This window comes from Pseudomonas sp. WC1 (assembly GCF_050586565.1).
In the GTDB taxonomy this organism is placed as follows: domain Bacteria; phylum Pseudomonadota; class Gammaproteobacteria; order Pseudomonadales; family Pseudomonadaceae; genus Aquipseudomonas.
On record NZ_JBOBDQ010000009.1, the window covers coordinates 54,260 to 109,016 of the forward strand.

The 54,757-nt window shown below is 63.3% G+C and carries 53 protein-coding genes, 4 tRNA genes and 1 pseudogene (2 of these 58 cut by a window edge); 33 read left to right on the plus strand and 25 right to left on the minus strand.

From position 1 onward, the window contains the following. On the minus strand, positions 1-644 hold the 5' portion of the coding sequence (locus ACQ4OD_RS06265; RefSeq protein WP_094010100.1) for an LOG family protein. The gene continues 475 nt to the left of window position 1, outside the view; only the first 644 of its 1,119 coding nucleotides appear in the window; it begins with the start codon at positions 642-644; the stop codon falls past the left edge of the window. A gap of 304 nt (positions 645-948) precedes the next feature. On the opposite strand from ACQ4OD_RS06265, the gene ACQ4OD_RS06270 reads away from it, so the two are divergent. Then, positions 949-1,155 (plus strand): hypothetical protein, encoded by a 207-nt coding sequence (locus ACQ4OD_RS06270; RefSeq protein WP_046857890.1) that lies wholly within the window; start codon positions 949-951, stop codon positions 1,153-1,155. A gap of 1 nt (position 1,156) precedes the next feature. On the opposite strand, the gene ACQ4OD_RS06275 is transcribed toward ACQ4OD_RS06270, so the two are convergent. After that, a complete protein-coding gene (locus ACQ4OD_RS06275) occupies positions 1,157-1,576 on the minus strand; it encodes a quorum-sensing-regulated virulence factor family protein (protein WP_046856783.1) in 420 nt (139 codons plus the stop codon). Positions 1,577-1,790: 214 nt separating this feature from the next. On the opposite strand from ACQ4OD_RS06275, the gene ACQ4OD_RS06280 reads away from it, so the two are divergent. The 3 genes from ACQ4OD_RS06280 to ACQ4OD_RS06290 all read left to right on the plus strand — a co-directional run bounded on the left by ACQ4OD_RS06280 (position 1,791) and on the right by ACQ4OD_RS06290 (position 3,852). Continuing rightward, positions 1,791-2,501, plus strand: a complete 711-nt coding sequence (locus tag ACQ4OD_RS06280) for a tRNA-uridine aminocarboxypropyltransferase (RefSeq protein WP_110697832.1) — start codon at positions 1,791-1,793, stop codon at positions 2,499-2,501. 257 nt (positions 2,502-2,758) lie between these two features. Then, positions 2,759-3,409: a response regulator transcription factor ErdR gene (gene erdR, locus ACQ4OD_RS06285; protein ID WP_023631045.1), complete on the plus strand. Its 651-nt coding sequence runs from the start codon at positions 2,759-2,761 to the stop codon at positions 3,407-3,409. Between the two features lie 77 nt (positions 3,410-3,486). Beyond that, a complete protein-coding gene (locus tag ACQ4OD_RS06290) occupies positions 3,487-3,852 on the plus strand; it encodes a diacylglycerol kinase (protein WP_023631044.1) in 366 nt (121 codons plus the stop codon). A 3-nt stretch (positions 3,853-3,855) separates the two neighbouring features. Here ACQ4OD_RS06290 and finR read toward each other — a convergent pair whose 3' ends face one another. Beyond that, positions 3,856-4,782 carry a LysR family transcriptional regulator FinR gene (gene finR / locus ACQ4OD_RS06295; protein WP_023631043.1) on the minus strand — a complete coding sequence of 309 codons (927 nt, stop codon included), beginning with the start codon at positions 4,780-4,782 and terminating at the stop codon, positions 3,856-3,858. Between the two features lie 120 nt (positions 4,783-4,902). Here finR and fpr point away from each other — a divergent pair, with 120 nt between their 5' ends. Then, positions 4,903-5,682, plus strand: coding sequence for a ferredoxin-NADP reductase (fpr, locus tag ACQ4OD_RS06300; RefSeq protein WP_046856781.1), 780 nt, complete (start codon positions 4,903-4,905; stop codon positions 5,680-5,682). 129 nt (positions 5,683-5,811) lie between these two features. Here fpr and tsaA read toward each other — a convergent pair whose 3' ends face one another. The 5 genes from tsaA to rimO form a co-directional block, all read right to left on the minus strand. Beyond that, entirely contained in the window at positions 5,812-6,504 is a 693-nt protein-coding gene (tsaA, locus tag ACQ4OD_RS06305) for a tRNA (N6-threonylcarbamoyladenosine(37)-N6)-methyltransferase TrmO (protein WP_277503102.1), read from the minus strand. Positions 6,505-6,510: 6 nt separating this feature from the next. Continuing rightward, positions 6,511-6,972, minus strand: coding sequence for a DUF1456 family protein (locus ACQ4OD_RS06310; protein ID WP_046856779.1), 462 nt, complete (start codon positions 6,970-6,972; stop codon positions 6,511-6,513). Between the two features lie 50 nt (positions 6,973-7,022). Then, complete coding sequence (locus tag ACQ4OD_RS06315) at positions 7,023-7,733, minus strand: rRNA pseudouridine synthase (protein WP_198754654.1); 711 nt, start codon at positions 7,731-7,733, stop codon at positions 7,023-7,025. Between the two features lie 121 nt (positions 7,734-7,854). Further along, complete coding sequence (locus ACQ4OD_RS06320; protein ID WP_110697838.1) at positions 7,855-8,313, minus strand: GNAT family N-acetyltransferase; 459 nt, start codon at positions 8,311-8,313, stop codon at positions 7,855-7,857. A gap of 88 nt (positions 8,314-8,401) precedes the next feature. Continuing rightward, on the minus strand, positions 8,402-9,733 hold the full coding sequence (rimO, locus tag ACQ4OD_RS06325; protein ID WP_139669622.1) for a 30S ribosomal protein S12 methylthiotransferase RimO: 1,332 nt from the start codon (positions 9,731-9,733) through the stop codon (positions 8,402-8,404). A 234-nt stretch (positions 9,734-9,967) separates the two neighbouring features. On the opposite strand from rimO, the gene ACQ4OD_RS06330 reads away from it, so the two are divergent. Further along, positions 9,968-11,878: a potassium transporter Kup gene (locus ACQ4OD_RS06330; protein WP_102681669.1), complete on the plus strand. Its 1,911-nt coding sequence runs from the start codon at positions 9,968-9,970 to the stop codon at positions 11,876-11,878. A 102-nt stretch (positions 11,879-11,980) separates the two neighbouring features. Here the strand turns inward: ACQ4OD_RS06330 and ACQ4OD_RS06335 are convergent, their stop codons facing one another. From ACQ4OD_RS06335 to ACQ4OD_RS06355, 5 genes are all read right to left on the minus strand, one after another. After that, on the minus strand, positions 11,981-13,273 hold the full coding sequence (locus ACQ4OD_RS06335; RefSeq protein WP_430944028.1) for a virulence factor family protein: 1,293 nt from the start codon (positions 13,271-13,273) through the stop codon (positions 11,981-11,983). Continuing rightward, a complete protein-coding gene (mprF, locus tag ACQ4OD_RS06340; RefSeq protein ID WP_198754966.1) occupies positions 13,273-15,915 on the minus strand; it encodes a bifunctional lysylphosphatidylglycerol flippase/synthetase MprF in 2,643 nt (880 codons plus the stop codon). The genes ACQ4OD_RS06335 and mprF overlap by 1 nt, the downstream gene beginning before the upstream one ends. Before the next feature lie 247 nt (positions 15,916-16,162). Then, positions 16,163-16,239: transfer RNA gene (locus ACQ4OD_RS06345), tRNA-Met, on the minus strand. A gap of 124 nt (positions 16,240-16,363) precedes the next feature. Further along, positions 16,364-16,440: transfer RNA gene (locus ACQ4OD_RS06350), tRNA-Met, on the minus strand. Positions 16,441-16,576: 136 nt separating this feature from the next. Then, positions 16,577-16,653, minus strand: a tRNA-Met gene (locus ACQ4OD_RS06355). A gap of 210 nt (positions 16,654-16,863) precedes the next feature. Between ACQ4OD_RS06355 and dinB the strand changes: the two genes are divergently transcribed. Then, the gene (dinB, locus tag ACQ4OD_RS06360) at positions 16,864-17,922 is read left to right on the plus strand and encodes a DNA polymerase IV (RefSeq protein ID WP_198754993.1); all 1,059 of its coding nucleotides are present in this window, start codon (positions 16,864-16,866) and stop codon (positions 17,920-17,922) included. A 36-nt stretch (positions 17,923-17,958) separates the two neighbouring features. On the opposite strand, the gene ACQ4OD_RS06365 is transcribed toward dinB, so the two are convergent. The 3 genes from ACQ4OD_RS06365 to ACQ4OD_RS06375 form a co-directional block, all read right to left on the minus strand. Further along, complete coding sequence (locus tag ACQ4OD_RS06365; protein ID WP_139673133.1) at positions 17,959-18,912, minus strand: hypothetical protein; 954 nt, start codon at positions 18,910-18,912, stop codon at positions 17,959-17,961. Positions 18,913-18,933: 21 nt separating this feature from the next. Then, positions 18,934-20,649 carry a proline--tRNA ligase gene (locus ACQ4OD_RS06370; protein WP_046856771.1) on the minus strand — a complete coding sequence of 572 codons (1,716 nt, stop codon included), beginning with the start codon at positions 20,647-20,649 and terminating at the stop codon, positions 18,934-18,936. A gap of 156 nt (positions 20,650-20,805) precedes the next feature. Then, complete coding sequence (locus ACQ4OD_RS06375; RefSeq protein ID WP_102681674.1) at positions 20,806-22,122, minus strand: OprD family porin; 1,317 nt, start codon at positions 22,120-22,122, stop codon at positions 20,806-20,808. 761 nt (positions 22,123-22,883) lie between these two features. Between ACQ4OD_RS06375 and ACQ4OD_RS06380 the strand changes: the two genes are divergently transcribed. Both ACQ4OD_RS06380 and ACQ4OD_RS06385 read left to right on the plus strand, forming a co-directional pair. After that, positions 22,884-23,303, plus strand: coding sequence for an HIT family protein (locus ACQ4OD_RS06380; RefSeq protein ID WP_102681675.1), 420 nt, complete (start codon positions 22,884-22,886; stop codon positions 23,301-23,303). A gap of 2 nt (positions 23,304-23,305) precedes the next feature. Further along, a complete protein-coding gene (locus tag ACQ4OD_RS06385; RefSeq protein ID WP_430944029.1) occupies positions 23,306-23,518 on the plus strand; it encodes a SlyX family protein in 213 nt (70 codons plus the stop codon). Between the two features lie 19 nt (positions 23,519-23,537). Here ACQ4OD_RS06385 and ACQ4OD_RS06390 read toward each other — a convergent pair whose 3' ends face one another. Continuing rightward, positions 23,538-24,131, minus strand: coding sequence for a cold-shock protein (locus ACQ4OD_RS06390; RefSeq protein WP_139673126.1), 594 nt, complete (start codon positions 24,129-24,131; stop codon positions 23,538-23,540). Positions 24,132-24,411: 280 nt separating this feature from the next. Between ACQ4OD_RS06390 and ACQ4OD_RS06395 the strand changes: the two genes are divergently transcribed. From ACQ4OD_RS06395 to ACQ4OD_RS06480, 18 genes are all read left to right on the plus strand, one after another. Next, a complete protein-coding gene (locus tag ACQ4OD_RS06395) occupies positions 24,412-24,885 on the plus strand; it encodes a Dps family protein (protein ID WP_028690591.1) in 474 nt (157 codons plus the stop codon). A gap of 195 nt (positions 24,886-25,080) precedes the next feature. Next, the gene (locus ACQ4OD_RS06400) at positions 25,081-25,407 is read left to right on the plus strand and encodes a ribbon-helix-helix domain-containing protein (protein ID WP_198754995.1); all 327 of its coding nucleotides are present in this window, start codon (positions 25,081-25,083) and stop codon (positions 25,405-25,407) included. 88 nt (positions 25,408-25,495) lie between these two features. Further along, positions 25,496-25,717: an FmdB family zinc ribbon protein gene (locus tag ACQ4OD_RS06405; RefSeq protein ID WP_046856766.1), complete on the plus strand. Its 222-nt coding sequence runs from the start codon at positions 25,496-25,498 to the stop codon at positions 25,715-25,717. A gap of 94 nt (positions 25,718-25,811) precedes the next feature. After that, entirely contained in the window at positions 25,812-27,587 is a 1,776-nt protein-coding gene (gene aspS / locus ACQ4OD_RS06410; RefSeq protein WP_046856765.1) for an aspartate--tRNA ligase, read from the plus strand. A gap of 93 nt (positions 27,588-27,680) precedes the next feature. Beyond that, positions 27,681-28,433 carry a YebC/PmpR family DNA-binding transcriptional regulator gene (locus tag ACQ4OD_RS06415; protein WP_023628700.1) on the plus strand — a complete coding sequence of 251 codons (753 nt, stop codon included), beginning with the start codon at positions 27,681-27,683 and terminating at the stop codon, positions 28,431-28,433. Positions 28,434-28,566: 133 nt separating this feature from the next. After that, positions 28,567-29,091, plus strand: a complete 525-nt coding sequence (gene ruvC / locus ACQ4OD_RS06420; RefSeq protein WP_023628699.1) for a crossover junction endodeoxyribonuclease RuvC — start codon at positions 28,567-28,569, stop codon at positions 29,089-29,091. Positions 29,092-29,199: 108 nt separating this feature from the next. Further along, on the plus strand, positions 29,200-29,817 hold the full coding sequence (gene ruvA, locus ACQ4OD_RS06425) for a Holliday junction branch migration protein RuvA (RefSeq protein WP_102681676.1): 618 nt from the start codon (positions 29,200-29,202) through the stop codon (positions 29,815-29,817). Further along, positions 29,814-30,860: a Holliday junction branch migration DNA helicase RuvB gene (ruvB, locus tag ACQ4OD_RS06430; protein WP_023628697.1), complete on the plus strand. Its 1,047-nt coding sequence runs from the start codon at positions 29,814-29,816 to the stop codon at positions 30,858-30,860. Before ruvA ends, ruvB begins: the two co-directional genes overlap by 4 nt. 125 nt (positions 30,861-30,985) lie before the next feature. Then, the gene (gene ybgC, locus ACQ4OD_RS06435) at positions 30,986-31,438 is read left to right on the plus strand and encodes a tol-pal system-associated acyl-CoA thioesterase (RefSeq protein WP_023628696.1); all 453 of its coding nucleotides are present in this window, start codon (positions 30,986-30,988) and stop codon (positions 31,436-31,438) included. Positions 31,439-31,440: 2 nt separating this feature from the next. After that, complete coding sequence (gene tolQ / locus ACQ4OD_RS06440; RefSeq protein ID WP_023628695.1) at positions 31,441-32,136, plus strand: protein TolQ; 696 nt, start codon at positions 31,441-31,443, stop codon at positions 32,134-32,136. A gap of 14 nt (positions 32,137-32,150) precedes the next feature. Further along, positions 32,151-32,603, plus strand: a complete 453-nt coding sequence (gene tolR / locus ACQ4OD_RS06445; protein WP_023628694.1) for a protein TolR — start codon at positions 32,151-32,153, stop codon at positions 32,601-32,603. Further along, positions 32,603-33,679, plus strand: coding sequence for a cell envelope integrity protein TolA (gene tolA, locus ACQ4OD_RS06450; protein ID WP_139673124.1), 1,077 nt, complete (start codon positions 32,603-32,605; stop codon positions 33,677-33,679). Before tolR ends, tolA begins: the two co-directional genes overlap by 1 nt. A gap of 47 nt (positions 33,680-33,726) precedes the next feature. Then, positions 33,727-34,977, plus strand: a complete 1,251-nt coding sequence (gene tolB / locus ACQ4OD_RS06455; RefSeq protein ID WP_218571129.1) for a Tol-Pal system beta propeller repeat protein TolB — start codon at positions 33,727-33,729, stop codon at positions 34,975-34,977. 54 nt (positions 34,978-35,031) lie between these two features. Further along, positions 35,032-35,529, plus strand: coding sequence for a peptidoglycan-associated lipoprotein Pal (gene pal / locus ACQ4OD_RS06460; protein WP_008090230.1), 498 nt, complete (start codon positions 35,032-35,034; stop codon positions 35,527-35,529). 6 nt (positions 35,530-35,535) lie between these two features. Beyond that, on the plus strand, positions 35,536-36,345 hold the full coding sequence (gene ybgF, locus ACQ4OD_RS06465) for a tol-pal system protein YbgF (RefSeq protein ID WP_110697868.1): 810 nt from the start codon (positions 35,536-35,538) through the stop codon (positions 36,343-36,345). Positions 36,346-36,505: 160 nt separating this feature from the next. Further along, positions 36,506-37,153, plus strand: coding sequence for a 7-carboxy-7-deazaguanine synthase QueE (queE, locus tag ACQ4OD_RS06470; RefSeq protein WP_430944030.1), 648 nt, complete (start codon positions 36,506-36,508; stop codon positions 37,151-37,153). Between the two features lie 10 nt (positions 37,154-37,163). Further along, positions 37,164-37,838 carry a 7-cyano-7-deazaguanine synthase QueC gene (gene queC / locus ACQ4OD_RS06475; protein ID WP_050704481.1) on the plus strand — a complete coding sequence of 225 codons (675 nt, stop codon included), beginning with the start codon at positions 37,164-37,166 and terminating at the stop codon, positions 37,836-37,838. A gap of 61 nt (positions 37,839-37,899) precedes the next feature. Beyond that, a tRNA-Lys gene (locus ACQ4OD_RS06480) sits at positions 37,900-37,975 on the plus strand. A 72-nt stretch (positions 37,976-38,047) separates the two neighbouring features. Here ACQ4OD_RS06480 and ACQ4OD_RS06485 read toward each other — a convergent pair. The 5 genes and pseudogenes from ACQ4OD_RS06485 to ACQ4OD_RS06505 form a co-directional block, all read right to left on the minus strand. After that, complete coding sequence (locus ACQ4OD_RS06485) at positions 38,048-39,334, minus strand: NAD(P)/FAD-dependent oxidoreductase (protein ID WP_430944031.1); 1,287 nt, start codon at positions 39,332-39,334, stop codon at positions 38,048-38,050. A 53-nt stretch (positions 39,335-39,387) separates the two neighbouring features. Next, the gene (locus ACQ4OD_RS06490) at positions 39,388-40,941 is read right to left on the minus strand and encodes an amino acid permease (protein ID WP_139673112.1); all 1,554 of its coding nucleotides are present in this window, start codon (positions 40,939-40,941) and stop codon (positions 39,388-39,390) included. 555 nt (positions 40,942-41,496) lie between these two features. Then, complete coding sequence (locus ACQ4OD_RS06495) at positions 41,497-42,252, minus strand: methyl-accepting chemotaxis protein (protein WP_371926761.1); 756 nt, start codon at positions 42,250-42,252, stop codon at positions 41,497-41,499. Positions 42,253-42,354: 102 nt separating this feature from the next. Next, positions 42,355-43,623: pseudogene (locus ACQ4OD_RS06500) on the minus strand (HAMP domain-containing protein); the annotation flags it as partial. Positions 43,624-43,679: 56 nt separating this feature from the next. Next, the gene (locus ACQ4OD_RS06505; RefSeq protein ID WP_430944032.1) at positions 43,680-45,032 is read right to left on the minus strand and encodes an APC family permease; all 1,353 of its coding nucleotides are present in this window, start codon (positions 45,030-45,032) and stop codon (positions 43,680-43,682) included. 425 nt (positions 45,033-45,457) lie between these two features. Here ACQ4OD_RS06505 and ACQ4OD_RS06510 point away from each other — a divergent pair, with 425 nt between their 5' ends. After that, positions 45,458-46,969 (plus strand): YdgA family protein, encoded by a 1,512-nt coding sequence (locus ACQ4OD_RS06510; RefSeq protein ID WP_110697878.1) that lies wholly within the window; start codon positions 45,458-45,460, stop codon positions 46,967-46,969. Positions 46,970-47,213: 244 nt separating this feature from the next. Then, entirely contained in the window at positions 47,214-48,272 is a 1,059-nt protein-coding gene (gene nadA / locus ACQ4OD_RS06515; protein ID WP_102681685.1) for a quinolinate synthase NadA, read from the plus strand. 59 nt (positions 48,273-48,331) lie between these two features. Here nadA and ACQ4OD_RS06520 read toward each other — a convergent pair whose 3' ends face one another. Beyond that, positions 48,332-49,768 (minus strand): M48 family metalloprotease, encoded by a 1,437-nt coding sequence (locus tag ACQ4OD_RS06520; RefSeq protein ID WP_046856749.1) that lies wholly within the window; start codon positions 49,766-49,768, stop codon positions 48,332-48,334. Positions 49,769-49,874: 106 nt separating this feature from the next. Here ACQ4OD_RS06520 and ACQ4OD_RS06525 point away from each other — a divergent pair, with 106 nt between their 5' ends. Next, positions 49,875-50,114, plus strand: coding sequence for a sulfurtransferase TusA family protein (locus ACQ4OD_RS06525; RefSeq protein ID WP_023630920.1), 240 nt, complete (start codon positions 49,875-49,877; stop codon positions 50,112-50,114). A gap of 163 nt (positions 50,115-50,277) precedes the next feature. After that, entirely contained in the window at positions 50,278-51,348 is a 1,071-nt protein-coding gene (locus ACQ4OD_RS06530; protein ID WP_102681686.1) for an AI-2E family transporter, read from the plus strand. Positions 51,349-51,472: 124 nt separating this feature from the next. On the opposite strand, the gene ACQ4OD_RS06535 is transcribed toward ACQ4OD_RS06530, so the two are convergent. Both ACQ4OD_RS06535 and ACQ4OD_RS06540 read right to left on the minus strand, forming a co-directional pair. After that, positions 51,473-51,946 carry a peroxiredoxin gene (locus ACQ4OD_RS06535; RefSeq protein ID WP_102681687.1) on the minus strand — a complete coding sequence of 158 codons (474 nt, stop codon included), beginning with the start codon at positions 51,944-51,946 and terminating at the stop codon, positions 51,473-51,475. 10 nt (positions 51,947-51,956) lie between these two features. Further along, a complete protein-coding gene (locus ACQ4OD_RS06540) occupies positions 51,957-52,517 on the minus strand; it encodes a glycine cleavage system protein R (protein WP_038705592.1) in 561 nt (186 codons plus the stop codon). A 260-nt stretch (positions 52,518-52,777) separates the two neighbouring features. On the opposite strand from ACQ4OD_RS06540, the gene dapA reads away from it, so the two are divergent. Next, entirely contained in the window at positions 52,778-53,665 is an 888-nt protein-coding gene (gene dapA, locus ACQ4OD_RS06545) for a 4-hydroxy-tetrahydrodipicolinate synthase (protein WP_277503123.1), read from the plus strand. Between the two features lie 17 nt (positions 53,666-53,682). Next, positions 53,683-54,757, plus strand: the 5' portion of a protein-coding gene (gene bamC / locus ACQ4OD_RS06550; protein ID WP_028692996.1) for an outer membrane protein assembly factor BamC. 41 nt of this gene lie beyond the right edge of the window; only the first 1,075 of its 1,116 coding nucleotides appear in the window; it begins with the start codon at positions 53,683-53,685; the stop codon falls past the right edge of the window.

Genomic DNA, 54,757 nt, shown 5'->3' on the forward strand with positions numbered 1-54,757 from the left:
AGCAGCACCACCGGAACCAACGGGCTCTTGCCGGTCTGGATCAGGGTGAGTACTTCCAGCGCCTCATCAAGGGTGCCGAAGCCTCCCGGGCAGAGCACCAGCGCATCGGCCTCCTTGACGAAGAACAGCTTGCGAATGAAAAAGAAATGGAACGGCAGCAGCTTGTCGGTGCCATTGACGGTGGCATTGGCATGTTGCTCGAAGGGCAAGGTGATGTTGAAACCCAGGCTGTGATCGCTGCCGGCGCCTTCGTGGGCGGCGGCCATGATGCCGCCTCCGGCGCCGGTGATCACCATCAGGTCGGAACGTGCCAGCGTTGCGCCCAGCTCCCGGGCCAGCGCATACATGGGGTGCTCCAACGGCGTTCGTGCCGAGCCGAACACGGTGACTTTGCGCCGCCCCTTGTAATGCTCGAGGGTGCGGAACGAATGGTCGAGCTCACGCAGGGCCTGCAGGGTGATCTTGGCGTTCCAGCGGTTGCGGTCGTCGTGGGCCATGCGCAGCACGGTCAGCAGCATGTCGCGGTACAGCGGCAGGTTGGGGCTGTTCGGGGCAACCAGTTGCAGTTGCTCGTCGATCTTGCTCAGGTCGATGCCGTGGTCCCTGAAGTGGTTAAACAGCAGCTCGTTCGATTGGTAAGGCATTCAACGTCTCCTTCTGCAGCAAAACCTCTGACCGGGTCGATGGCAGGTCCCGGCCGCGACACTGCGTGTGTCGCTGGCTGCTGTGGCTCGAGTGTGCCCCCCGAGCGTTGCAGTAGGCCTTCAAGGCCATTGTTGCAGTGGCAGTTCCATCGCGTTGTCGTTGTTATGGGTACTCGTTATCAATCTAGACGCTGGGGCGCACTCGTGCCGCCACAGGCGTGCAATACCGCCTGTCAGACTGGATCCGATGATGGCAGCGCTTTGGTTAACTGGAGGCAGAAGAGTGATGCAGCGAGGTGGCGGTATGCACCGGCTGGTGATCGAGGTGGACGGGCAACTGTTGCAGTTGCTCGAGCGCGAGGCGAAGGTTCATCACCTGAGCCTGGAGGGGGAGTGCTTGCGTCGGCTGCAGGGGGGCGAGGGGCACTCGCCTTACCTGCTGGCCCTGTTGGCCGAGTTGCGCGCCGATGATGAGCAGCGGCGCGCCAGAGACAGCGATCAGCTGGCCTGAGTCACTTCTTCTTGTTGCCAGCCGCGCAGCTGGCAGCGTCGAATGCCTGGTCCATGACCGGTTGGTTGGTCTTGTACACTGTGAAGCGGTAGACCATCACCGCGCCCTTGGACATCAGCTGACGGTAACCATTGTTACGGCAAACGCTGTCACCCAGCTGGCTGCGCACCTGCGCGGGGTTGGCCTGCATGCCTTGCGCATGCTCCTGGCGCACGCTCAGGTGATTGACCAGCGCCTTGCCTTCGACGGTATAGCCCTGGTCGAGGATGTCTTCGTTGATGGCCCGGGGGGTACCGACGCTGCTTTCCTTGGCGACCTTCTGCAGCATCTGGGTCAGCTCGTATTCCTGCTTGGAGGCAGCCTGGGCGGCCAGGGGCAGGGCGAGCAACAGGCTCAGGGTCGGGACGATAAGACGCAGCATGAATCTCTCCTGGTTCGATGACTGGCGCTTTGACCTGCGCCGGCGGGCGGCGTTCCATGAAACTGCTGGGGTTCCCCGGCCGCCTGAGCCGCTGATTATAAAGGAGCGGCCGTAAGGGCTGCACGGCAAATGACGCGTGCTCTGGTAGACTCGCGTTTTGTTTTTACCGAGTCGTCGTCGTGCCCCTTCCATCTTCCTGCCAAGGCCTGCAGCCATGAGCCACGCGGTAGCGCGGCTGCGCGCCGAGCGCCTGGCGCGCAGCATCAAACCCTTTGTCGCCCGCGGCTCGCGAGCCGAGCGCTGCCCGGATTGCCGGGTGATCGCCACGCACTGCCTGTGCGCGTGGAAACCGCGGGTGCCGGCAGACGCCGGCATGTGCCTGCTGATGCATGACACCGAGCCACTGAAGCCGACCAACACGGGGTGGCTGATTGCCGACGTGATCGAGGATACCTCCGCCTTCGGCTGGCTGCGTACCTCGGTGGACGAAGGCCTGCTGGCGTTGCTGGACGATCCGCGCTGGCAGCCTTACATCGTCTTCCCCGGCGAGTTCGTCAAAGAGGACCGTGTGGTCAGCGAGGTGCTGCGCGAACCGGGCAAGCGCCCGCTGTTCATCCTGCTCGACGCCACCTGGACCGAAGCGCGCAAGATGTTCCGCAAGAGCCCTTATCTCGACCGTTTCCCGGTGCTGAGCCTGCAGGCCGAGCAGATGTCGCGCTACCGCCTGCGCCGCTCCAAGCGTGACGACCACTTCTGTACCGCCGAAGTCGCCGCCATGTGTCTGGAGCTGGCCGGCGACAGCCAGGCCTCGCAGGCCCTGGATGCCTACCTGGATGTGTTCAGCTTGCACTACCTCAGCGGCAAGCGGCGCCTGGCGCTGGATGAGCAGGACGAGGTCCACCAGCGTTTGCATACCTTCCTATAGTCCAAGGGGCAGGCGCGGCGGATTGGTACATACTGTCGGGGCTGGCAGCCAGGGTAGGCGGGGACGACCGGGCAATTGGCTTGACCACCCGGGGCGTGCTCGGCATCCTTGGCGCCGCTTCGGGCACGACGAAGCTGCTGTTCCCCCGGACTTCGCCGTGCCATCCCGGCCGGCGGCCCTGCCGTTCGCGCCATGAGTTACCCGCCAGGCGTCTCCCGTACCCCCTGCGCCTGGTACAGAACAGGATCCCTAGATCGATGGCCACATACGAAATCCTGATTGCCGATGACCACCCACTGTTCCGTAGCGCACTGCGCCAGGCCGTTACCCTCGGCCTGGGCCCGGATGTGCGCCTGGTCGAGGTGGCGAGCATCGCCGAACTGGAAACCAGCCTGACCGAAAAAGCCGACTGGGACCTGGTCCTGCTGGACCTGAACATGCCCGGTGCCTATGGTTTCTCCGGGCTGGTGCTGCTGCGTGGCCAATACCCGCAGATCCCGGTGGTGATGGTCTCGGCCCAGGAAGAGGCGGCCGTCGTGGTGAAGTCCCGCGAATTTGGCGCCAGCGGTTTCATCCCCAAGTCCAGCGAGCTGAGCAAGATCCAGGAAGCCGTGCGCAATGTGCTCGACGGCGATGTCTGGTGGCCGCCGCAGGCGTTCGAGAAGGTTGACGTGTCTGCCGAGGCCAAGGCCGCCAGCGAAGGGCTGGCCAGTCTCACCCCGCAGCAGTTCCGCGTGCTGACCATGGTCTGCGAAGGGTTGCTGAACAAGCAGATCGCCTATGAGCTGAGTGTCTCGGAAGCGACCATCAAGGCTCACGTTACGGCGATCTTCCGCAAGCTGGGCGTTCGTACCCGGACCCAGGCCGCGCTGTTGTTGCAACAACTTGAATCGGTTTCGGCCAGCTAAATCCCTGCGCCTTCACGCTTTTTTGACTGCGGTTGAACTAGCCTGCTGGCCTTTTTTCGGTGAAGTGACTGACACACATGTCGCCATTCAAGGGCCAGACCGGCCTCAAACGTATCTTCAATGCCGCCGGCTACTCGCTGGACGGCCTGCGTGCCGCGTTCAAGGGTGAGGCCGCGTTTCGCCAGCTGGTGCTGGTCAACGTGCTGTTGATCCCCACAGCCTTCTGGCTGCCGGTGAGCCGCGCCGAACGGGCGATCCTTATCGCCGTTTGCTTGCTGGGGCTGATCGTCGAGCTGCTCAATTCGGCGGTGGAGGCGGCGATCGATCGTATCTCCCTCGACCGTCACCCCTTGTCGAAGAACGCCAAGGACATGGGCAGTGCCGCGCAACTGGTGGCCATGAGCATGGTCGCGCTGGTCTGGGGCGTGATCCTGCTCGGCTGACGTTCAGGCGATCGGCGGCAGCACGATCTCGTCGCTGCGCTGCACGCCAGCGGTGAAACTGCGGCACAGCTCGAGGAACTCGCGCATGGCCGAAGTCTGGTACTTCTGCTTGTGCCAGATGAAGTAGAACTGCCGCGACAGGTCCAGTGCCGGAGTTTCCACCGGTACCAGGCTGCCGCGGCGGAAAGCGTCGCGCAGGGCCAGGCGCGAGATGCAGCCGATACCCAGCCCCGACTCCACGGCCCGTTTGATTGCTTCGGTATGTTCCAGCTCAAGGCGGATGTTCAGGTTGGCGCGATGATGACGCATGGCCTGGTCGAAGGTCAGGCGGGTGCCCGAGCCTTGTTCGCGCAGGATCCAGGCTTCATGGGACAGCTGCTCGATATCGGCATGGCCGGCTTTGGCCAGCGGATGCTGCGGCGCGCAGAACACCACCAGTTCATCCTCCACCCAGGGCTGCACCTCCAGATCGGGGTGGTTGCAGTCGCCTTCGATTAGACCCAGGTCAATTTCGTAATGGGCAACCTGTTGCACGATATGCGCAGTGTTCTGCACGTGCAGTTTGACCTGGCTTTCCGGATGCACCTGCATGAAGCTGCCGATCAGCAAGGTGGCCAGGTAGTTGCCGATGGTCAGGGTGGCGCCGACGGCCAGCGAGCCGAACCCCGACTTGCCGTTGAGCAGGTCTTCGATTTCCTTGGCCTGATCGAGCAGCGCCACGGCCTGGGGCAACAGTTGATGGCCCAGGGCGTTGAGGCTCAGGCGTTTACCGGCACGGTCGAACAGCTGGCAGCTGGACTGGCGCTCCAGTTCGGTGATCGAGGTGCTTGCCGCAGATTGCGACAAGGCCAGTACGCCCGCGGCCCTGGACACACTCTGGTGCTGGGCGACGGCGACAAAGACCTGGAGCTGACGAAGTGTGAATCGCATATCTATATAACCGATAACACATATCTTGATAATTCAGTTAACAGATATTGTCGCTGCCCCTAAACTATCGCGCAACTGCGCGTCTTGCGCGCGCCGCGTTTTCCTTCAGGAGCCCCATCGATGAGCAACATGAACCACGAACGTGTCCTCAGTGTGCACCACTGGAACGACACTCTGTTCAGCTTCAAGTGCACCCGTGATCCGGGCCTGCGCTTCGAGAACGGTCAGTTCGTGATGATCGGCCTGCAGCAGGACAGCGGCCGTCCGCTCATGCGCGCCTACTCCATCGCCTCGCCGAACTGGGAAGAGCACTTGGAGTTCTTCAGCATCAAGGTGCCGGATGGTCCGCTGACCTCCCAGCTGCAGCACCTGAAGGAAGGCGACGAGATCATCATCAGCAAGAAGCCCACCGGCACCCTGGTGCTGGACGACCTGAACCCAGGCAAGCACCTGTACCTGCTGAGCACCGGTACCGGCCTTGCGCCGTTCATGAGCGTCATCCAGGACCCGGAGACCTACGAGCGCTTCGAGAAAGTGATCCTGGTACACGGCGTTCGCTACGTGAACGAAGTAGCCTACCGCGAGTTCATCACCGAGCACCTACCGCAGAACGAGTTCTTCGGTGAGTCTGTGCGCGACAAACTGATCTACTACCCGACCGTGACCCGCGAGCCTTTCGAAAACCAGGGGCGCCTGACCGACCTGATGCGCAGCGGCAAGCTGTTCAGCGATATCGGCCTGCCACCGATCAACCCGCAGGACGACCGGGCGATGATCTGCGGCAGCCCGAGCATGCTCGATGAAACCAGTGAAGTGCTGGACAGCTTTGGCCTGAAGATCTCTGCACGTATGCGTGAGCCGGGCGATTACCTGATCGAGCGAGCGTTCGTCGAGAAGTAAGGCCAGCGGCATGAATGAAAAACGCAGGCTTTGCCTGCGTTTTTTTATGCTCGGAGAAAAGGTTTGCCGTGTCGGTCCTGTCGCGGGGCAAGCGACTTGCCCCGCGATAGGGCCCGCAACCACACCGGATCACTCCGGCGCCACCTCCAGCACCCGGATCACATCCGGTTGCGGATAATGCCAGCGCACCTGCACATCCCAGAACTTCACCCCATAGACCCGCTCGGGCGGCGGCACCTGGTAGGCTGGGCGTGGGTCCTGGGCCAGGCACTGGTCGATCAGCTCGACCAGCGGTTCGCCCAGGCGCAGTGCGTGGGTGCGGGCCTGAGGCAGTGCGCCCTCGCTCCATTGCACGCTGATCGGCTCTGGTGCATCACTGGCCATCAGGTTCGATGCCTCGGCGACGCTGTCCGCATACGGCACATAAGGCTTGATATCCAGCACCGGGGTGCCGTCCAGCAGATCGATCCCTGACAGCAGCAGACGCCCCGGTTCGACGCCATCCAGGCGTACCACCGACTGGCCGATGCCGTTGGGCCGATGGGTGGCCCGGGTGGCGAACACCCCCATGCTCCTGTTGCCGCCCAGGCGCGGTGGGCGCACCTTCAGGCGTGGCTTGTCTTCCAGTGCCTGGTGGAACAGGAACAGCAGCCACACATGGCTGACCTGTTCCAGGCCTTCGACGGCATCGCCCTGGTCAAAGGGCGGCAGCAGCTCCAGCACGCCACGGGCAGCCGGCGCCAGCTGGGGTTGGCGCGGGATGGCGAACTTCTCCTTGAAGCAGGAGCGAACGATGCCGACCGGCGAGACGGTATGCTGCATCTTGGCTCAGCCGCGCACGCGAAGGGTCAGGCCCTTGAGGAAGTTGCGCAGCAACTGGTCGCCGCAGGGGCGGTAGTTGTCGTGGCCGACCTTGCGGAACAGCGCGCTCAGCTCTGGTTTGGACACCGGGAAGTCGACGGACTTGAGTACCGCATGCAGGTCGTCCTCCTTCAGCTCGAAGGCCACCCGCAGCTTCTTGAGCACGGTGTTGTTGGTCACCGGCACTTCGATCGGCTGCGGCGGGCGGCTGTCGTCGCGGCCGCGACGGTGAATCACCAGGCCGTCGAGGAAGTGTGCCATGACCTTCTCCGGGCAGCGTACGAAGCCGGGTTCCTCTTCCTTTTTTACATAGGTGGCGATGGCCTCGGCGGAAACCTCGAGGCCCGAGAGCTTGATGATCTCGGCCATTTTCTGGTCGTTGGCCTTGAGCATGTAGCGCAGGCTGCGCAGTACATCGTTGTGGTTCATTGCGGCGAATCCTGTTCTGTTGCCGCGTCAGTCATTGCGCGGCGGTAATGCTAGAAGCGTTCTGTAGCGGCCACGTAGCGCCACTGGCCCAGCGGCAGCTTGCCCATCGACACCCCGCCAAGGCGAATGCGGCGCATCGCCAGGACCTTGAGGCCAGCGGTTTCGCAAAGCTGTTCGATCAACCCCGGTTGCGGGTTCTTCAGCACGATGCGCAGGTGTTGCTCGTTCTGCCAGCTGGCCTTGGCCTTCGGCAGTTCGACACCCTTGCGTTCCACGCCGCGGGCCAGTCGCTCGAGGGCGCCGGGTTTGGCTTCACCACTGACCTGGACGATGTATTCCTGCTCCATGCGGCGCAGGTCGGCCTCCAGCTTGCGGGTTACCCGCCAGTCCTGGGTGAACAGCTGCAGGCCACTGGCGCCGGGCAGCAGCGGGACGATGCAGGCCTGGCGGGCGAAATGCCCATGCAACGGGCGCACGCTCTCGCGGTGCGCTTCGCTGAGGCTGGCCATGCTGATGCTGGCCAGGGCGGCTGCGGTGTTTTGGCCGGCCTGCTGGTTGAGCAGCAGGGTGACCGGTTCGAGTGAGTCGGCACGAGCGCCCGGGAGCAGCTCGACTTGCTGTTCGGTGATTTTGAACTGGGGTTGTTCGACCACCACGCCATCGACCGTGACCCAGCCACCCTCGATGTACAGTTCGGCCTCGCGGCGGGAGCAGCCAAGCTGTTCGATGAGGCGTTTGGAGAGACGAATGGGTTCGGACATGGACACGGGCATCACGCGGTAGGGAAAGCCTTCATTGTACCTGCCTGGGCGAGGTAGCGGCTGCAAATCGATGTCATTTGCGCCATTTCGGAGCGGGGTAGTGGTTTCCTGAGCTTGCGTACTAGGACGTTGTACGAACAAGCCTCATATGTAGTAGGGGATAGGGCTGCCCTAGGCCGTCGGTTTCCGAACGGCCATAGATCTCGAAGCCTTCATGCAGGTAGAAACCCAGGGCTTGCGGGTTCTGTTCGTTGACGTCCAGGCGCTCGGCGTTCAATTCGTGCACCGCGTGGCGCAGCAGGCGCCGTCCGATGCCCTGGCCACGGTGTTCGGGCGCGACGAAGAGCATGTCGACCCGGCCGTTTGCCACCCCGGCAAAGCCAAGGATGTGCCGCTTGCTGTCCTTGCAGCAGACCAGCATCACGGCATCGAGGTATTTGCGCAGCACGTGCTCGCGCAGCAGCAGAATGTAACCCTCGGGCAGGAAATCGTGGGTGGCGCGAACCGACGCCTCCCACACCCGGACCAGCTCGGGATAATCGCTCAGATGAGGTGTGTGCAGCGTGACGGCGGGCGACATCCTGTGATCCTCCGGGAGGCCATTGAGGAAAACATAGATGCAAAAAAATACCCCGCCAGCGGGCGGGGTATTTTCAGGCGGGTTTCGCTCAGATGGGCTCGGCCCACATGTCGTACTCGTCGGCGTCGACGATGCGGCAGCGGACCTTGTCGCCCGGCTTGAAGCCGTGGTCGCCGTCGATGAACACGCTGCCGTCGATCTCCGGCGCGTCGAAGAAGCTGCGGCCCACCGAGCCCTGTTCCTCGACTTCGTCGATCAATACCTCGATTTCCTTGCCGATGCGCTGTTGCAGGCGCGCGGCGCTGATCGCCTGCTGGTGTGCCATGAAGCGGTCCCAGCGGTCCTGCTTGACGTCGTCCGGCACCTCATCCAGGCCCAGGTCGTTGGCCGGGGCGCCTTCGACCGGCGAGTACTGGAAGCAGCCGACGCGGTCGAGCTGGGCTTCGGTCAGCCAGTCGAGCAGGTACTGGAAGTCTTCTTCGGTTTCGCCGGGGAAGCCGACGATGAAAGTCGAGCGGATCACCAGTTCCGGGCACTGTTCGCGCCAGTTCTTGATGCGCGCAAGGGTGCGGTCTTCGAAGGCCGGGCGCTTCATCGACTTGAGCACCTTGGGGCTGGCGTGCTGGAACGGGATGTCCAGGTACGGCAGGATCTTGCCGGCGGCCATCAGCGGAATCACGTCGTCGACGTTCGGGTACGGGTAGACATAGTGCAGACGCACCCAGGCGCCCAGGCTGCTCAGCGCCTCGCACAGCTCGAGCATGCGGGTCTTGACCGGGCGGCCGTTCCAGAAATCGGTCTTGTACTTGACGTCCACGCCGTAGGCGCTGGTGTCCTGGGAGATCACCAGGATCTCCTTGACGCCGGCCTTGACCAGGCGCTCGGCCTCGCTCAGGACTTCGCCGACCGGGCGGCTGACCAGCTTGCCGCGCATCGACGGGATGATGCAGAAGCTGCAGCTGTGGTTGCAGCCTTCGGAAATCTTCAGGTAGGCGTAGTGGCGCGGGGTCAGCTTGACGCCCTGGGGCGGCACCAGGTCGATCAGCGGGTTGTGGTCCTGGCGCGGTGGCACCACTTCGTGCACGGCATTGACCACCTGCTCGTACTGCTGCGGGCCGGTGACCGACAACACGCTCGGGTGCACGTCACGGATGCTGCCTTCTTCGACCCCCATGCAGCCGGTGACGATGACCTTGCCGTTCTCCTTGATGGCTTCGCCGATCACTTCCAGCGACTCGGCCTTGGCGCTGTCGATGAAGCCGCAGGTGTTGACCACCACCACGTCGGCATCCTCGTAGGTAGGCACGACTTCATAGCCTTCCATGCGCAGCTGGGTCAGGATGCGCTCGGAATCGACCAGGGCCTTGGGGCAACCCAGGGAGACGAAGCCGACCTTTGGGGTGGCGGGAGTGGTGGACATGGCTAACCTCGGTATTGAATACAGGTCGCCCGGCCGGTAACGGGGGCGATCCTGGCGGGCGCTTTCGGCGCCTCTGATCAAAAAGTGCGCAATTCTAGCGAGCACAAGGTCGCTTTACCAGCAGAAATACGACGAACGCTGCGCTATGCTTCGCGCCGTTGTGCCGGGGTATCCGGGAGGGCCCGGCGCGGGTAGGCATTCAACCGGTCTAATAGGCCGTCTGCGGGAGTGGTGATGGTTCAGGCAAGCAGTCATGCCGAAGGCGGGCACGCGGGGAAGCAGGGGGCAGCACGGCCGCTGGGCCTGCTCGTGGCGGCCGTTGGGGTGGTCTATGGCGATATTGGCACCAGCCCGCTGTATACCCTCAAAGAGGTCTTTACCGGTGGTTATGGCGTACAGGTCAACCATGACGGAGTGCTGGGCATCCTGTCGTTGATCCTCTGGTCGCTGCTGTGGGTGGTTTCGTTCAAGTACGTGATGTTCATCCTGCGCGCCGACAACCAGGGCGAGGGCGGCACCATGGCCCTGACCGCGCTGGCGCGGCGGGCCACGGCGCAGTATCCGCGGTTGCGCATGCTGATGGTCGGTTGCGGCCTGATTGGCGCCTCGCTGTTCTACGGCGACAGCATGATCACCCCGGCGGTGTCGGTGCTGTCGGCGGTGGAGGGCATGGGCCTGGCGTTCGAGGGTATCGACCACTGGGTGGTGCCGATTGCACTGGTGGTGCTGGTGGCGCTGTTCCTGGTGCAGAAGCATGGCACCGAGAAGATCGGCAAGGCGTTTGGCCCGATCATGGTTGCCTGGTTCCTTGCGCTGGCGGCGCTCGGTGTCCATGGCATCTTGCAGAGCCCAGAGGTGCTGAAGGCGTTCAACCCGGGCTGGGCCTTGAACTTCTTCATCGTCCACCCCGGCATGGGCGTGGCCATTCTTGGTGCCGTGGTGCTGGCGCTGACCGGTGCCGAGGCCCTGTACGCCGATATGGGCCATTTCGGCCGCAAACCCATTGCCCGTGCCTGGTTCGCCCTGGTGCTGCCGGCGCTTGTGCTCAACTACTTCGGCCAGGGCGCCATGCTGCTGCAGAATCCCGAGGCGGCGCGCAACCCGTTCTACCTCTTGGCGCCGTCCTGGGCTTTGCTGCCGCTGGTGGGGCTGGCCACGATGGCCACGGTGATCGCCTCCCAGGCGGTGATCTCGGGGGCCTTCTCGCTGACTCGCCAGGCCATCCAGCTGGGCTATGTGCCGCGCATGCAGATCCAGCACACCTCCAGCGACGAGCAGGGGCAGATCTATATCGGCGCAGTGAACTGGGCGTTGATGGTCGGCGTGGTGCTGCTGGTGATCGGCTTCGAATCCTCCGGCGCCCTGGCGGCGGCCTACGGCGTGGCAGTGACCGGCACCATGCTGATGACCACCATCCTGGTCTCGGCGGTCATGCTGCTGTTGTGGAAGTGGCCGCCGGTATTGGCTGTGCCGCTGCTGCTGGGCTTCCTGTTCGTAGACGGGCTGTTCTTCGCCGCCAACGTGCCGAAGATCGTGCAGGGCGGTGCTTTCCCGGTGCTGGCGGGTATCGTGCTGTTCGTGTTGATGAGTACCTGGAAGCGTGGCAAGCAGATCCTGGTCGATCGCATCGATGAAGGCGCGTTGCCGCTGCCGCTGTTTATCAGCAGCATCCGCGTGCAGCCGCCGCATCGGGTCGAGGGCACCGCGGTGTTCCTGACCGCGCGCTCCGATGCCGTACCGCACGCGCTGCTGCACAACATGCTGCATAACCAGGTGCTGCACAGCCAGGTGGTGCTGCTGACGGTGGTCAGCGAGGACCGGCCGCGGGTGCCGGAGCATGAGCGCTTCGAGGTGGAAGCCTATGGTGACGGGTTCTTCCGGGTGCTGCTGCACTTCGGCTTCATGGACGAGCCGGACGTACCGGCGGCGCTGAAGCTTTGCCACTTGGACGAACTGGACTTCAGCCCGATGCGCACCACCTACTTCCTGAGTCGGGAGACTGTGATCGCCTCCCGCCTGGAGGGGATGTCGCGCTGGCGCGGGAACCTGTTCGCGTTCCTGCTGAAGAATGCCAACGGCAACCTGCGGTTCTTCAACCTGCCGCTCAATCGGGTGATCGAGTTGGGGACGCAGGTCGAGATCTGAGGGCACAAACATCGCGGGGCAAGCCCGCTCCCACAAGGATCACACAAGCCTTGTGGGAGCGGGCTTGCCCCGCGATGGGCCGCAAAGCGACCCCTTTCCCTATCATTTCTCAGCGACGTTGGCCTTTCCCTGGCGGGTCTCGATCTCACCGATCAGGCGCTTGGCCAGCGCCGGGTAGTTTTCGTCGAAGTGGTGGCCGCCGGGCAGTTTCATGCGCTCACCCACGGCGGTCTTGTCGGTGCAGCCGCTTTCGTCGGTCTCTTCCACACCATAGATGCACACCACCTTCGCCGCCGGCAACCTGGCCATCTCCGGCCCGGTCGGGGCTTCCTGGCCTTCCTTGCCGAGCCAGCCCTCCACCTCGATTTCGAAACTGCCGCTGCGGGCGAACGCCAGCAGGATCACCGCATCGATGCGCTTCTGGTCGTCTGCGGACAGGCGGTTATAGATAGCCGGCAGCACGTCGGCGCCGAACGAGTAGCCGGTCAGCACGAAGCGCTTGGTGCCCCATTTCTGGCGATAGTGCTGCATCAGCTCGGAGAGGTCGGCGGCGCTCTGCTCCGGGGTCTTGTGCTGCCAGTAGTAGCGCAGGGTGTCGATGCCGACCACCGGGTAGCCAAGCTTGGCCATCTCGCCGGCCACATCGCGGTCCAGGTCGCGCCAGCCGCCGTCGCCGGAAAGGAACAGGGTGACGGTGTCGGTGGTCTGCCCGGCCGGGACTTCCACCACCGGGATGGCCAGGGCGTTGCCATCGTGGCCGACCAGGGCCTGGGTCAATTGCGCCTTGAGTACCTGGGGCAGGTGAATGTCGTAGTCGGCGATGCTGGTTTCGGCGTTGGCCTGGTCGCGCACGAAGGCGGCACTGGCGTCATCCGGGTTGTCGTTCCAGGCCACGTTCCAGTGGCCGTGGGCGGCGGACTTGGGCAGGGCGGCCTGGCAGCCGGGCTGCTCGACGGTGAAATCCACCGAGATGGCTCGCGCCCTGTCGTCGCTTTGTGCGGCCAGCCAGCGCCAGGCCTGGGCAGCGCCCGGGCCGATACCGGCAACCAGGGTCGGTTTTTCGGCCAGTCGAGTCAGGGCCTGGTCCATCGCGACCTGCTGCTTGGCGCAGTCGGCCGGTGGCAGGATCACCTGCACCAGTTGCGCCTCGCCGGCCTGGCTCAGGTCGAGCAGTTGCTTGTCGGTCAGGGCTTGGTCCTGTGGCACGCCGATGGCCACTCGGGCCTTGGCATGCACGCCGGGCGTGGCGCGGGTCAGGGCGCTGCCGTCGTCGAGCGTGAGGTGCTCCAGGCGTGCCTCGGGGGCCGGGCGGGTCCACAGCCAGAAGGCCGCACCGCCGGCCAGTACGGCGAGCAACAGGGGAATCAGTACGTACAGCCAATAGCGTCGGATCATCAACGTTTCACCAATCCAGTCAGGCCGCCAGCGATCAGGGCGGCGGTGTCAGCCAGTGCAACCAGCGGGTCGAGCCCGGCCGGCACGGCCATGTAGCGGGGTTCCCAGTCCGGCTGGAACTTGTCCTTGAAGCGCCGCAGGCCCTGGAAGTTGTAGAGCTGTTCACCGCGCTGGAACACCATCGAGCCCAGGCGCTGGGTCAAGGGGGCGCCACGCCGCGGCTGCAAGCCGGAAAGGGGGACCATGCCCAGGCTGAAGCGGCCGTAGTCGTGGCTTTTGTAGTGCAGGATCAGACCGACCATCATGAACTCCATGGTCAGCTTCGGTGCTTCTGGATGCGCGCGCATCAGGTCAAGGCTGGCCAGCTCGTTGCTGTGGGTCTCCAGCAGGTTGGCGAAGGCCACCGGGCGGCCCTGGAAGCGGATCAGCGCGATGCGGAAATGCTGCAGGTACTCGGGGCTGAAGCGGCCGAGGGAGAAGCCTTTTTCGCGCACGTTCTTGCCGCTGAGCCAGGCGTCGGAGATCTCCTTGAGTGCCTCCAGCGGGGCGTGGCCAGGCTCATGGATCTCCAGGGCCAGGCCGTCGCGGCCGCCGCGGTTCCAGGTGTAGCGCAGGTCCTTCATCTCCTTGCCCTTGGCGTCGATATCGAAGCGGCGCAGGTCGACCCGCGCTTCCTCGCCGAGCTTGATCGCGGTCAGGCCGATGTCCATGTAGAACGGCAGGTTCTCCGCCCGCACCTGGTAGAACACCGGGCGGGCATGGTGCAAGTCGCACAGGTCGCGGAACTGCCAGATCATTTCGGCGCGTTCCTGCGCCGGGCCAATCGGGTCGTACAGGGCTACCAGGCTGCGGCCGCGACGGGCATACATCAGGAAGGCGTTGTCGTTGGGGTGGAACAGCAGCGCCTTGTCACCGGTCAGGGCCAGCCCGCCATCGGGCTGGTCGGAGGCGAGCAGGATGCGGTTGGCGCGCTGCAGTTCGTCTTCGCTGGGCAGATGGATCACTGGCCGGGCGGTGCGCAGCAGCCAGGTCAGGGCGACGATCACCAGCAGCACGGCGCTGCCCAGCGCGGCGCGCAAACCCCGAGGCGCATCGGCATCAAGGGTGAACTGCCACCACAACTTATGGGTGTAAGGCACGTCCTGGTAGGCGAACAGCAGCAGCCATACCGAGGCGCCGACCACGCAGGCGCTGGCCACCAGGTACACCGGCGAGAACGGCAGCTCCAGCAGGCGGCTGGGGCGGTAGAACGAGCGGCGGAACAGGGCGAGCAGGGCGGCGGTAAAGCACATCAGGCTGGCTTCTTCCCAGTCGAAGCCCTTGAGCAACGACAGTACCGCGCCCACCAGCAGCAGCACGGTGGTCAGCAGCCAGGCGGCCGACAGGCGCCGTCGCAGGCCCTGGGCGAGCAGCAGGCAGAGCACGCCGATCAGACTGGCGCCGAAGTGCGAGGCATCGATCAGGCGGTGTGGGATCAGGAAGCCCATGTGCTCCAGACGGCTATCGATCTCCGGGGTGGCGCCGGAGAACAGCAGCACCACCCCGGAAAGGAACACCAGGATCGCCAGCACCGGCGCGGCCAGGCCCGAGGCTGCGCGGATCGCCTGCTGGGTGACCATCAGCCGGCGGGCTTCATTGGCCAGCAGCAGCACGCAGGCCACCAGCAACGGCAGCACCACGTAGATCAGCCGGTACAGCAGCAGGGCGGCCGCCAGTGGCGCCGCGCCCAGCTGGTTGGCGAAGGCGGCCAGCAGGATCGCCTCGAACACCCCGACGCCACCCGGCACATGGCTTAGCACCCCGGCGGCGAGGGCGAGCAGGTAGACCAGCACGAACGCGCCAAAGGGTGGGGCTTCGGGCAGCAGCAAATAGAGCACCGTGGCAGCAGCGGCGACATCCAGGGCGGTGATCAGCAGTTGCAACGCAGTCAGGCGCGCGCCTGGCAGGCGCAGGGTGCGGCGCCCGAACTGCACCAGCAGGTTGTCGGCCAACGGCTGTTCAGGCAGGCGACGGCGGTACAGGCCCACGACCAGGGCTACCGCCGCGCCCAGCACGGCGATGGCGATGCCGCCCAGCAGCGGTGCAGGCAAACGCAGCGCCGTTGCCGCTGCCGGCAGATCGCTCAGGGTGGCCAGTGCAGCCAGCGGCGGCAGCGCGCAGCCCAGCGAGAGGCTGGCGAACACTGTCATGCGCGCGACTTCCGCGGCGCCCAGGCCTTGCCGGGCATAGAGGCGATAACGCACCGAGCCGCCCGACAGCATCGACAAGCCTATTGCGTTGCCAATGGCGAAGGCACTGAAGCCCCCGAGCACCAACGTACGGGGTGGCAGTTGCACGGCGGCGTAGCGGCTGGCCGACCATTCGTAACCCAGCAGGATCACGAAGCCGGCCAACGTGGCCAGCAGCGCGCCGAGCAGCGACTGGGTCGGCACGCTGAGCATCGCATCATGCAGGGCGTAGATATCCAGTTCGCTCAACAGATGGCGGCAGGCAATCAGGCCCATGGCGAACAGCAGCAATGTCAACGCCAATCCCAGCGGCTGACGGTACTTGCTCAGGCGTTCCAGCCAGGGCAGGCGCTGCGCCGCCGCCGGCAAGGCCGTGGTCAACGGTGCCTGGGGCTCAGGAGTGGGGGCGGTCATGGAGTGCCTCGTGCGCAGCGCGCGAGGTAAAGGCAAGGTGCGGCCAAGTGAAAGTCCCTTTGGAAAAACGTATCCGAATATTACTCCGCGCCGGCGGCTTAATCTGTTTCAGGATAGTTAAAGATAGTTCATTCAGCCGTCTGCAAGGGCTGGAACCAGGGCTTGGCGAGGAGGAGTCGAAAGGGTAGGGCTGAATGCAACAAACCCCGCACTGTCTTGCGACAGGCGGGGTTTGTTCTGACGAATATGGTTGCGGGAGCCGGATTTGAACCGACGACCTTCGGGTTATGAGCCCGACGAGCTACCAGGCTGCTCCATCCCGCGTCAGAGGGGCGCATTCTACGCATTTGCCATGGCTTGTCAAGGCTTGATATGCCATTGGTTGCGATTGGAAAAACAGCGGCCAATAAAAAAGGCCACTGCGTGAACAGTGGCCTTTTCTTGAATCTGGTTGCGGGAGCCGGATTTGAACCGACGACCTTCGGGTTATGAGCCCGACGAGCTACCAGGCTGCTCCATCCCGCGCCTGTGGAATCGAATTGTACGGATTTCCCAACCGCTGTCAAACGTTACTGCTTGATTTTTCGTAGGTTTTTCTTTCGTTGGAAATTTAGAGGCAATAAAAAAGGCCACTGCGTAAACAGTGGCCTTTTCTTGAATCTGGTTGCGGGAGCCGGATTTGAACCGACGACCTTCGGGTTATGAGCCCGACGAGCTACCAGGCTGCTCCATCCCGCGCCTGTGAGATCGAATTCTACGGATTTTCCTTTGGCTGTCAAGCATTTCCTCAAGAAAATCCTTTTTCGTTCAAACCCTTAGCGTGCCAGATCGCGCCGCAGCTCAGTGGCGACGGGGCTTGCAGGCCGATTGTCCGCTCCAGGCTGTCTCGTCCGTTGGCCATACGGTAATATCTGTATGAATTTACAGTAGTGGCTGTCATCCATGTCCTTGCGCAAGATCATCCACATTGATTGTGACTGCTTCTACGCCGCCATCGAGATGCGCGATGACCCACGCCTGGTCGGTCGCCCCATGGCCGTGGGTGGGCAGCCAGGTCAGCGTGGCGTGATCGCTACCTGTAACTACGAGGCGCGTGCCTACGGCGTGCGGTCGGCTATGGCATCGGGGCATGCGATGAAGCTGTGCCCCGACCTGGAAATCGTCAAGCCGCGTTTCGAGGCTTACCGTGAGGCGTCCCGGGAGATTCACGCGATCTTTCGCGACTACACCGAGCTGATCGAACCGCTGTCGCTGGACGAGGCTTACCTGGATGTCAGTGACAGCCAATGGTTTGCCGGCAGCGCCACGCGGATTGCCGAGGACATTCGCCGACGGGTCGCCCAGCAACTGCATATCACGGTGTCCGCAGGTGTGGCGCCGAACAAGTTCCTGGCCAAGATCGCCAGCGATTGGCGCAAGCCCAATGGTTTGTTCGTCATTACCCCGGATCAGGTGGAGGAATTCGTTGCGCAGCTACCGGTGGCGCGCTTGCATGGGGTTGGCAAGGTGACTGCGGATAAGCTCTCGCGGTTGGGAATCGACACATGCCTGTCGCTGCGTGATTGGCCGCGGTTGGCATTGGTTCGCGAGTTCGGCAGCTTCGGCGAGCGCTTGTGGGGGCTGGCGCGGGGGATCGACGAGCGTGCGGTGCACAACGACAGTCGGCGGCAGTCGGTCAGCGTCGAGAACACCTACGATCATGATTTGCCCGACCTGAGCAGTTGCCTGGAGAAGCTGCCTGACCTGCTCGCCAGTCTGAATGAGCGGATTGCGCGCATGGATAGCAGCTATCGGCCCGACAAGCCTTTCGTCAAGGTCAAGTTCCATGACTTCAGCCAGACCACGCTGGAGCAGGCGGGGGCGGGGCGGGACCTGGAGAGTTACCGGCAGTTGCTCAGCCAGGCGTTTGCCCGGGGTGGCAAGCCGGTGCGGTTGCTGGGGGTGGGGGTGAGGCTGCGGGATCTGCGCGGGGCGCATGAGCAGTTGGAGTTGTTTCGGGACATATAAAGAAGAAGGGGCCACAGATGGCCCCTCCTTTTGGTTTTACTGCACGCCCGGATCGGCAACCAGTCTCCCGGTGGCCTTGGTCAGTGCCTGCAGAAATTCCTGCTGCAGCTCCGGATCGTTGCGCGTGAGTTCGATCAGGCTCTGTTCCAGTTCGCTGGCTTCTTCTTCCAGGCCCAGCTCCGACAGGCGCTTGACCCGATGTACCCACTGGCCGACATCGTCGTCCTCGAGGTCATCGAAAATCAGCTCGTGGGCCTCGAGCAACTTGCCGCGCAAATTGCCGCTGACCAGCAGGCTGGCATCGCCTCGTACCTGGTTTTCCTCATCCACCACCTGCAGGTGCAGGGTGCCGATATGGTTGAGGTTCTGCTCGGAGAACGGGCTGTCGAGCAAGTTCAGGCGCAGTACGCCATGCTTGTCGGTAGTCAGCTCGTGGGTCATCTTGCCGGCCTTGACCTCGACCAGGCGCTCGTTCCAGGGCAGGCTGATGGACTCTTCGCGCTTGCCCTTCTCGACCTCGTCGATGCCCGCCAGGTTCTGCTGGGCACGGCCGTTGGACGGTACGTTCATGAACGGGTTGACGCCCGCCACGCCATAGCTCAGCCAGTCGTGGGTGATGCTGTCCGGCAGGTTGCCCAAGGCGAACACATTGGCCACATTGGCGCCGATGCCTGCCACCACGGCCACCGCGCCCAGCGGGATCTCGTAGACCTCCCGCCAGGGTTGGTAGGGGGTGTAGCGGTCGTAGCGGCGGGTCACTTCGAACTCGGTGACCTCGAAACGCTTGAGCTCATGAATGCGCACGCGTCGCTGCGGAAGCTCCATCACCTTCGGCTCGCCGACATCGATCTGCAGACTGTGCTCGAGCAGTTTGCGCTCGACGCGCTCCTCATGGTCGCTGCGCTGGGACATCTGGTTGGCGCAGCCGCCGAGGAACAGGGCGCCGCACAGTGCGGCGCCCCCCAGGGTGTAGGTACTTCGCTTGGACATGATCACTCGCGTAACGGGTTATCAGCGGCGGATGCGGGCCTGCAGGAAGGTCAGCACTTCATTGAGCGGCAGTGCCTGGGCCTCCGACTCGGTGCGGTGCTTGTATTCCAGGTTGCCATCGGCCAGGCCGCGGTCGCTGACGACGATGCGGTGGGGGATGCCGATCAGCTCCATGTCGGCGAACTTGATGCCGGGGCTGGTCTTCTTGTCGCGGTCGTCCAGCAGGACTTCGAAACCGGCGGCGGTCAGTTCGGCGTACAGCTTGTCGGTAGCTTCACGGACCACGTCGGTTTCGTAGCGCAGCGGCACCAGGGCGATCTGGAACGGGGCCAGGGCGTCGTTCCAGATGATGCCCTTGTCGTCGTGGTTCTGCTCGATGGCGGCGGCGACCACACGGGACACGCCGATACCGTAGCAGCCCATCGACAGGACTACAGGCTTGCCGTTCTCACCCAGCACCTGGCACTTGAGCGCTTCGCTGTACTTGGTGCCGAGCTGGAAGATGTGGCCGACTTCGATGCCGCGCTTGATGACCAGGGTACCCTGGCCGTCCGGGCTCGGGTCGCCCTCGACCACGTTGCGCAGGTCGGCGACCTGCGGAACCGGCAGGTCGCGTTCCCAGTTCACGCCGAAGTAGTGCTTGTCGTCGATGTTGGCACCGATGCCGAAGTCGCTCATCAGGGCGACCGAGCGGTCGATGATGCACTCCAGCGGCAGATTCAGCGGGCCGAGGGAGCCTGCGCCGGCACCGATGGCGGCACGCAGTTCGGCGTCGGTGGCCATCACCAGCGGGTCGGCGACCTGCTCCAGCTTGGTGGCCTTGATTTCGTTGAGCTCGTGGTCGCCACGTACGATCAGCGCGACCAGCTTGCCTTCCTCGGCGCCATGCACGATCAGGGTCTTGACGGTCTTCTCGATCGCCAGGCCGAAGTTTTCCACCAGTTGCGCGATGGTCTTGGCGTCCGGGGTATCGACCAGGCGCAGCTCTTCGGTCGGCGCCGGACGCACGGTTTCGCGCGGAATGGCCTCGGCCTTCTCGATGTTGGCGGCGTAATCGGAGCTGTCGCTGAAGATCACGTCGTCTTCGCCGGAGGAGGCGAGCACGTGGAATTCGTGGGAATAGCTACCACCGATCGAGCCGGTGTCGGCCTGCACTGGACGGAAGTCCAGGCCCAGGCGGGTGAAGATGTTGGAGTACGCCAGGTGCATGCGGTCGTAGGTTTCCTGCAGGGAAGCCTGGTCGGCATGGAAGGAGTAGGCGTCCTTCATGATGAACTCGCGGCCGCGCATCAGGCCGAAGCGCGGGCGGATCTCGTCGCGGAACTTGGTCTGGATCTGGAACATGTTCAGCGGCAGCTGCTTGTAGCTGGACAGCTCGTTGCGCGCCAGGTCGGTGATGACCTCTTCGTGGGTCGGGCCGACGCAGAATTCGCGCTGGTGGCGGTCTTTCAGGCGCAGCAGCTCGGGGCCGTACTGCTCCCAGCGGCCGGATTCCTGCCACAGTTCAGCCGGCTGGATGCTCGGCATCAGCACCTCGAGGGCGCCGGCGGCGGTCATTTCCTCGCGCACCACGGCTTCGACCTTGCGCATCACCCGCAGGCCCATCGGCAGCCAGGTGTACAGGCCGGAGGCCAGCTTGCGGATCATGCCGGCACGCAGCATGAGCTGGTGGCTGATGACCACTGCATCGGCCGGGGTTTCTTTCTGGGTGGCGAGCAAATATTGACTGGTGCGCATGGTGAGCCGTGTCGATTGCCTGAATGTGAAATGACCCCGCATTGTACGGGGGCGAAACGAAAGCGTACAGAATGCAGCACTGGCGCGGTTCTGTCAGCCAAGAAAAAGCCCGGCGATCGCCGGGCTTCTTCATCTTTGGGCGTCGCAAACCTGGGTTTACAGGATGCTCAGCGGGTACTCGACAATCAGGCGCAGTTCGTCGATGGAGTTGGAGCCGTAGTACACGCCGTCCGCGGAGCGGTAGGTAGCTTGACGCACGCGCAGGCTCAGGTCCTTGGCCGGACCGCTTTGCAGGACGTACTTGACGTCGATGTCGCGTTCCCATTCCTTGCCGTTGTCGGTGGTGCGGGTGGTAGCACCGGTACCACGAGCGTAACGGGTCATGAAGGTCAAACCTGGGATGCCATACTCGGCGAAGTTCAGGTCGTAACGGGCCTGCCAGGATTTCTCGTCTTCGGCGTTGAAGTCGGAACGGGCGATGGAGTTGGCCAGGAACACGGTGCCGCCACCGTCGACGCCATAGGCGTAGTCACCGTCGCCGCTGACTTTCTGGTAGGCCAGGGTGAAGGTGTGGGCGCCGATGTTGTAGGCGGCCGAGAGGCTGGCGGCGATGTTGTCGAGCTCGTTGGTGCCATCCGATTTCGTTACGAAGGCGCCGGTGCGGTTTTCACCAATGGACTTGGTGTCATAGATGTTGAAGTCGAACACCAGGCCTTGCTTGTCGCTGATCGGCAATGCCCAGTTGACGTTGCCGTACCACTTGCGGAAGTGATCCTCGACGCGCGAATAGTAGAGGGTGGTACTCAGGCTGTCGGTAATCGCGTAGGTGCCACCGAAGACGTTTGCTTCGGTCAGGCCCGGGCGCTTCTCGCGCGCATCGTTGAGGCCGCCGATGCTGTCCTTGTAGCTTGCCGCCTGAGCATCGAGACGGGTGAAGTGACCGGCGTTCAGCTCCAGGCCCTTGATTTCCTTGCTGGTCAGCAGGAAACCTTCGGCAACTTCAGGCAGCAGGCGGCTGTCGTCGGTGGCAAAGACCGGCATGGCGGTGTACTGGCCGCCGTATTTCAGGACAGTGTCGGAAATACGGAATTTGACCGCGCCGTAGCCCTTGGAGTAATCGTCTTGCGAACGGCCGTCAGAGCCGGTGGGGAACAGGCCGGTGCCGGCACGGCCCTTGCCGCTGTCGACCTTGACGCCCAACAGGCCGATGGCGTCGACGCCGACGCCGACGGTGCCTTGGGTAAAGCCGGATTCGAAGGTGCCGTGGAAGCCCAGGCCTGTTTCTTCTACGCGGCTCTGGTCGCCGGCGGGGGCATTACGGAAGTCACGGCTGAAATACAGCATCCGGGTCTTGACGCTGAGCTTGCTGTCTTCGACGAAGCCCTTGGATTCATCCTGCGAAGAGGCGACAGCCATCTGCGAAGTCCCTGCCGCTACGGCCAGGGCGATCATGCTCCACTTCATCACGCGCATCGTGATTTGCTCCTTTGGTTTTTAGGAAGAGTACCGCCGCACCCAAGTGTTTTAGTTATAGGGCCGGCTCTTTCTTGTTATGTCGGCGAAAATGTATATCACGCGGACTATTCTTGGCGATATGGGCAGAAACAACCTTTCGGTAACTTTATGGCCATGTCGCTGTCAGTTGTCTCCATGTCGCAAATCACGCCTGTCATATAAAGGCGTACAACGCCAGCGCTGTCTCGAAACCGTCATTTTTGTATAAATACAAAGTACGGCTTGTGAAACTCCCTGGTTATCCGATGCCGCTGTTGTTATTTGTCGCATTCACCCTGCAGTGCAGGGAGCGTGCCGACTTGGCGAGTAACGAATGCAACAAGCATGCTCAAAATCACGAACCTTTGATGAAATTTTCACAAAGGCCCTGCCTGTAGCTGGAAAACCTCCGAAAACACGGGCTGCGACCGGTTTGGCGGCGGTTCACGGTGATCTCTGGCGTATGCGTGTGAAGCTGCCTTCCAAGTCAAGGTGTTACCGACGATTGTTTATCCTGGCTGTTTTATGTGACGGATGTGTGGTGGAGGTCTGACGAGCGGCATCATTTTGGTGCGAAAAGTAGCGCTGTGTTACCGAAGCGGGGCGTCGATGTTGTCATTCGCGTGCTACAAATGGCTCGAATCGACGTCGCCGGGTGTGGCAAATGCCGAAGCAGAGTATCCTTGCGCCCCTGTGCCCGGCCGGTTGGAAGGGCTGTATTGCTAGAAAGGAGGTTTGCCGTGTTCACCCTCGATTCGCGTCTGCAGGAGGATTCCCTGGTATTGGGCGACCTGCCGCTGTGCCGCCTGCTGCTGAGCAAGGATGCCAATTACCCGTGGTTCATCCTGGTGCCGCGTCGCGCCGATATCACTGAAGTGTTCGAGCTCGAGGAAGCGGACCAGCAGCAGTTGTGGGTCGAGACGAGCGCCCTGGCCGAGGCGTTGAAGGATGCCTTTGCCGCCGACAAGATGAACGTCGCGGCCTTGGGCAATGTGGTCAGCCAGCTGCACATGCATGTGATCGTGCGTCAGCGTGGTGATGCCGCCTGGCCCGCCCCGGTCTGGGGCAAGGTGGCGGCCATCGGCTACACCCAGGAGCAGCTCGATGGTATTCGCCAGCAAGTGCGTGCGCTGCTGGGTGAGAGCTTCAAGGAGGCTTGAGGATGTCGCAGGAACTGGAAATGCGCATTATCGAGCTGGAGACCCGCCAGGCGTTTCAGGATGACAGCTTGCAGGCGCTCAATGATGTGGTTGTCGAGCAGAGCCGAGTGATCGAACGCCTGCAATTGCAGATGGCGGAGCTGATCAAACGCTACGAAGAGGTGGTCGGCCAGCAGGGCGGCGGGGAAGAGGAAGCGCCGCCGCCTCACTATTGAGCACGGCGGCGGTACAGGTTCAGCGGCGCGCGACGGCGACCACGTCTTCGGCCTGCAGGCCTTTGTCGCGGTGCATCACCGAGAACTCCACGCGCTGGCCTTCGACCAGCACCCGGTGGCCTTCGCCGCGGATGGCGCGAAAGTGCACGAAGATATCCTCACCGGAGTCGCGGGAGATGAATCCGAAGCCCTTGGAGGTGTTGAACCACTTCACGGTACCGGTATCGCGCTGGCCGGCCTCCGTGGGGTTGCCCTGGCTGGCGCGGGCCTTTCGCGTGCCGCGAACGAAGCCGGCCACCAGGTGCAGCACGCTGGCGAGGAAGGCGCAGGCCAGTGCTGGCAGGTTGCCAAGCTCCGGGCGGGCCAGCAGGGTGAGGGTCTGCAGGACCACGGCCACGACCAGCAGGATACTGGTGGCGTGTTGCAGCTGTTGGCGCATGCCTTTGTAGTACTGCGGCAGTACGGGGGCAATCACCAGGTTGAGCAGGCCGAGCAGCGCCAGGTAGACAGCCTCGGGTTGCTGCAGGAAGGGTGTTGCGTCAGTTTTCAAGGTGGGTATGAGCGATAGCAGCAAAGCCGCCACGCCCGTCACCAGATGGACGATCTTGAACATTGGGTTTGGCTCACGTTGATAAGGCCGATCACAGGATGAGCTGGTCGCACGGTGCGCGTGAACTGTAGGCGCGAAAACGTGACGGGCCAGCCTATGCACCCGGCACTGACAATCCGCACGGGTGGCACACTGCCTATTTAACAGCAAAGACGGGGGCTTCTCAAACCGATTGGCGCCGACGGCTGTCCATGCAGCCTTGTGCCGCATGCGCCGGCGGGCAACTCTTGTTAGAGTGGTTGCTGCCCGCTTGATGATCAAGCCTTATGGAAAGGGGAGCTTCATGGCAATCGATATCGGTATCAGTGAAGAAGATCGCAAGTCCATCGTCGATGGGTTGTCCCGCCTGTTGTCGGATACCTATGTGCTGTATCTGAAAACCCATAACTTCCATTGGAACGTCACCGGTCCGTCGTTCCGCACCCTGCACCTGATGTTCGAGGAGCAATACAACGAACTGGCCCTGGCGGTCGACTCGATTGCCGAGCGCATCCGTGCCCTGGGCTTCCCGGCGCCGGGTTCCTATGCCTTTTATGCCCGCCACTCCTCGATCAAGGAAGAGGAGGGCGTGCCGCCTGCCGAAGAGATGATTCGCCAGCTGGTTCAGGGGCAGGAGGCCGTTGTGCGCACCGCTCGCAGCATCTTCCCGGTGGTGGACAAGGTCAGCGACGAGCCGACTGCCGACTTGCTGACCCAACGCATGCAGGTGCACGAAAAAACAGCATGGATGCTGCGTGTCTTGCTCGACGGGAACTGATTGCCGCTTGACCGTCGTTTGATCCAGCCAAGCCAGGCCCGATGCCTTCCCCGGTGTCGGGCCTGCACGTTTGCGGGGAAGGCTTTGCCGCTGCTATCGGCATGACCGGGTGGCGCTTCATGAAACACATGGATCCGTTCGCAGGGCGGGCGGGGTGTGGTTTCGAGATGATGGAGCGGTGCGGTGGACAATCCGATGCGTGGTATCGACGGCAATGCGAGGCACAGGCAGGGCGCGGGCAGCCCGCGGATCGATCCGTTCAGGCGGGACTTCGACATGGCTCAGGCGGGGCCTGTATCACGCTCGGTACGGCTCAACGGTTTCGCCACCTGCCTGCGTCTGGAGGTAGTCTATTGGCGCATCCTGGAGCGCATCGCCCAGGCCAACCGCTGCTCGGTGAGCGCGGTGCTGTCCTATGTGGACCGCGAGGTGCACCTGCGCCATGGCGGGGTGAGGAATTTCAGCGGGCTGGTCCGGGTGATCTGCGTCACCTGGTTGCAGGAAGCGCGGGACGTACACTGATCGCCGGGCTGCACAGCACTCCTTAACCATATATAATCCCGCTTTTTGCTGCCTTGGGCAGCGTGCGATGTGGTTGACGAGAGACGCCATGCCCCTTTACGACTATCAATGTGCATCCTGCGAACACCGCATGGAGGTGTTGCAGAAGATCAGTGCCGCGCCGCTGACCGATTGCCCGGCATGCCAGGCGCCGGCATTGAAGAAGCAGCTGTCGGTCCCCGGCTTCCGCCTGAGCGGCAACGGCTGGTACGAGACCGACTTCAAGACCGGGGCGAAAAAGAATCTGGCAGGCGGCGACAAGGCCGACTGAGTTGAATTGCACCGACCAGGTCTTGCAGTATTAGCCCCTTGGGCGGCCAAGACCTCCACCGAACATACGAATCACGAGAAGCGAAACCACGACCATGATGCGCAGCCATTATTGCGGCCAACTGAACGAGTCCCTGGACGGCCAGGAAGTCACCCTTTGCGGCTGGGTCCATCGTCGCCGCGACCACGGCGGGGTGATTTTCCTCGATATCCGTGACCGCGAAGGCATGGCCCAGGTCGTGTTCGATCCGGATCGCGCCGAAACCTTCGCCGCCGCCGACCGCGTGCGCAGCGAATACGTCGTGCAGATCACCGGCAAGGTACGCAAGCGCCCGGATGGCGCAGTGAACGCCAACATGGCCTCCGGCGCCATCGAGATCCTCGGTTACCAGCTGACCGTGCTCAACGAGGCCGAAACGCCGCCGTTCCCGCTGAACGAATACTCCGACGTGGGCGAGGAAACCCGCCTGCGCTACCGCTTCATCGACCTGCGTCGCCCGGAGATGGCCGACAAGCTGCGCCTGCGTTCGCGCATCACCAGCAGCATCCGTCGCTTCCTCGACGAGAACGGTTTCCTCGACGTCGAGACGCCGATCCTCACCCGTGCCACGCCGGAAGGCGCCCGTGACTACCTGGTACCGAGCCGTACCCACGCTGGCAGCTTCTTTGCCTTGCCGCAGTCGCCACAGCTGTTCAAGCAGTTGCTGATGGTCGCTGGCTTCGATCGCTACTACCAAATCGCCAAGTGCTTCCGCGACGAAGACCTGCGTGCCGACCGCCAGCCGGAATTCACCCAGATCGACATCGAGACCAGTTTCCTCGACGAGTCCGAGATCATGGGCCTCACCGAGAGCATGATCCGCAAGCTGTTCAAGGAAGTCCTGGACCTGGAGTTCGGTGACTTCCCGCACATGACCTACGAAGAGGCCATGCGCCGCTATGGCTCCGACAAGCCAGACCTGCGTATCCCGCTGGAACTGATCGACGTTGCCGACCAGCTCAAGGATGTCGACTTCAAGGTCTTCGCCGGCCCCGCCAACGATCCGAAGTGCCGCGTCACAGCCCTGCGTCTGCCGGGCGGCGCCAGCATGCCGCGCAGCAAGATCGACGAGTACACCAAGTTCGTCGGCATCTACGGTGCCAAGGGCCTGGCCTACATCAAGGTCAACGAGCGCGCCAAGGGTGTCGAGGGTCTGCAGTCGCCGATCGTCAAGAACATCCCCGAGGCCAACCTCAACACCATCCTCGACCGCGTTGGCGCGGTCGATGGCGACATCGTGTTCTTCGGCGCCGACAAGGCCAAGATCGTCAGCGAAGCCCTGGGCGCGCTGCGTATCCGCCTGGGTCATGACTTCGAGCTGCTGACCTGCCAGTGGGCGCCGATGTGGGTCGTCGATTTCCCGATGTTCGAAGAGAACGAAGACGGCAGCTTCACCGCGCTGCACCACCCGTTCACCGCGCCGAAGTGCACCCCCGAGGAGCTGGAGGCCAATCCGGCCACCGCGCTGTCGCGTGCCTACGACATGGTGCTCAACGGCACCGAGCTGGGTGGCGGTTCGATCCGTATCCACCGCAAGGAAATGCAACAGGCGGTATTCCGCCTGCTGGGTATCGAGGCGGCGGAACAGGAAGAGAAGTTCGGCTTCCTGCTCGACGCCCTGAAGTTCGGCGCACCGCCTCACGGTGGCCTGGCCTTCGGCCTGGACCGCCTGGTCATGCTGATGACCGGCGCGCAGTCGATCCGTGAAGTGATCGCCTTCCCGAAAACCCAGAGCGCCGCGTGCGTCATGACCCAGGCCCCGGGCATGGTCGACGCCAAGGCCCTGCGCGAGCTGCACATCCGTCTGCGCGAGCAGACCAAGGTCGAGTAACCTCGACTACGGGCGCACGTGTTGCGCCCACGTATTCATGCGTTCCGCCCTTCGGGGCGGAACCTGTTTCTGTTTCAAGGATTTGGAGTCGTTATGGCCGGTCATTCCAAGTGGGCGAACATCAAGCACCGCAAAGAACGCCAGGATGCCAAGAGAGGCAAGATCTTCACCAAGTGGATCCGCGAACTGACCGTCGCTGCCAAGCAAGGTGGTGGTGATCCGGCGTCCAACCCGCGCCTGCGCCTGGCGCTGGACAAGGCCCTGGGTGCCAACATGAGCCGCGACATCATCGACCGCGCCGTGGCCCGCGGTGCCGGCACCAACGAAAGCGACAACGTCGAAGAGCTCAGCTACGAGGGTTACGGCCCGGGCGGCGTGGCGATCATGGTCGAAGCCATGACCGACAACCGTAACCGTACTGCCGCGGCCGTGCGGCATGCCTTCACCAAGTGCGGCGGCAACCTCGGTACCGACGGTTCGGTGGCCTACCTGTTCGAGCGCAAGGGGCAGATCAGCTTCGCCGCCGAGCTGAACGTGGACGAGGATGCGCTGATGGAAGCCGCGATGGAGGCCGATGCCGACGATGTGGTGGTCAACGACGACGGCTCCTTTGACGTGTTTACCTCGTTCAACAGCTTCTATGCCGTGCGCAATGCCCTGGAAGAGGCCGGCTTCAAGGCGTCCGACGCCGAGATCGTGATGCAGCCGACCACCAGCGCCGAGCTGGACCAGGACGGTGCGGAGAAGGTTCTCAAGCTGATCGACATGCTCGAGGACCTGGATGACGTGCAGAACGTCTACTCCAACGCACAGATCTCCGATGAGATCATGGAAACGCTGGGCTGATCGTTTCGGCTATCGGCTGTAGCGCGGGGCAAGCCCGCTTCCACAAGGCCTGCGCCAGATTGCGGTGTAGCCTTTGTGGGAGCGGGCTTGTCCCGCGATAAGGCCGGCAAATTCGCACACCTTTGTAGGCGCTATGACTCTCATTCTTGGTATCGACCCCGGCTCGCGCATCACCGGTTTTGGCGTGGTCCGCCAGACTGCCCGTGGCTGCGAGTACGTGGCGTCGGGCTGTATACGCACTGGCGGCGGTGAGCTGCACGAGCGTCTGCAGATCGTCTTTCGCGGTGTCAGCGAGATCATCCGCCAACATGAGCCGGTGACCATGGGCATCGAGCGGGTGTTCATGGCGCGCAACGCCGATTCGGCGCTCAAGCTTGGCCAGGCCCGGGGGGCAGCCATCGTCGCCGCCGCCGAGGCCGGCCTGGAGATCGCCGAATACACCGCGAGCCAGGTCAAGCAGGCCGTGGCTGGTACCGGCGGCGCCAACAAGGAGCAGGTGATGATGATGGTCATGCACCTGCTCAAGCTGACCCAGAAACCGCAGATCGATGCCTCCGACGCCCTGGCCATCGCCCTGTGCCATGCCCATACCCGCTCCAGCCTCATCCCCCACGGGTTGGCGACGGCTCGGCGTCGTGGCGGACGCTTGCGTCTGTAACCGCTTCATGCGGTGATACACATTTTGTCCGGGTGAAGCACTTTCCCGGCGCATTTGCTGATAGGGTGGACCGGTTTTCGACCGGCACCCCAGAGGAAGGATCGGAACGTGATTGGACGTTTGCGTGGCACCCTGGCGGAAAAACAGCCGCCGCACCTGATTGTCGACATCAACGGCCTGGGCTACGAGCTCGAAGTGCCGATGACCACGCTGTACCGTCTGCCCAAGCTGGGCGAGACCGTCACCCTGCACACCCATCTGGTGGTGCGTGAAGACGCCCATCTGTTGTACGGCTTCTTCGAAAAGCGCGAACGCGAGCTGTTCCGCGAGCTGATCCGCCTCAACGGCGTTGGCCCGAAACTGGCGCTGGCGCTGATGTCGGGGCTCGAGGCCGACGAACTGGTGCGCTGCGTCCAGGCCCAGGATGCCTCGGCGTTGGTGCGCGTGCCCGGTGTTGGCAAGAAGACCGCCGAGCGCCTGCTGGTCGAGCTCAAGGATCGCTTCAAGGCCTGGGAAACCTCGCCCGCCATGTTCACCCTGGTGTCCGATGGCCCGGTGCCGGTGGCCAGTGCCTCCAATGCCGAGGCCGACGCGGTCAGCGCCCTGGTGTCGCTGGGCTACAAGCCGCAAGAGGCCAGCAAGGCGATTGCCGCCATCGAGGGCAAGGCCAACCTCAGCAGTGAGGAGCTGATCCGTCGCAGCCTCAAAGGGATGATTACCAAGTGATCGAGACCGACCGCCTGATCGCCGCCTCCGGACGCGACCGCGAAGAGGTCCAGGATCGTGCGATCCGCCCGCTGAGTCTGGACGAATACATCGGCCAGCCGGTGGTGCGCGAGCAGATGTCGCTGTTCATCCAGGCCGCGCGCGGGCGCAGCGAGTCACTCGACCACACCCTGATCTTTGGTCCGCCGGGCTTGGGCAAGACCACGTTGGCCAACATCATCGCCCACGAGATGGGCGTGTCGGTGAAGAGCACCTCCGGCCCGATTCTCGAGCGGCCCGGCGACCTGGCGGCGATGCTGACCAATCTCGAGCCGCACGACGTGCTGTTCATCGACGAGATCCACCGCTTGTCACCGGTGGTCGAGGAAGTGCTCTATCCGGCGATGGAAGACTTCCAGCTGGACATCATGATCGGCGAGGGCCCGGCCGCGCGCTCGATCAAGCTCGACCTGCCGCCGTTCACCCTGGTCGGCGCCACCACGCGTGCCGGCATGCTGACCAACCCGCTGCGTGATCGCTTCGGTATCGTCCAGCGCCTGGAGTTCTACAGCGACAGGGACCTGGCGACCATCGTCAGCCGTTCGGCCGGCATCCTCGGCTTGCCCATGGACGACAAGGGCGCATTCGAGATCGCCCGCCGGGCCCGTGGCACGCCACGGATCGCCAATCGCCTGCTGCGGCGGGTGCGCGACTTTGCCGAAGTGCGCGGCAAGGGTGAGATCACCAAGGCGGTCGCGGACATGGCGCTGAACCTGCTGGATGTCGACGAGCGTGGCTTCGATCACTCCGACCGGCGTCTGCTGCTGACCATGATCGAGAAGTTCGACGGTGGTCCGGTGGGGCTCGACAATATCGCCGCGGCGATCGGCGAGGAGCGCCACACCATCGAGGACGTGCTCGAGCCCTACCTCATCCAGCAGGGCTATATCATGCGTACCCCCCGTGGGCGCGTGGTCACCCGGCACGCCTACCTGCATTTCGGCCTGAACATTCCCGGGCGTTTCTGCGAGGGTGGGGAATATGCGGCGCAAGACGACGAATGACAGATCGAATCGGCATTTTTGCGGTCCTACCGCTGGCATGCCCTGGCTTCGCTGGCAATACGACATTATCGATGCAAAAACAGTTGCCGCAGCGGATTGGCAAGCACAGGAGTAAGCACTAGAGTATGCGCGCGCAAAATGGGCTGGAACCGTTCGCACACCGCTGTCGCGTCTATTACGAGGATACCGACGCCGGTGGCGTGGTGTATTACGTCAACTACCTCAAATTCATGGAGCGCGCACGCACCGAGCGGCTACGTCACCTGGGGTTCTCCCAGGCCCAGCTGGCGCAGGACAACCTGTTGTTCGTGGTCCATTCCAGCGAGGCGCGCTACCACGCGCCGGCCCGCCTGGACGACGAGTTGCGGGTAACCGCGCAAGTACTTGAATTGAATCGTGCCAGCCTGCGCTTCGTGCAGCAGGTGTGGCGAGCAAAGGATGAAGTGCTGCTCTGCGAAGGGCAGTTCCTGGTGGCCGCCGTGCGCGCCGACACTTTCAAACCCCGGGCCATTCCCCCAGAACTGCGCGACGCCTTCCTGGCGGACGGCACGGGTACTCAATCGAACGCAGGAGAATAAGCGTGGAAGCAAACGTCGTCGACCATACCTCCATGTGGAGCCTGGTCGCCAATGCCAGTGTCGTGGTTCAGCTGGTGATGCTGACCCTCGTGGCAGCCTCGGTGACCTCTTGGATCATGATCTTCCAGCGCAGCACCATGCTGCGCGCCGGTCGTCGTGCACTGGACGCTTTCGAAGAGCGCTTCTGGTCGGGCATCGACCTGTCCAAGCTGTACCGCCAGGCGGGCAGCAACCCAGACCCGGACTCGGGGGTCGAGCAGGTCTTCCGTGCCGGCTTCAAGGAATTCTCGCGCCTGCGCCAGCAACCGGGTGTCGACCCGGACGCGGTCATGGAAGGGGTGGGGCGTGCCATGCGCGTGGCCATCTCCCGCGAGGAAGAAAAGCTCGAGCAGAGCCTGCCGTTCCTGGCCACCGTCGGTTCCACCAGCCCGTACATCGGCCTGTTCGGTACCGTGTGGGGCATCATGAACTCCTTCCGCGGCCTGGCCAGCGCCCAGCAGGCCACCCTGGCCACCGTGGCCCCGGGCATTGCCGAAGCCCTGATCGCCACTGCGATCGGCCTGTTCGCCGCGATCCCGGCTGTGATCGCCTACAACCGTTTTGCCGCGCGCAGTGAAGTGCTGATCGGGCGCTACTACACGTTCGCCGACGAGTTCCAGGCGATCCTGCACCGCAAAGTACACACCAGCGAAGAGTGATCAGGTAGAAACCCATGGCCCGAGTTCGCCACAAACGCAAGCCGGTCGCCGAGATGAACGTGGTGCCCTACATCGACGTGATGCTGGTGCTACTGGTTATCTTCATGGTGACCGCCCCGATGCTCAACCAGGGCGTGAAGGTGGACCTGCCCAAGGTTTCCAGCGAAGCCCTGCCGCAGGACAACAACGTCCAGGTCCTGACCATCTCGATCAAGGCCGACAAGACCTACTACTGGAACCTCGGCAGCGAAGTCGACACCGACAAACAGATGGACAAGGCCATGACCTTGCCGGAAATGACCAGCGCGGTGACCAAGATCATCGCCGCCGGCCGTGACCAGGGCAAGCAGACCCAGGTCTTCATCCGTGGCGACAAGGCTGTCGACTACGGTGCGGTCATGGGCGCCATGGGCGGGTTGCAGAAGGCCGGTGTCGGTAACGTTGGCCTGATTACCGAGGCGCCCTGATGCAACAGCGAGAGCCATCCGCCTCGGAAAGCTACTTCTGGCCCAGTGTCTGGGCCATTGCGCTGCACGTGCTGGTGTTCGGCATGCTGTTCGTCAGCTTCGCCATGACGCCCGAGCTGCCGCCCTCCAAACCTATCGTCCAGGCCACGCTGTACCAGCTCAAGTCCAAGAGCCAGGCGACCACCCAGACCAATCAGAAGATTGCCGGGGAGGCCAAGAAGACCGCTTCGCGCCAGACCGAGGTCGAACAGCTGGAGCAGAAGAAGGTCGAGCAGGAGGCCGTGAAGGCCGCGGAACAAAAGAAAGCCGACGCCGCTCAAAAGGCCGAGGAGGCTCGCGAAGCCGCCGAGGCGAAGAAAGCAGACGACGCCGCCAAGGCCGCCGAGCAGAAGAAAGCCGCCGAGGCCAAGAAAGCCGAGGAAGCGAAGAAGGCTGCCGAGAAGCAGCAGGCCGACATCGCCAAGAAGAAGGCTGAGGAAGAAGCGAAGAAGAAGGCCGAGGAAGAAGCCAAGAAACAGGCTGCGGAAGAGGCGAAGAAGAAAGCCGCCGAAGACGCGAAGAAAAAAGCAGCCGAGGACGCCAAGAAGAAAGCGGCGGCCGAGGACGCGAAGAAGAAGGCAGCTGAAGAGGCCAAGAAAAAGGCCGCTGCAGACGCCCAGAAGAAAAAGGCACAGGAAGCGGCCCGCAAGGCGGCGGAAGACAAAAAGGCCCAGGCACTTGCCGAGCTGTTGTCCGACACCACCGAACGGCAGCAGGCGCTGGCCGACGAGCAGGGTGACCAGGTGGCCGGCGACTTCGACGACCTGATCCGCATGCGCGCGGCCGAAGGTTGGGCGCGTCCGCCATCCGCGCGCAAGGGCATGACGGTAGTTCTGCAGATCAACATGCTGCCGGACGGCACCCTCACCAATGTGAGTGTGGCCAAGTCCAGTGGCGACGGTCCGTTCGACAGCTCGGCCGTGGCCGCGGTGAAGAACATTGGTCGGTTGACCGAAATGCAGGGCTTGAAGCCGAACGAGTTCAATCCGTATCGTTCATTCAAGATGACATTTACACCTGAGGATCTAGCGTTGTGATTAAACGTCTGAGAGGACTGCTGGTCTTGCTCTGCTGCGTGGCAGGCATGGCCATGGCAGAGGAAAAGAACATCCTGGTCACCAGCGGTAGCGACCGGGCGACCCCCATCGCGGTAGTGCCGTTCGGTCTGCAGGGTGGCAGCGTACTGCCGGAAGACATGGCCGATATCATCGGCAACGACCTGCGCAACTCCGGCTACTACGCGCCGATCCCGCGGCAGAACATGATCAGCCAGCCGACCCAGGCCAGCGAAGTGATCTTCCGTGACTGGAAAGCGTTGGGTGCCCAGTACGTCATGGTCGGCAGTATCGTGCCGTCCGGCGGTCGCCTGCAGGTGCAGTACGCCCTGTTCAACGTTGCCACCGAACAGCAGGTCCTGACCGGCAGCGTCGCCGGTGGCGTCGACCAGTTGCGCGACATGTCGCACTACATTGCCGACCAGTCGTTCGAAAAGCTCACCGGTATCAAGGGTGCGTTTTCCACGCGCATGCTGTACGTGACCGCTGAGCGTTTCTCCACCAACAACACCCGTTACACCCTGCAGCGTTCGGACTACGACGGTGCCCGTGCAGTAACCCTGCTGCAGTCGCGTGAGCCGATCCTGTCGCCGCGCTTCGCACCCGATGGCAAGCGTATCGCCTATGTCTCGTTCGAGCAGAAGCGCCCGCGCATCTTCATCCAGCACATCGACACCGGTCGCCGCGAGCAGATCACCAACTTCGAAGGCCTGAACGGCGCGCCTGCCTGGTCGCCTGACGGCTCGCGCCTGGCATTCGTGCTGTCGAAGGACGGCAACCCGGACATCTATGTGATGAACGTGGCTTCGCGCCAGATCACCCGTGTCACCGCAGGCCCAGGCATCAATACCGAGCCGTTCTGGGGCAAGGATGGCAACACCCTGTACTTCACCTCCGACCGTGGCGGCAAGCCGCAGATCTACAAGCAGTCGGTTGGTGGCGGTGGTGCCGAGCGCGTGACGTTCGTGGGTAACTACAACGCCAACCCGAAATTGTCGGCGGACGAAAAGACTCTGGTGATGATCCATCGCCAGCAAGGTTTCACCAACTTCAAGGTGGCCGCGCAGGACCTGCAACGTGGAAGTGTAAAGATTCTCTCCGAGACCAGTCTTGATGAGTCTCCCACTGTTGCGCCAAACGGCACCATGCTAATCTACGCCACCCGCCAGCAGGGCCGGGGAGTCTTGATGCTCGTGTCGCTTAACGGCCGCGTGAGGCTCCCACTTCCTACCGCTCAAGGCGAAGTCAGAGAACCGTCCTGGTCCCCTTACCTGAACTGATTGCGGCGTAACACGTTTTGCTTAACACACTGGGGTTTCATTAGGAGTTTCACGATGGAAATGCTGAAGTTTGGTAAATTCGCTGCGCTGGCTCTGGCCATGGCTGTAGCTGTAGGTTGCTCCTCGAAAGGCGGCGACAACGCTGGTGAAGGCGCTGTTGATCCGAACGCTGGCTACGGTGCCAACACTGGCGCTGTCGACGGCTCCCTGAGCGAAGAAGCCGCCCTGCGCGCAATCACCACCTTCTACTTCGAATACGACAGCTCGGACCTGAAGCCAGAAGCCATGCGCGCTCTGGACGTTCACGCCAAGGACCTGAAGTCCAACGGCAACCGCGTTGTCCTGGAAGGCAACACCGACGAGCGCGGCACCCGCGAGTACAACATGGCTCTGGGTGAGCGTCGTGCCAAGGCCGTTCAGCGCTACCTGGTTCTGCAGGGCGTTTCCCCTGCTCAGCTGGAACTGGTTTCCTACGGCGAAGAGCGTCCAGTTGCCACCGGCAACGACGAGCAGTCCTGGGCCCAGAACCGTCGCGTAGAACTGCGTAAGTAAGTTCCTATGCGTATGTGCCGTCGTGCTGTAACCGTCCTCGCTCTCAGCCTGCCCCTTTCGGCGTGGGCTGCGGTTCCCGTAGTAGATGACAACGCGGGTGGCTATCCACCTGCGGGTTATGGCACGAGCGGCGCCTATGCCGGAGCAGGGGCTTCGGCCCCTGCTTCTGCAAATGGCCAGCTGTTCATGCAGCTGCAGCAGATGCAGGACCAGATTTCCCGCCAGCAAGGCATCATCGAAGAGCTGCAGAACGATGTGTCGCGCATGAAGCAGGAAAACCTCGAGCGCTACCAGGATCTCGACCGCCGCATCAGCAGCGGTGCCGCGCCTGCCGCGACTCCAGACAATTCTTCCACCGGTGGCGCGAACAGCGCAGCCACGGGTGCGGCCGCCGGCACCAATGCCGCGCAGCCACCGGCCGCGAGCAGCGAGCCGGGCGATCCGGCGAAAGAGAAGCTGTATTACGACGCCGCTTTCGACCTGATCAAGCAGAAGGACTTCGACAAGGCCAGCCAGGCCTTCAACGCCTTCCTGCGCAAGTACCCCAACAGCCAGTACGCCGGCAATGCCCAGTACTGGCTCGGCGAGGTCAACCTGGCCAAGGGCGACCTGCAAGGTGCCAGCCAGGCGTTCGCCGAGGTCGGTCAGAAGTACCCGAAACACAGCAAGGTGCCGGATTCGCTGTACAAGCTGGCCGATGTCGAGCGCCGCATGGGCCACACCGACAAGGTCAAGGGCATCCTGCAGCAGGTCATCACCCAGTACCCCGGCACTTCCGCCGCGCAACTGGCGCAACGCGACCTGCAAAAGCTCTGAACGACCCGTTGAAGAAGAAACCCGCGCTTGTCGCGGGTTTTTTCGTTAGAATCACGGCCCTTTTTTCGTAAACACGCTGCCGCGGATAACGCTTTGTCGAGTCCGCGACAGTGCCTGACGGAGGCGGACAGCCTGTTCAGCTGTCACGCCCGTGGCGATCATGCAAGACACATTACGCATCACCGAAGTGTTTTACTCGTTGCAGGGTGAAACGCGAACGGCCGGGCTGCCCACGGTTTTCGTGCGCCTGACCGGTTGCCCCCTGCGCTGCCAGTACTGCGACAGTGCCTATGCCTTCAGTGGCGGCACTGTCCGCACCCTCGACTCCATTGTTGAGCAGGTGGCCGGCTTCAAGCCGCGCTACGTCTGCGTGACCGGTGGCGAGCCTCTGGCCCAGCCCAACGCGCTGCCTTTGTTGCAACGCCTGTGCGACGCCGGTTACGACGTGTCGCTGGAAACCAGTGGCGCTCTCGACATCAGTGGCGTCGACACCCGGGTCAGCCGCGTGGTCGATCTCAAGACCCCAGGCTCCGAGGAGTCTCACCGCAATCGCTACGAGAATATCGAGCTGCTGACCGGCAACGACCAGGTCAAGTTCGTCATCTGTTCCCGCGAGGACTACGATTGGGCGGTTTCCAAGCTGATCCAGTACAACCTGGCCGAGCGCGCCGGTGAAGTGCTGTTTTCGCCCAGCCACCACCAGGTGAGCGCCACCGAGCTGGCCGACTGGATCGTCGCCGACAACCTGCCCGTACGCTTCCAGCTGCAGCTGCACAAGCTGCTGTGGAACGACGAACCCGGACGCTGAGGAGAAAGACATGACTGACAAACGCGCGGTAATCCTGCTGTCCGGTGGCCTGGATTCGGCCACCGTGGTAGCCATGGCCAAGGCCGACGGCTACCAGTGCTACACCATGAGCTTCGACTACGGCCAGCGCCATCGCGCCGAGCTCAACGCCGCGGCACGGGTAGCCCGTGACCTGGGCGTGGTCGAGCACAAGGTGATCGGCCTGAATCTCGATGGCATCGGTGGCTCGGCCCTGACCGACAGCAGCATCGATGTGCCCGAGGCGCCGAGCGAGGGGATTCCGGTCACCTACGTGCCGGCTCGCAACACCGTGTTCCTGTCCCTGGCCCTGGGCTGGGCGGAGGTGCTCGAAGCCCGTGACATCTTCATTGGTGTCAACGCCGTGGATTACTCCGGCTACCCTGACTGCCGCCCGGAATTCGTCGAGGCCTTCGAGCGCATGGCCAACCTGGCTACCAAGGCCGGCGTGGAAGGGCAGGGCTTCCGCATCCAGGCGCCGCTGCAGAACCTGAGCAAGGCGCAGATTGTCCAGGCGGGCATCGCCCGTGGCGTGGACTACAGCCTGACCGTTTCTTGCTACCAGGCCGACGACGACGGGCGTGCCTGCGGCAAATGCGACAGCTGCCGCCTGCGCGCTGATGGCTTCAAGGCCGCCGGTGTAGAGGACCCCACTCGGTATTTTTGAAAAAATTTGCGATGGGGTGTTGAATTCTTCTGAGAAATCAGTAATATACGCGCCATCCAACGGGTCGTTAGCTCAGTTGGTAGAGCAGTTGGCTTTTAACCAATTGGTCGTAGGTTCGAATCCTACACGACCCACCATATGCAGTACGAAAAAGCCCGCCTTCATGGCGGGCTTTTTCATGCCTGTCGAAAAAGTGGCCTGACCCACTGTCAACGGTTCAGGCGCCGTGCATCGAACGCATCGCGTGCCTGGTAGGCGGTGTAGGTGGCCTGCGCAGCCACCAGGCCAGCAAGGCCGAAGGTGCGATCGAGGCCGAACCGACTGAAACCGCTCGGGATCGGCAGGCGATGGGCAATGGCATCCGCCAGGACTTCGCCGGCGACCGTGGTCGGGGCCATGCCATGGCCGCCGAAACCGACCGCGTGCCAGATGCCGTTGTGGTCCTGGCCGATCTGCGCCATCTGGTGGCGTCCGTAGCTCATCAGGCCGCCCCAGGAGTACTCCAGTTCCACGTCCTCGAATTGCGGGTAGACGCTCGCCAGGTCGGCCTTGAGCAGCCTGGCGATGGCCTGCGGCCCGCGATCGAGAATGGAGATGCGTCCGCCCCAGAGGATCCGGCTGTCTTTCAGCGGGCGGTAATAATCGAAGGCGAAGCGTGTATCGTAGATGGCCGACTGGCAGTCGATGGCGTCCTGCAGGCGTGCGCCCAGTGGCGCAGTGGTCACCACGTAGGTGGCGATCGGCAGCACGGCGCGTTCGATCGGGGCGTAGACGCCGCGGGCATAGCCCCCTGCGCTGAACACCACCTGCTCGGCATGGACTTCGCCCTGGCCGGTGCGCACGATGTAGCCGCCTGCCTTCTTCTCGATACTGGTGACCGGCGACTGTTCGTAGATCGTCACCCCGGCCTGTGCGGCTGCCTGGGCGATGCCGCAGACATACTTGAGCGGGTGGAAGTGGAATGCGTTGCGCTCCAGCAACCCGCCGTAATAGCGCTCGGTCCTGAGCTGTTCCTTCAGTTCGCCGGGGGCGATGTATTCCCAGTCGACGCCATAAGCCTGCTTCATCAGCTGGCGCGGTTTCTCAAGGCGCGACGGGTCGTTGAACCAGTTGGCGAGGATCACACCCTGGTCGACCAGGTCGCAATCGATGGTGTATTTGCGGGTACGTTCGCGGATCAGGTCGACGGCGTCGAGTGTCAATCGATACAGCTTGCGTGCCTCGTTGGCGCCCAACGCCGCCAGCAGATCGGCGTTGCCGAGGCTGTAGCCGCCGAAGACGAAGCCGCCGTTGCGTCCCGAGGCGCCATGACCGACGCGTTGCGACTCGAGGAGTGTCACATCGCTCACCCCGCGCTCGGCAAGCCCTATTGCGGTCGACAGGCCGGCCAGGCCACCACCGAGGATGCAGACGCGGGTATCGGTGCGCCCGCTCTGGGCAGAGTAGAAGGTTCTGCTGGCGGTGGCTTCGTAGTAGGAGTCGAAGGTGCTGTTCATCAGGGTCCCGGAGCAGTGGTGGGCGGACCGGGGCGGGTCCGCCAATGGAGAGTTCAGGCGGGTTGCTGGCTGGCCGCGAGCGCATCGCCTGTGGGCTCTGCCTTGCTGCGTTCGGCTTTGCGAATCTCGATACTGGAGAAGTCCATTTCCCTGTAGCGCACCACCTTGGAGCCTGTGACCAGCTTGTGGCCGAACCAGACCACCACGAACAGCACCAGGCCGACGTAGGTGGCGAAGGCACCGACCCAGTCGATCTGCCCGCCGATGAACGCCTGGTAGTTCTGCCCGAGCATGACCACCATGCACAGGCCGAAGGCGAACAGCGGGCCGAACGGGAAGTATTTCGACACATACGGCAGTTTCGCCAGGTCATTGCCATTGAGCAGGTAGCCGCGGCGGAAGCGGTAATGGCTGATGGCGATGCCCAGCCAGGCGATGAAACCGAGCATGCCAGAGGTGTTCAGCAGCCACAGGTAGAGCTTGCCGGGGCTGAACAGGAAGCTCAGCAGGCACAGACCCGCGACCGCGGCGGTGGCCAGCAGCGCCCAGACCGGCGTGCCACTGCGGGTCACCCGGGCGAAGATGGCCGGCGCCTTGCGCTCCAGCGCCAGGCTGTAGAGCATGCGCGACGAGGCATACATGCCTGAGTTGCCGGCGGACAGCACCGAGGTCAGGATCACTGCGTTCATCACGGCGGCGGCGGCGAGCATGTCAGCCTTGGTAAAGATCAGGGTGAACGGACTAATGGTGACATCCGACAGGCCGTCTTTGAGCAGGCGCGGGTCGGTGTAGGGGATCAGCAGGCCGATCACGACAATGGTGAGTACGTAGAACAGCAGGATGCGCCAGAAGATCTGGCGCACGGCCTTGGGAATGTTGCGTCCCGGGTTTTCCGTTTCGCCAGCGGCGATGCCCACGAATTCGGTGCCCTGGAACGAGAAACCGACGATCATCGCCACGCCGATCAGCGCCGGCAGGCCGCCGGCAATGGGCGCGTCGCCGATCTGCCAGAGGTGGGCGCCACCGTCCTGGCCGCCTTCGAGGATGCCCAGCAGCATCAGCACGCCCACGGCGATGAAGATGATGATGGTGATGACCTTGATCAGGGCGAACCAGAACTCCGCCTCGCCGAAGAAGCGCACCGAGGCGACATTGAGGGCGAACAGCAGCACCAGGAAGGCCGCGCTCCAGATCACCCCGGGGGTGTCCGGGAACCAGTAGAGCATGATGATCTGTACGGCCACCAGGTCCACGGCGATGGTCACTGCCCAGGAGTACCAGTAGTTCCAGCCCAGGGCGAAGCCGAAGCTTTCTTCGACGTAGCGCGAGGCATAGGTGGAGAACGAGCCGCTGACCGGCATGCACGCGGCCATTTCGCCGAGGCTGGTCATCAGGAAGTAGACCATCAGGCCAATCACCGCGAAGGCCAGCAGTGCGCCGCCGGGGCCAGACTGGGCAATGGTGGCGCCGGAGGAGACGAACAGGCCGGTGCCGATGGAGCCGCCGATGGCGATCATGTTCAGGTGACGGCTGGTGAGGGTGCGCTTGAGGTGTCCGGAAGGTGGGGCTGCGGCAGTCAAACTTCCGTTGTTGTTCGAATGGGTCATGGGCAACCTATTGGATCTGCATTCGGGTGAGTTGTTGTTTTTGTTGTGAACTGACCACTTCCAGTTGCAGGTGACGAGCGCGGATGGGGCGCCGGTCTGCCAGCAGCTTCTCCAGTGCTGCGGCGGTGGCGATTGCATTGATTGAAATCAGTATTGGCGTTGAAAGGTGTTCGCAACAAACGACAATTAGTTGCTATATCATTCCATTTTGGAATGCTTGGTTTCGTCGTTTTGATCGTGTGGCAAAGTTGAAATTTGCACGCATTCATCTGGATTACCCATATTTACTGAGATGCGTCGACGTCATTGTGGAGTGTGAAATGGTCGTTTTGTAACTGTCATGAAATGTACGAAACAATATGGCGGAAATTTATTCATCATTGATGCAACAAAAAACCGATACCTGGCGTGGCCAGATATCGGTTTCGGAGGGTCATATCCCTTCAAGTGGAGGGATTGATGGAGGGGCAGCCTTGTCGTGAGCTGTCAGCCTTTGTCACGGCGGACCGTGCAGCTACTGGCAGTCCGCTGTTGCTGTTTCATCCGGGGGCGGATTCAAACCCGGAACTGCGCCATCAGTGCCTGCTGCTGGTTGGCCAGCCGGTTCAACGCCTGGCTGATGTGCGCCGATTCGTCGGCCTGCCCCGACAGCGATTCGGTCACGTCGCGGATGCCCGCCACGTTGCGGTTCACCTCTTCGGCCACTGCGCTCTGTTCCTCGGCGGCCGAGGCGATCTGCAGATTCATGTCGGTGATCACCGTCACCGCCTCGCCGATACGCTGCAGTGCTGGCAAGGTCTGTTCCATCTGCGCGGCACTGTCCTGGGCCTGGCGCTGGCCGGCCTGCATTGCCTCGACCACGTCCTGGGTGCCTTGCTGCAAGCCTTCGATTACCTGGCGGATCTCCTCGACCGACACTTGAGTGCGCTGCGCCAGGTTGCGTACTTCGTCGGCGACCACCGCAAAGCCTCGCCCGGCTTCGCCGGCGCGGGCCGCTTCGATGGCGGCGTTGAGGGCCAGCAGGTTGGTCTGCTCGGCGATGGCGCGGATCACTTCAAGTACCGAGCCGATCTGTTCGCCACGGCTTTCCAGGGCGCGGGCTTCATCCATGGCCGCATCCATGCCGCCGGCAAGTTGGGCGATAGCTTCGCGGGTGGCGCCCACCCGCGCCAAGCCATCGCGGGTTGCCTGGTCGGCACCGCGTGCGGCCTGGGCGGCCTGTGCGGCGTTGTGGGCAACGTCATGGGCAGTGGCGCTCATCTCGTTGGCCGCCGTGGCCACCTGTTCGATTTCGCGGTGCTGTTGCTGCATGCCGTCGCTGGTCTGGCGGGCGATCAGCGCCGACTGGTCGGCAGTGCCGCGGGCTTCCTGCAGCGAACCCTTGAGCTGGGCGATCACCGGTTGCAGTTTGTCGAGGAAGCGGTTGAACCAACCGGTGAGCTGGCCCAGTTCGTCGTCGCGGGCGTAGTCCAGGCGCCGGGTCAGGTCGCCTTCACCGCTGGCGATGTCCTCCAGGCGGGCGGCCACGGCCAGGATTGGCCGGGTCACGCCGCGGGCGGTCAGCCACACCAGCAGCAGCCCCAGCACGGCGGCGCCCAGGCCGACCAGCAGGCTGACGAGGTTGGCCTGCTGGTTCTGGCTGTCCAGGCGCTGGTTGAGGGTGACGGCGGGGGCTTGCAGTACCTGCTCGGGCAGTTCGAGCAGCACCTGCCACGGTGCCGCCCCGGGAATTGGCGCAAAGGGTCGGGAAATACGCATGGTGCCTTGGTCCAGGCGCTCGACGGCCTGGCCGGCGCGCAGTGGTGCGGCCAGGGCCGCCGCGCTGGCACCGAAGGCCTGCTGCACGGTCTTGCTCAACTGGCCGGCATCCTGACTGTGGCCGGCGAGCAGGCCCGCAGGGCTGACGATGCTGACCTGGCCCTGGCCGTCGAACAGCTCCTGGCGGCCGGCCAGGCTCAGTTGCTGCAGGTTGTCCAGGCCGATGTCCAGGCCGACCACGCCCACCACCTTGCCGTTTTCCAGCAGCGGCAGGGCAATGCTGGTCATCAGTACCTGATGACCGTTGACCTCGTCGAAATACGGGTCTAGCACGCACGCCTTGGCGGTTTCCAGCGGGCAGGTCAGCCAGCGGTTGTAGGGCGAACCGTTGGCGCCGATGCTGGTATCGGCGAGCATCGATTCGGGCATGGCCTCCGCTTCGAGGTTGCCAGTGCCGGGCTGCGACCAGTACAGCGAAAAACGCCCGCTGTCGTTGCTGCCGTTGTCGGCCTGGCCTACGAAGCGCGCGTCCTGCTGGTCCAGGGCGTTGGGTTGGAACACCAGGTACAGGCCGATCAGGTCGGTATTGCCGGCCAGTGCGGCGCGGGCTTCTCGGCTCAGCTCACCGCGCAGTTCGGCACCGCCACGGGCCTTGAGCGCCTGCACCAGGCGGGCGAAACCGTTGCCGTACTGGTAGGCGTCCATGAAGTAGCGCTGGATGCGCAAGGCCTGGGTTTCGCCGTGGGCCTGCAGGCGCAGGCGGGCACTGTGGTCGAGCAGTTCGGTGTTGGCCTGGAATACCTGCTCGGCGCTGCGCCGGGCCTGGGTGAGCGAGGTGGCCACCAGCAGGGCGACGATGGCCAGCAGGCACAGGCCGGCGAGCAGGGTGATCTTCCACTGGATGGAGAGACGGCGCTGCGACATGGGCTTTTCCTTCTCGGGCAAACACAACGCCCGCGGTCAGGCGGGCGTCGGTGGGGTCATTCGGCGATGCAGTTCGGTGGCGCAACCCTGAAGGCTTTGGTCAGCCAGGCCAGGTAGAGCATGCCAAGCAGGGCCCAGATTCCGCCGAACAGCAAGGAGTGTTCGTTCAGGTCCAGCCACAGCGAGACGATGATGCAGAAGCCTATCGTCGGCGCCACCAGATACTTGAGGTTGTTCGTCAGGCCCTTGTTCTGTCTCTCACGGATATAGCAGTGGTTGATCACCGAGAGGTTGACGAAGCTGAACGCCACCAGCGCGCCGAAGTTGATCACCGAAGTGGCGGTGACCAGGTCGAAGAAGATCGCCGACAGCGAAATCAGGCCGACCACGGCGATGTTCAGCACCGGGGTCTTGTAGCGCGGGTGCAGGCGGGCGAACACCCCGGCCGGGATCACGTTGTCGCGGCCCATCACGTACAGCAGGCGCGACACGCTGGTCTGCGAGGCCAGGCCCGAGGCGATGGTGTTGATCACCGTGCAGGCGATGAACACCGACTGGAACAGCTTGCCGCCGACGTACAGGGCGATTTCCGGCAGGGCTGCTTCCTGGTCGTGGAAGCGCTGCATGGTCGGGAAGTAGGCCTGGATAAAGTACGACACCCCGATGAACACCACGCCGCCGATCAGGGCGGTCAGGAAGATCGCCCGGGGGATGGTCTTGCCCGGGTCGCGGGTTTCCTCCGACAGGCAGGTCACTGCATCGAAGCCCAGGAACGAGAAGCACAGGATGGTCGCGCCCGCGGCCAGCGCGGCGAACTGGGTCTGGTCATCGGCGAACGGCAGCAGGCTCCAGGCGGTGCCCAATCCCTCGCCGTGGCCCAAGCCGCGCCAGCACAGGTAGATGAACACCGAGATGATCGCCACCTGCACGGCGACGAACAGCAGGTTGAAGTGCGCCACCAGGTTGATGCTGCGCATGTTGATCAGGCTGATCAGGGTGACGAAGCTGGCCACCCATACCCAGGCCGGCACTTCGGGGAACATTGCCGACAGGTAGAGCTTGGCCAGCAGCGCGTTGACCATGGGCAGCAGCAGGTAGTCCAGCAGCGACGACCAGCCGACCAGGAAACCCACGTGCGGGTTGATGGCGCGCTGGGTGTAGGTGTACGCCGAGCCCGACTGCGGGAAGCGCCGCACCAGCGTGCCGTAGCTCACGGCAGTGAACAGGATGCCGACCAGGGCCAGGATGTAGGCGCTGGGCACATGCCCTGCAGTGATGCCGGAGACGATGCCGAAGGTATCGAACACGGTCATCGGGGTGAGGTAGGCCAGGCCGATAATCACCACGTGCCAGAGGCGCAGGGACTTGCGGAACTGGGGGTCGCCGGAAGCGCTGTGGTCAGGCTGCATGCGGGCGCTGCTCCTGTGTCGAAACAACGGGCACGGCGAGTGACGGGCACGACAAGGTCGAGCGGATGGGCTCCATGTTGTTCACCTTTTATGTTGGAGCTGCAGGGTGCGCGAAATAAACAACGATGGTCGTTTGAGTGTCAAGTTAAACATGACAGGTAGTCAATTGAATGGAAGGTGAATCGGTTTTATTGGCCGTTATGCACTGTTATTGGCCGATTGAGCGGATCGTAAGTCGATTTTGATGTTCGTAAAAATTGACATTGCTGTTGGCCAAGGCAGGCTGTCCTTGAGGTGCCGATAAACGAAATACAACAAGCATTACCGCGCCGGCCGGGCGCCGATGGTATTCTTGCCACCCCGCGTGCCCTCGTTTCCGTGGTCCGCCCAATCGCCCTCCCTATGGACAGCAATCGGTTCTATTCATGAAGAAATCAGTAGGCATCCTTTCCGGCCTGGCGGTCGCCATCGCCGTCGCAACCACCGCTGGCGCCTGGTACACCGGCAAGCAACTGCCCGCGGAGCTGGAACGCTCCGTTGCCCGCGGCAACGAAGAGCTGAAGAAAGCCCTGGTCGGCAACGGCGGCAGCATGACCATCGAGCTGGTCTCGCTGGACCAGCACTTCTTCACCAGCACCGCGCACTACCGCCTGAAGGCCGAGAACGTGCAGCTCGGCGAGGCCGAGGCGCTGAACTTCCAGGTTGGCGTGACCGACCAGATCGAGCACGGCCCGTTCCCCTGGTCGCGGGTCAAGGCGTTCAAGCTGATGCCGGTCATGGCCACCAGCAACAGTGCTTTGGACAAGGATGACTTCACCGCAGGCTGGTTCACCGCCGCCGGCGACAAGGCACCGGTCACCGCCCAGGTCAGCCTCGGCTACAACGGCAGCGTCGACAGCGATATCCGCCTGGCGCCGGTGACGCTCAAGGAAGACGGCGGCAACGTCCTGGACTTCTCCGGCCTGCAGCTGCAACTGCGCGGTGACCGCGACGGCAAGGCGGTGGAGATCCACGGCAATGCCGAGCACCTGGAGTTGAACTTCGTCGATGAGCAACAGGCGCCGGTGAAGATCCTGCTCAACGGCTTCAAGGCCGGCGGCAAGCTCCACGAAACCGCTCACGACATGGTCTACGTCGGCAACTTCGACCTGGCCCTGGCCGACACCCAGGTGACCTTCGGGCCGAAGCAGGAAGTGCTGGTGCTCAAGGGCCTGCAGCAGAACAACCTGTACAACGCCGAGGGCGAGGCCAAGGACAAGCTGGCCGGGCGCCTGGAATACAAGGTCGCCGACATCAGCTACGGCGGGCGCAAGGTCGGTAGCGCGGAAATGGTCCTGACCATGAAGTCCATCGACATCGCGGCCATGCAGGCGTTGATGGAGTGGTACCAGACCCAGCTGCCGCAGATGCAGCAGGCGGCGGCCGAGGGCGAGGCCCCGTCGCTGGAAATGACCCCCGAGGAACAGGCCAAGGTCCAGGGCGACCTGCACAAGCTGCTGGTAGCCAAGCCGCAGGTGGCGGTGGAGAAGCTGGCGTTCAAGACCGCCAATGGCGAGAGCCACTTCAACCTGGCGATGGACTTCGCCAGCCCCAGCTCGTTCGACCTGCCGCCTGACCAGCTGGGCAAGCAGCTGCTGACCCAGCTGAAGGCCAAGCTCAGTGTCTCCAAGCCGATGGTCGGTGACCTGGCCACGTTGCAGGCGCTGCTCGACGGCGAGACCGACGCCCAGGCCATTGCCCAGCAGTCCAGCCAGGCTGGCGAGATGCTCGGCATGATGGCGCTGCAGAGCGGCATGGCCACGGTAGAGGGCACCGATGTGGTATCGAGCCTGCAGTACGCCGATGGCATGGTCGACTTCAACGGCAAGAAGATGACCGTCGAAGAGTTCGCCATGCTGATCAGCGGCCACCTGGCGGCGCTGCAGCCGCAGGGCTGAGCCCTCGGGCAGACCCGCTCCCATCATCGTGGGAGCGGCGATGCGGCGACCCGACTTGCCCCGCGACGGAGGGCTGCAAAAACCCCTTTTGCATCCTTCCGATTGCCTGTAGCCTTCGCGTCCGATAATAATCCGCGCCCGCAGAGGGGCCGAGACGCTGGCCGTCCGGCACCGCTAGCCGATCTGCCAGGGCCGGGTGATACACTCGACTGACGCGCTCAAGCGCCCTGCAGGTCCAGCGATCATGACCCAGATTTCCGAACGCCTGTTGGTCCAGGCGCACCTCGATGCCAAGCAGCCCAACCCGCTGACGCCCGCGCAGGAGGCCGAATACCGTGCGGCCATCGCCGCCGAGCTGAAGAAGCAGAACGCCGTGCTGGTGGCCCACTACTATTGCGACCCGGTGATCCAGGCCCTGGCCGAGGAAACCGGCGGCTGCGTGTCCGACTCGCTGGAAATGGCGCGCTTCGGCAAGAATCACCCCGCCGAGACCGTGGTGGTGGCAGGGGTGCGCTTCATGGGCGAGACGGCGAAGATCCTCACCCCGGAAAAACGCGTGCTGATGCCGACCCTGGAAGCGACCTGTTCCCTCGACCTGGGGTGCCCGGTCAAGGAATTCTCGGATTTCTGCGACCAGCATCCCGAGCGCACCGTGGTGGTCTACGCCAATACTTCCGCGGCAGTGAAAGCCCGGGCCGACTGGGTGGTGACCTCCAGCTGCGCGCTGGAAATCGTCGAAAGCCTTATGGACAACGGCGAGACCATCATCTGGGGCCCGGACCAGCATCTGGGTCGTTACATCCAGAAGCAGACTGGTGCCGACATGCTGCTGTGGGATGGCGCCTGCATCGTTCATGAAGAGTTCAAGTCGCGCCAGTTGGCCGACATGAAGGCGCTGTACCCGGACGCCGCGATCCTGGTGCACCCCGAGTCGCCGGAAGCGGTGATCGAGCTGGCAGACGCGGTAGGTTCCACCAGCCAGCTGATCAAGGCGGCGCAGACCTTGCCGAACAAGACTTTCATCGTCGCCACCGACCGCGGCATCTTCTACAAGATGCAGCAGCTGTGCCCGGACAAGGAGTTCGTCGAGGCGCCGACTGCTGGCAACGGCGCGGCCTGCCGCAGCTGCGCGCACTGCCCGTGGATGGCCATGAACACCCTGGAGCGGGTGCTGGACTGTCTGCGCAATGGCAGCAACGAGATCTTCGTCGAGCCGGCGCTGATCCCCAAGGCGATCAAGCCGTTGAACCGCATGCTCGACTTCACCCAGGCGGCGCGGTTGAAGTTGTCCGGTAACGCCTGACCGGTTGCACAAACCATCGCGGGGCAAGTCGGGTCGCCGCGATGGTTTCTGGCTGTGTATCAGCGCCCCATCATCTCCTTGACCATGCGCTGCTGCTCCATGATCTCGCGCTGGCGCTGGTCGATCTGCGAAGCCAGCGGGAAGTTGCTGCCCGAGCGGCGCTTGGCGTAGTCGAGCTGCTGGATCGCCTGGTCGAAGTCGCCGACCAGGGTGAAGTATTCGGCGCGCGCGCGGTGCAGGCCGATAGTGTTGCCCGACAGCCCGCGCACTTCGGCCACATCGTACCACACGTCTGGATCGTCCGGACGGTTCTTGACCAGGTCATCCAGCACCTTTTCCGCTTCGGCTGGCTTGTTCTGCTTGACCAGCAGGTCGGCGCGCACCTGTTTCAACGGGTAGTTGCCCGGGTACAGCGCCTGCATGCGCTGGGCGCGCTGCTGGGCGTCGGCCAGGCGGTTGTTGGTGATGTCCAGGTCGATCTGCGCCAGGTTGTAGGTGATGTCGTTGGGCGCCTTGGCCAGCAGCGGCTTGAGGTTCTCCCGCGCTTCGTTGAGCTGGCCGCCCTTGATCTGCGCCAGGGCCAGGCCGTAGCGGGCGGCATCCATGTTCGGGGTTTCGTCGAGCTGGGCGCGGAAACGCTTGGCGGCCATGCCCGGCGTGCCTTCGTAGGTGAGCTGCACGCGGGCGCGGATCAACTGGTAGCGCAGGCTGTCTTCCACGCCGCCCTTGGGCGCCTGTTCGGCGCGGTTGCGGGTGTCGGCGATACGCGATTCGGTGACCGGGTGGGTCAGCAGGAATTCCGGCGGCTTGGCATCGTAGCGGTACTGGCGGGCCAGGCGCTCGAACATGCTGGGCATGTTGCGCGGATCGTAGCCGGCCTTTTCCAGGTTGAGGATGCCGAAACGGTCGGCTTCCTGTTCGTTCTGCCGGGAAAAGCGCCGCTGCTCCTGGATTGCCGCGGCCTGTGTGCCGGCGATCACGCCAATGCCGGCATCGCCGCCGCCGCCCGCCGCCAGCACGATACCGGCCAGCAAGGCCGCCATCATCGGCAGCTGCATGCGTTGCTGGGCCTCGACGCCGCGGGCGAAGTGGCGTTGCGACAAGTGCGCCAGTTCGTGGGCCAACACCGAGGCGTACTCGCCTTCGGTCTGGGCATTGAGGAACAGGCCGCCGTTGACCCCGACGATGCCACCGGGTGCGGCAAAGGCGTTGAGTTCCTTGCTGTCGATAAGGATGAACTCCAGGCGCCGGTCCTGCAGTTGACTGGTCTCGGCCAGCTTGTACACGCTGGTCTCGACGAAGTCCTTGAGCTGCGGGTCGTTGAGCTGGTTCACCTGGCCGCGCAACAGGCTCAGCCAGGCGCGGCCGAGCTGGTGTTCCTGTTGTGGCGAGACGATCGCGGAGCTGGCGTCGCCCAGTGACGGCAGGTCGTCGGCGTGGCCGGGCAGGGCCAGCAGGCAGGCCAGCGTCAACAGGGTGGGGCGCAGTAGATTCATGCAGAAGCTCGCGTCGGTCAAAAGCCTTACTGTAGCCGGGTCGCGCGATGCCGACCAGTGGCGGTATCCTAGCGGCCTTCCCCATGCGGTCCTGGAGCGCTGCCCGATGAGTGACACCCCGACTTGTGACGCCGAGCTCGATGCCAGCGGTCTCAACTGTCCATTGCCGCTGCTCAAGGCGAAGATGGAGCTCAATCGCCTGGCCAGCGGCGCGGTGCTCAAGGTGCTCGCCACCGATGCCGGCTCGCAACGCGACTTCCGCACGTTCGCCCAACTGGCCGGTCATACGCTGCTGCATGAAACGGCCGAGGCCGGGGTCTACACCTACTGGCTGCGCAAGGCCTGATTCCCTTCATTAGGCTCTATACGAAAAGCCTTGATACTTGTTCATGCTGCGTTGAAAACAGCCTCGGAATGCTCATGTACTCTAGTACACTCCGCTTCCTCGGCTGTTTTCGCCTTGCCTGACCTGCGTCTCAAGGCTTTTCGTACAGAACCTAGGATCGTCAATGTTCAAAGTGCTTCGCGACTGGATGCAGCGCTACTTCTCCGACGAGGAGGCAGTGGTGCTGGCGGTCCTGCTGTTCCTGGCCTTTACCGTGGTGCTGACCCTGGGCGGCATGCTCGCGCCGGTGCTGGCGGGCATGGTCCTGGCGTTTCTCATGCAGGGGCTGGTCAATGCCCTGGAGCGCCTGAGGGTACCCACACGGCTGGCCGTCTGGCTGGTGTTCGCGCTGTTCATGGGCGCGCTGGCGGTGTTCATGCTGGTGCTGGTGCCGCTGCTCTGGCATCAGCTGATCACCTTGTTCAACGAGCTGCCCGGCATGCTCGGCAAGTGGCAGTCGCTGTTGCTGCTGTTGCCCGAGCGCTACCCGCACCTGGTGTCGGATGAGCAAGTGCTGCGCGCCATCGAGTCGGTGCGCGGCGAAATCGGCAAGTTCGGCCAATGGGCATTGACCTTCTCCTTGTCGAGCCTGCCGCTGCTGGTCAATGCCATGATCTACCTGGTGCTGGTGCCGATCCTGGTGTTCTTCTTCCTCAAGGATCGCGAGCTGATCGGGCGCTGGGTCAGTGGCTACCTGCCGCGTGAGCGCACGTTGCTCAACCGGGTGGGTGACGAGATGAACCGGCAGATCGCCAACTATATCCGTGGCAAGGGCATCGAGATCCTGATCTGCGGGATTGCCACCTATATCGCCTTCATCAGCCTGGGCCTCAACTATGCCGCCTTGCTGGCGCTGCTGGTGGGGCTGTCGGTGGTGGTGCCGTATGTCGGCGCGGTGGTGGTGACGGTGCCGGTGACCCTGATCGCGCTGTTCCAGTGGGGCTGGGGCGATCAGTTCATCTACCTGATGGCGGTATACGCGATCATCCAGGCGCTCGATGGCAACGTGCTGGTACCGTTGCTGTTCTCCGAGGCGGTGAGCCTGCACCCGGTGGCGATCATCTGCGCGGTGCTGCTGTTCGGCGGGCTGTGGGGGTTCTGGGGGATCTTCTTCGCGATCCCGCTGGCGACGCTGTTCAAGGCGGTGCTGGATGCCTGGCCGAGGCAGGAAACGTCTGTGGCGCCGATGCTGTAATTGCTGGGGCCGCTTTGCGGCCCTTTCGCCTGCAAGCCTCCCACATGGATCGCTTTACCTGTGGGAGCCGGCTTGTCGTGGCGACGAACCGCGGCGAAGGGCTGCGCAGCAGCCCCATGCGTCCTTAAGCCTTGTTCAAGGCCTCGGCCGCAGCCAGTACCGCATCCACATGCCCGGGCACCTTCACCCCACGCCATTCCTGGCGCAGCACACCGTCCTTGTCGATCAGGAAGGTGCTGCGGTCCACGCCCAGGTATTCCTTGCCATACAGCTTCTTCAGCTTGATCACGTCGAACAGCTGGCACAGGGCCTCGTCCTTGTCGCTGATCAGCTCGAAGGGAAAGGCCTGCTTGGCCTTGAAGTTCTCATGGGACTTGATGCCATCGCGCGATACGCCGAACACCACGGTGTTGGCGGCCTGGAACGCCGCGTGCTGGTCGCGGAAACCCTGGCCTTCGGTGGTGCAGCCCGGGGTGCTGTCCTTGGGGTAGAAGTACAGCACCACTTGCTGGCCTTTCAGTTCAGCCAGGCTGACGCTCTGGCCGCTGGTGGCCTGCACCTGGAAATCGGCGACGGGTTGGTCGATTGCTACGGCCATGGGAGCTTCCTTAGACAGGGTTCTGTGGGCGCCACGGTTCGATCAGCGCGTCCAGGTTCAGCGCGTCGGCGAAGTCGAGGAACTGGTCGCGCAGCCAGCTGATCTGGGTGCCGGCTGGCAGGATCACGGTGAACTGGGCGTTGAGCATGCTGCTGCCGGTCTGCGGAGCGAGGTAGGTGTCGCAGGTCATGGCTTCGAGCTCGACGCGGTGGTCGAGGAAGAACTGGCACAGCTCGTTGATGATGTCCGGGCGATAGGCGGCGCTGACGTAGGCCACGTAAGGCAGGGCCTGCGGGCGCACCTCTTGGTCGGCGCTGCGGACCACGTCCAGCGTCAGCCCGTGCTTCTTGCCCAGGCCTGGCAGGGTGGCCTCGAGGCGGGCCAGGGCATCCCAGCTGCCGCCGACCTGCAGCACCAGGGCGCTGGTTTCGCCGTGGCGCGACAGGCGCGAGGTGACCACCGCGCAGCGATTGTCGAAGGCCGCGCGGCTGAGGACGTTGGCCAGCTCCATGGGGTTGGGGCCCAGGGCGCTGATGACGAGGAATTGTTCGCGAACGGTGGGGGTGGACATGCAGCATTCCTAAAGCGATGAGCGGTCGGTACAGGACGGGGGCAAGCCTCCTTTTCCAGCAGGGCCCCGGCCGGTTTGGGCGGCTGTGGACGCAGGCGAGGAGCACTGTCGACGGCCCGGCGGGCCGCGCTGTACCGATCAAAGGATCAAGGGTAGCGAAAAGCGGCGCGAAGGGGAATGCTCCGCCCGCCTGCTTCGCTTGTGCAAGGCCGATGGCGCCAGTACCATTACCGCTCTCTTTTTCCGGCAGGAGCAATTACATGATTGCGGGCAGTATGGTGGCGTTGGTCACACCCATGGATGCACAAGGGCGTCTGGACTGGGGCAGCCTCGACAAACTTGTAGACTTCCACCTGGAAAATGGCACTCACGCGATCGTAGCTGTCGGTACCACCGGTGAATCCGCCACGCTGGACGTCGAAGAGCACATCCTGGTCATCAAGCACGTGGTCGAGCGGGTCAAGCACAGCAAGAAGCGGATCCCGGTAATTGCCGGTACCGGTGCCAACTCCACTGCCGAAGCCGTGCACCTGACCCAGAATGCCAAGAATGCCGGCGCCGACGCCTGCCTGCTCGTCGTGCCTTACTACAACAAGCCGACCCAGGAAGGCCTGTACCAGCACTTCAAGCACATCGCCGAAGCCGTCGACATCCCGCAGATCCTGTACAACGTACCCGGCCGCACCTCCTGCGACATGCAGGCCGAGACCGTGATCCGCCTGTCGAAGGTCAAGAACATCATCGGTATCAAGGAAGCCACCGGCGACCTGGTCCGTGCCAAGGCCATCCTGGACGGCGTCGACAAGGACTTCATCGTCCTGTCCGGCGACGATCCAACCGCCGTCGAGCTGATCCTGATGGGCGGCAAGGGCAACATCTCCGTCACCGCCAACGTCGCCCCGCGCGAAATGGCCGACCTGTGCGAGGCCGCCCTTGAGGGCAATGCCGAGAAGGCCCGTGCAATCAACGAAAAACTCATGCCGCTGCACAAGGACCTGTTCTGCGAAGCCAACCCGATCCCGGTGAAATGGGCGCTCGTTGAAATGGGCCTGATGCAACAAGGTATCCGCCTGCCGCTGACCTGGCTGAGCGAAGGCTGTCACGAAAAAGTCCGTACTGCCTTGCGCCAGTCCGGCGTACTGGTTTAATCGAGGAAGTACACCGCATGAAGCGACTGGCTGGTCTTTCCGCTCTCGCCCTGATCATTTCCAGCACCAGTGGGTGCGGTTGGCTGTGGGGCGAGGATGGCTATTTCCGCGACCGAGGCAGCGACTACCTGCAGGCGCAGCCTACCGCGCCGATGCAGCTGCCGCCGGACGCCAGCAACGTCAAGCGCCTGGATCCGCTGCTGCCGATCCCGCGCAACGTGGCCGACGATCGCGCCACTGGCGAGTTCGAGGTACCCCGTCCACAGCCGCTGTCGGCCACCGCCGACATCAGCGATTTCAGCCTGCAGCGCAGCGGCAACAGCCGTTGGGTGCTGGCCCAGCGCTCGCCCGCCGAAGTCTGGCCGGTGACCCGCCAGTTCTTCGAGGACAACGGTTTCCGCATCGCTGAAGAGCGCCCGCAGACCGGCGAATTCAACACCACCTGGCAACGCTTCGACGAGCTGTCGGCCTCCCTCGGCCAGCGCCTGGCCAGTACCTCCAGCAGCCCGGACAGCGAAGTCCGCGTGCGGGTACGCATGGAGCCCGGCGTGCAGCGCAACACCTCCGAGGTGTATGTGGTCAGCGTCGAGCGCCCGGCCGGCAGCACTGCCGAGCCTGACTTCCCGTCTGCCTCCAGCAACACCGGCACCGACGCTCTGCTGGTCGACGAAATGCTCGCCAGCATGAACCGCAGCGCCGAGAAGGGCGGGTCGGTCTCGCTGCTGGCCGCGCGCGACTTCGATGCCCCGAGCCAGGTCAGCCTGAGCGAGGACGGCAGCGGCAACCCGGTGCTGTTCCTGGGGTCCGACCTGGACCGCGCCTGGTCTGGCGTCGGCCGCGCCCTGGAGCAAGGCGAGTGGCGTGTCGAGGACATCAACCGCAGCCTGGGCCTGTACTACATCAACCTGTCCGAGAAGCCCGACGACAAGCAGAAGGAGCCTGGCTTCTTCAGCCGCCTGTTCGGCAGCGAGCCGAGCAAGGAAGAGCGTGAGGCCCGCGCCGAGCGTTATCAGGTACGCCTGAGCAAGGTGGGTGAAAACGTCCAGGTGACCGTCGAGAAGAACATCAACACCGTGGCCCCGGCCGATGTCG

Bases quoted from the DNA above. Each gene is read 5' to 3' on its own strand.
- ACQ4OD_RS06270 (WP_046857890.1), top strand. From the start codon at position 949: ATGCACCGGCTGGTGATCGAGGTGGACGGGCAACTGTTGCAGTTGCTC.
- ACQ4OD_RS06275 (WP_046856783.1), bottom strand. From the start codon at position 1,576: ATGCTGCGTCTTATCGTCCCGACCCTGAGCCTGTTGCTCGCCCTGCCC.
- ACQ4OD_RS06280 (WP_110697832.1), top strand. From the start codon at position 1,791: ATGAGCCACGCGGTAGCGCGGCTGCGCGCCGAGCGCCTGGCGCGCAGC.
- erdR (WP_023631045.1), top strand. From the start codon at position 2,759: ATGGCCACATACGAAATCCTGATTGCCGATGACCACCCACTGTTCCGT.
- ACQ4OD_RS06290 (WP_023631044.1), top strand. From the start codon at position 3,487: ATGTCGCCATTCAAGGGCCAGACCGGCCTCAAACGTATCTTCAATGCC.
- finR (WP_023631043.1), bottom strand. From the start codon at position 4,782: ATGCGATTCACACTTCGTCAGCTCCAGGTCTTTGTCGCCGTCGCCCAG.
- fpr (WP_046856781.1), top strand. From the start codon at position 4,903: ATGAGCAACATGAACCACGAACGTGTCCTCAGTGTGCACCACTGGAAC.
- tsaA (WP_277503102.1), bottom strand. From the start codon at position 6,504: ATGCAGCATACCGTCTCGCCGGTCGGCATCGTTCGCTCCTGCTTCAAG.
- ACQ4OD_RS06310 (WP_046856779.1), bottom strand. From the start codon at position 6,972: ATGAACCACAACGATGTACTGCGCAGCCTGCGCTACATGCTCAAGGCC.
- ACQ4OD_RS06315 (WP_198754654.1), bottom strand. From the start codon at position 7,733: ATGTCCGAACCCATTCGTCTCTCCAAACGCCTCATCGAACAGCTTGGC.
- ACQ4OD_RS06320 (WP_110697838.1), bottom strand. From the start codon at position 8,313: ATGTCGCCCGCCGTCACGCTGCACACACCTCATCTGAGCGATTATCCC.
- rimO (WP_139669622.1), bottom strand. From the start codon at position 9,733: ATGTCCACCACTCCCGCCACCCCAAAGGTCGGCTTCGTCTCCCTGGGT.
- ACQ4OD_RS06330 (WP_102681669.1), top strand. From the start codon at position 9,968: ATGGTTCAGGCAAGCAGTCATGCCGAAGGCGGGCACGCGGGGAAGCAG.
- ACQ4OD_RS06335 (WP_430944028.1), bottom strand. From the start codon at position 13,273: ATGATCCGACGCTATTGGCTGTACGTACTGATTCCCCTGTTGCTCGCC.
- mprF (WP_198754966.1), bottom strand. From the start codon at position 15,915: ATGACCGCCCCCACTCCTGAGCCCCAGGCACCGTTGACCACGGCCTTG.
- ACQ4OD_RS06365 (WP_139673133.1), bottom strand. From the start codon at position 18,912: ATGTCCAAGCGAAGTACCTACACCCTGGGGGGCGCCGCACTGTGCGGC.
- ACQ4OD_RS06370 (WP_046856771.1), bottom strand. From the start codon at position 20,649: ATGCGCACCAGTCAATATTTGCTCGCCACCCAGAAAGAAACCCCGGCC.
- ACQ4OD_RS06375 (WP_102681674.1), bottom strand. From the start codon at position 22,122: ATGCGCGTGATGAAGTGGAGCATGATCGCCCTGGCCGTAGCGGCAGGG.
- ACQ4OD_RS06385 (WP_430944029.1), top strand. From the start codon at position 23,306: ATGTCGCAGGAACTGGAAATGCGCATTATCGAGCTGGAGACCCGCCAG.
- ACQ4OD_RS06390 (WP_139673126.1), bottom strand. From the start codon at position 24,131: ATGTTCAAGATCGTCCATCTGGTGACGGGCGTGGCGGCTTTGCTGCTA.
- ACQ4OD_RS06395 (WP_028690591.1), top strand. From the start codon at position 24,412: ATGGCAATCGATATCGGTATCAGTGAAGAAGATCGCAAGTCCATCGTC.
- ACQ4OD_RS06400 (WP_198754995.1), top strand. From the start codon at position 25,081: ATGCGTGGTATCGACGGCAATGCGAGGCACAGGCAGGGCGCGGGCAGC.
- ACQ4OD_RS06405 (WP_046856766.1), top strand. From the start codon at position 25,496: ATGCCCCTTTACGACTATCAATGTGCATCCTGCGAACACCGCATGGAG.
- aspS (WP_046856765.1), top strand. From the start codon at position 25,812: ATGATGCGCAGCCATTATTGCGGCCAACTGAACGAGTCCCTGGACGGC.
- ACQ4OD_RS06415 (WP_023628700.1), top strand. From the start codon at position 27,681: ATGGCCGGTCATTCCAAGTGGGCGAACATCAAGCACCGCAAAGAACGC.
- ruvC (WP_023628699.1), top strand. From the start codon at position 28,567: ATGACTCTCATTCTTGGTATCGACCCCGGCTCGCGCATCACCGGTTTT.
- ybgC (WP_023628696.1), top strand. From the start codon at position 30,986: ATGCGCGCGCAAAATGGGCTGGAACCGTTCGCACACCGCTGTCGCGTC.
- tolR (WP_023628694.1), top strand. From the start codon at position 32,151: ATGGCCCGAGTTCGCCACAAACGCAAGCCGGTCGCCGAGATGAACGTG.
- tolA (WP_139673124.1), top strand. From the start codon at position 32,603: ATGCAACAGCGAGAGCCATCCGCCTCGGAAAGCTACTTCTGGCCCAGT.
- tolB (WP_218571129.1), top strand. From the start codon at position 33,727: ATGGCCATGGCAGAGGAAAAGAACATCCTGGTCACCAGCGGTAGCGAC.
- pal (WP_008090230.1), top strand. From the start codon at position 35,032: ATGGAAATGCTGAAGTTTGGTAAATTCGCTGCGCTGGCTCTGGCCATG.
- ybgF (WP_110697868.1), top strand. From the start codon at position 35,536: ATGCGTATGTGCCGTCGTGCTGTAACCGTCCTCGCTCTCAGCCTGCCC.
- queE (WP_430944030.1), top strand. From the start codon at position 36,506: ATGCAAGACACATTACGCATCACCGAAGTGTTTTACTCGTTGCAGGGT.
- queC (WP_050704481.1), top strand. From the start codon at position 37,164: ATGACTGACAAACGCGCGGTAATCCTGCTGTCCGGTGGCCTGGATTCG.
- ACQ4OD_RS06485 (WP_430944031.1), bottom strand. From the start codon at position 39,334: ATGAACAGCACCTTCGACTCCTACTACGAAGCCACCGCCAGCAGAACC.
- ACQ4OD_RS06490 (WP_139673112.1), bottom strand. From the start codon at position 40,941: ATGACCCATTCGAACAACAACGGAAGTTTGACTGCCGCAGCCCCACCT.
- ACQ4OD_RS06495 (WP_371926761.1), bottom strand. From the start codon at position 42,252: ATGCAGCAACAGCACCGCGAAATCGAACAGGTGGCCACGGCGGCCAAC.
- ACQ4OD_RS06505 (WP_430944032.1), bottom strand. From the start codon at position 45,032: ATGCAGCCTGACCACAGCGCTTCCGGCGACCCCCAGTTCCGCAAGTCC.
- ACQ4OD_RS06510 (WP_110697878.1), top strand. From the start codon at position 45,458: ATGAAGAAATCAGTAGGCATCCTTTCCGGCCTGGCGGTCGCCATCGCC.
- nadA (WP_102681685.1), top strand. From the start codon at position 47,214: ATGACCCAGATTTCCGAACGCCTGTTGGTCCAGGCGCACCTCGATGCC.
- ACQ4OD_RS06520 (WP_046856749.1), bottom strand. From the start codon at position 49,768: ATGAATCTACTGCGCCCCACCCTGTTGACGCTGGCCTGCCTGCTGGCC.
- ACQ4OD_RS06525 (WP_023630920.1), top strand. From the start codon at position 49,875: ATGAGTGACACCCCGACTTGTGACGCCGAGCTCGATGCCAGCGGTCTC.
- ACQ4OD_RS06530 (WP_102681686.1), top strand. From the start codon at position 50,278: ATGTTCAAAGTGCTTCGCGACTGGATGCAGCGCTACTTCTCCGACGAG.
- ACQ4OD_RS06535 (WP_102681687.1), bottom strand. From the start codon at position 51,946: ATGGCCGTAGCAATCGACCAACCCGTCGCCGATTTCCAGGTGCAGGCC.
- ACQ4OD_RS06540 (WP_038705592.1), bottom strand. From the start codon at position 52,517: ATGTCCACCCCCACCGTTCGCGAACAATTCCTCGTCATCAGCGCCCTG.
- dapA (WP_277503123.1), top strand. From the start codon at position 52,778: ATGATTGCGGGCAGTATGGTGGCGTTGGTCACACCCATGGATGCACAA.